This window comes from Streptomyces sp. NPDC048270 (assembly GCF_040652335.1).
Lineage (GTDB): Bacteria > Actinomycetota > Actinomycetes > Streptomycetales > Streptomycetaceae > Streptomyces.
In genome coordinates, this window is sequence record NZ_JBEZLV010000019.1 from 1 (window position 1) to 57,671 (window position 57,671).

Sequence of the window (57,671 nt, forward strand, 5' to 3'; positions counted from 1 at the left end):
CGAGATCAGCAGGCTGGTACGCCCCTCCCGGTGCGCGGCGAGCGAGCTGTGCACCTCGTGCTCGGCGGCCGCGTCCACCGACCCGCACCGGCTCCGCCCGCACCGGCTCCGCGTGCCGTGCCACCGCTGGCGTACGCCGCCACCCGCACCCGTCCCCGCCCGCCGGCGGCCCCGGGCACCACCCCGGGCACCGCCCCGGCGATGAACCCGGGATCCCGCGCAGCCGCCCCGGCCCCCTCGTCCACGGGGCCGCCCACGGGCCGTCCGGACAAGACGGGCCCGCGCAGCGACTCCGCACCCGCCCCGAGCCCGTGGTCGGCCAACGGCGGCGCCCCCTGCGGCCGCCCGGGCAGCACCGGCCCCCGCAGCGGCCCCGGCGCACCGGCGGACCCGGCAGGCGGCGCGGGCGCGGCCGGTGCGGGGCGGCCCGGGGGCGGGGTTGTGCCGGGGGCTGCCGCATCCGGCGGAGTCGGCGGCCACCCGGGCAGGACCGGACCCCGGAGCGGCCCGGCGGCGGGCTCCGGGGCGGCTCCGGGGGTGTCGGGAATGGCGGGGGTGCTCTGGGCGCGGGCCGTGCTCCGGGGTGGGACCTGGGCGGGGCCCGACGTCGCGCCGGGCCCGGTGCCCGAGACACGGGCGGAGCCCGCCCCGGCAGGGTCCGGCGTCATGCCAAGTCCGGTGCCCGAGACACGGGCGGGACCCGCCCCGGCAGGGTCCGGCGTCGTAGCCGGTCCGGTGCCCGAGACACGGGCGGGGCCCGCCCCGGCAGGGTCCGGCGTCGTGCCCGGTCCGGTGCCCGAGACACGGGCGGAGCCCGCCCCGGCAGGGTCCGGCGTCATGCCAAGTCCGGTGCCCGAGACACGGGCGGGACCCACCCCGGCAGGGTCCGGCGTCATGCCAAGTCCGGTGCCCGAGACACGGGCGGGACCCACCCCGGCAGGGTCCGGCGTCGTACCAAGTCCGGTGCCCGGGACACGGGTGGGGCCCGCCCCGGCGGGGCCCGGCGTCATGCCAAGTCCGGTGCCCGGGACACGGGTGGGGCCCGCCCCGGCCGGAGGGCCGGAGGCGGGCCGCCTGGGCGTCGTGTCGGTCACCGGCCGCTCGAACCCTCAGGGGCCGGGCCCCGTAGGCCCGAGGCGGCGGACCACACCGGACCGCTCCGCCGGGAGGCGGGGGGCGAGGCCGGGCCGCCCGGATCCCCGCCCTCCCGGGAGGGAAGCGCCCACCAGGCGGCGAGGCCGATGATCACCCCGGTCAGGACGGTGGACGGGCCGCCGATGTCCGCGTACAGGAAGTCGGTCAGCTGCCACACGAACAGCCCGGTCGCGATCAGCCCGCAGTCCCGGATCCGCCGGGCGCCGCCGTCGGCGAGCCGCCGGGCCCCGGCCACCAGCAGCGCCGCCCAGCCCCCCGCCAGGGCGACCAGCCCGATCAGCCCCTGCTCGCTCAGGATGAGCAGGTACATGTTGTGCGGGGAGAGCAGCGGCTGGCGGATGTACCCCTGGCCCGCGCCGGCGGTGTCGCTGCCGGAGGAGAGGCCGAGCGAGGCGTGCCCGTCCCGGTTGGCGGGGAAGCCCTTCAGCCCCACCCCCACCGCCGGCCGCTCCCGCCACATCGACTCCGCGGCGGCCCACATCGTGTATCGGTCGGTCACCGACTGGTCGGGCGCACTGGAGACCTGCGTGATGGAGGTCAGCCGCTCCGCGACCATCTCCGAGCCGACCCCGAGGCCGCCCACCAGCACCACCCCGGCGGCGCCCAGCGCGAGCAGCACCTTCAGCGCCCGCCGGATCCCGGCCAGCAGCATCACCAGCACCGCCGCGCCCAGCGTGGCGATCCAGGCGCCCCGGCTGAAGGACAGCACCAGCGGCAGCACCAGCGCCAGCGCGCAGCCCCCGGCGATCCGCCGGGTCCGCCGCGGCAGCCCCGGCGCCAGCGCGACGGCGGTCGCCACGACCAGCCCGTACGCCACCACCGTGGCCATGCCCATGACGTCACCGGGACCGAAGGTCCCCACGGCCCGGACGTCCTCGCCCTGGTAGGAGGCGCCGGTGTGGGTCGCGTACTGGACGACCCCCACCGCGCCCTGCACCAGCGCCAGGACCACGAAGCACCCGGCGGCGATCCGGAACTCCCCGGCGTCGCGCACCAGCAGCACCACCGCCGCCGGGACCAGCACGAAGACCTGGAGGTAGCGCACGAAGCCCGGCAGGGCCGCGTACGGGTCCCCGGCGGTCACCGTCGCGACCGCGAGCCCGACCGCGGGCAGCCCGAGCACGAGCGCGCCCAGCGGGGTCAGCCCCCGCACCCGCCCGCGCAGCGCCTGCACGGCGCAGACGAGGACCAGCAGCAGCGAGGCCGCGTCGGCCGGGCCGACCTTCCCGGAGGCCGTGGCGTCCCCGGCCGGGAGCGGGGCCAGCAGGAACAGCACCGTCGCGGCGAGCGGCAGCAGCGGCCAGTGCCGCCGCAGCAGCGCCGGCACGTCCGGCCGGACCCCGTTCAGCGATACCGCAAGGCTCATCAGCTGCCCCCCAGCCGGAAGCGGAAGAAGGAGGCCGCGGTGCGGGCCAGGATCCACAGGTCCTGCCACAGCGACCAGGTGTCGATGTAGTGGTTGTCGAACCGGGCCCGGTCCTCGATGGAGGTGTCCCCCCGCAGGCCGTTGATCTGGGCCAGGCCGGTGATGCCGACGGGCATCCGGTGCCGGGCCTCGTAACCGGGGTGGACGGTGGAGAACTTGGCGACGAAGAAGGGCCGTTCGGGCCGCGGCCCGACCAGGCTCATGTCCCCCCGTACGACGTTCCACAGCTGCGGCAGCTCGTCCAGCGAGGACTTGCGCAGGAAGGAGCCGACCGGGCTCATCCGCCGGTCGCCCGCGACCGTCCAGCGGGTGGCGGACTCGTGCTCGTCGGCGCGCAGCGTACGGAACTTCAGCAGGGTGAAGGGGCGCCCGTAGAGGCCGACCCGCTCCTGCCGGAAGATCACCCCCGGCCCGTCGCACAACCGCACGGCGAGCGCGCAGGCGGCCATCACGGGCGCGGCGGCCACCAGCGCGGCCAGCGCGAGGATCGCGTCCAGGCCCCGCTTGACCCAGCGCTCCAGCGGCCGCGCGGGGCGGGGCAGCAGGGGCTGGACGGCGTACCCCCACAGCTGGTCGGCGGGGTGCGCCACCCGCATCCCGGTGACCTTGGCGGTGCCGGCCGGGTCGGCGAGCCAGAGCCGGCAGCCGTGGTCGTGGAAGAGGCGGACCAGGGAGGCGGTGCGCTCGTCGGCCTCGGGCGGGCGGGTGAACACGGCGTGCCGCACGGAGTTCTGGATGACCGCCCGCCGGATGTCCTCGTGGGTGGCGAGCACCGGCAGCGTGCCGGTGTCGCCCTCGGGGACGGTCCCGGTGTCGGCGAGCCCGACCGGGCGCAGCCCGTACTCGGGGCGCCCGTGCAGGGCGGCCGCCACCGCGGCCGCTCCGCCGCCGGGTCCGACCACGAGGGCGGAGGCGGGCCGCCGGACGCGGGTGCGGCGGCGGAACTGGTTGACGGTCCCGCGTCCCGCGCACGCCAGTACGGCCTGCAGGCACACGGCGGTGAGCAGCGCGCCCCAGCCCAGGGCCCGGGCGGGCTCCACCGCGGCGACGACCGTGGCCGCGCCGCACCACAGGACGGCGGACCGTCCGGCCAGCGCGGGCAGTTCCAGGAGCGCGGAGGGCGCGAGCCGCGGCCGGTAGAGCCCGGCCTGTGCGTGCAGCGCGGCGAGCAGGACGGCGAGCGGCGCGGCCGCGGCGCCCGGCAGGGCGGCTGCGGGCAGCGCGGTCGCGGACAGCGCCGTCACGGTGAGGACGGCGGCCAGCGCGTCGGCGGTGAGCAGCGGGAGTACCCCGTCCCGGCGGCGGACCCGCTGGGGGCGTACGGCGGGGCGGGCCTGGCCGGCCCGGGGCCCGCGCGGCGGGTGGATGGCGGTCGCGGCACGGCGTGCTGTTCTGCTCTGCGCCGGCGCCACGGCACTGCCGGCGGGCCCCGTGCCGCCCTGCCCGGTGTGCCGGGCGGGTGCGCTGTCCATCGTCATCGGCTGATGCGCTCCTGGTTCAAGGGCCGGGGCCTGCCCAGCAGTTCGTGGTACAGGCCGGTGACCGCGTCCGTGGTCCGCCGCACGTCGAAGTCGGTCCGGGCGTGCTGCCGGGCCTGCTCTCCGAGTTCGGCGAGCAGCCGCGGTTCGGCCAGCAGCCGTCCCAGGGCCTTGGCCAGCGCCGTCGGGTCCTCCGGCGGCACCAGGCAGAGCCGTCCCTGGCCGGGCGGCAGGCTCTCCCGGGCACCGCTGACGTCGGAGACCAGGACCGGGCGGCCGCAGGCCATGGCTTCGAGCGGGGCGAGCGCCATGCCTTCCCACCGCGACGGCAGTACAACGAGATCGGCGGCCCGAAGCCACGGTCGGATGTCCGGGGCGGCGCCCGCGAAGAGCACTCCGGAGGGGGCGGTGCGGCGCAGCCGCTCGGTGTCGGGGCCGTCGCCGACGAGGGCGAGGCGGGCTCCGGGGAGGGTGCCGAGCAGCTCCGGCCAGGCCCGCAGCAGGATGTCCTGCCCCTTCTGCGGGCAGATCCGGCCGACGCAGACGGCGAGCGGTCCCCCGTCCGCCAGGCTGTCCCGGAAGGCGGCGGGCAGCGGCAGCCCGGCGCGGGCCCGGGCCTTGTCCTGTCCGGGGTCCGGGCCGCCGGGCCGGAAGTGGCCGAGGTCCACGCCGTTGCGGATGACGGACCAGCGGGCGGCGATCCCCTCGGCCTCGCCCGCCCGGCGCTCGGCCTCGCTGACGCAGAGCACCCGGTCGGCCCACCGGGCCCCGTACCGCTCCCACCGCAGCGCGAGGGCGCCGGTGGCCCCCCCGACGGCGTCGAACGACCAGGCGTGCGGCTGGAAGACGGTGGGGACGGCGCCGCGGGCGGCGAGCCTCCCGGCCAGCCCGGCCTTGGCGCTGTGGGCGTGCAGGAGGTCGGGCCGGACACGGCGCAGCAGCCGCCGGGCGCCGAGCACTTCGGCGGGCAGACCGGGTCCGGGGGACCGCCCGGCGCGCCAGGTGAGCACCTCGGCGCCGGCGTCCCGGGCGGCGTCGGCGAGCGTTCCGCCGGGCGGGCAGCCGACGACGGCCCGCAGCCCCGCGGCGCTCTGGGCGCGCACGAGGTCGGTGACGACCCGTGCGACCCCGCCGTCTACGGGCTGGGTCAGGTGGAGGACGGTCGTGGGCTGTGCCGCCCATGGCTGTGTGGGCACGTGGAGTGGTCTCCTGCGTTCAGCGGCGCGCGTCTGTCTGAACGAAGAGCACACCGAGGAAATGGCCCTGACTTTCGCCCGTGAACCTGAAACTCAGACTGCGGGCACCACCGGACAGGGCGGGACTCAGGTCGAATACGTCCGCGTCATAGCCGAGATTGTTCACATAATCAGGCTGTCGTACGAACGTGTGCTGTCCGAATTCCGTGATCGTGGAATTCATCACATCATTGAAAGGATTTTCCGGATCACTGAGGCTCACCCGGCGACCGCTGTCGGCCGTCACGGTGAGTGAGTCCTCCAGGGTGCCCCGGTCCCCGTCGTAGGCGACCACCCCGGCCCGCCCGGAGGCCCCGGCCGGCACGTCGAGCCCGTCCACCTCGACCAGCCCGTCACCGGCTCCGGGGCGGGCGGCGAGCGACTCGAAGCCGTCCCACAGCGAGATCCGGCGCACCGGCTCCTGCGGGTGCTCGTACGCCGCCACCAGCGTCCAGCCGCCCCAGGCCCCCGCCTCGGAGTGGCCCATCGCGATGTTGAGCTGCGCCACCGTCCACATCCCGGCGCCGCCCTTGCGGACCAGCGGGGTCACGTCGGCCGAAGCCTGGTAGGCATCGCTGCCCGCATCCGTGTGGTGCCCCATCACCGTGTCGGCCAGCACCTCCTTGTACGCGCCGCCCGGCTCGGCGACCAGCACCCGGCCGTTGTCCTCCGGCGGCTTCTGCTCGCCCACCCGCAGGTTGCCGCCCCAGTACAGACGGGCGTACGAGACCTTCGCGCCCTGCGGGACCTTGAGCTCGGCTCGGGTGGAGTTGTAGGTGTCCGGGTCCTTGTCGACCTCGCTGTAGAACATCTCGAAGTCCCCGTTGACCCCCGCTGCGCCCCGCTTGACCTCGGCACACGGCTCGGCCTGCGGGGACTCCTCGCGGCGGCAGCTGATGCCGGAGTTGGAGGCGCGGACCAGCCCGCCGTGCTGCACGGCCTGATAACGCTGGGTGAACGGAATCCGGGACTTCTCACGGGGAGCGGGGGCTTGCGGAGCGGGGGAGGCCTGCGCGGTGGGGACGTATGCGGAAAGGGTGAGGCAGGACAGCAGACCGAGTGTGCCGAGGATTCTGCGGGAGGAACCCATGACCCCGTCTCCATTTTCGATCAAGGGAACAAAACAGGAGTGAACTTTGTCAGAAATCGGGCTGGAAATCACGTCGGACTCGCTCGTACGGCCTTTTGGGCGATACCACGCACCCTCGAAGCGGGCGGGTCGTTATCGCTTGCACCATTGTTCGAACCGAAAAGGCGGGAACGCCTGAGCGTCAACCGCGAGCTCCGAAACGTCGGCATCCGGGTGAAGCCACGCAACCCCGGCGGCCGCCGGGCCGTTGTTCCGGGTGCTCCAGTACCGGGCAATCCTGCAAAAAAGGGACGACAATGATCAAGAAGATGATGGCCACGGCGGCGGTTGCGGCCTCGGTCGTGGGCATGGGTGCCGCCATGGCGCCGCAGGCGATGGCCATCGGGAACGACAACGGCATCAACACCGTGAACGGCAACGGCGCTTCGCAGATCTACGGCAACCAGGCCACCTACGGCAACATGAGCCCGCAGATGGCGCTGATCCAGGGCTCCTTCAACAAGCCCTGCATCGCCCTGCCCGCGAAGGCCAACGTCCAGTCGGTGCTGGCCCTGGTCAACGTCGGCGTCCAGGACATCCCGATCCTGTCCAACCCGATGAACCAGCAGTGCACCGAGAACTCCACCCAGGCCAAGGGCGACGAGCCGCTCTCGCACATCCTGGACAACATCCCGGTCCTCTCCGGCAACGTCTCCTCCGGCAGCTGACCGAGGAACGCCCCCGCGAGGCCGTCGCACCTTCGGGTCGCGGCGGCCTCGCCGCGTGAATGCGCGAAAGAGGGGCGCATTCACCGGCTTCCTGAATTCCCCGGATCATCGGGGCGAATTCCCGGAGCACCGCCGAAAACGCGCGGTTTCTTTTGCCTCGACCACTCGTTGATATTTCTGCAGCGGATACGCCACTGCGGGAAGGATCGAAAAGCAGATGAAGCACGAGAAGGCAGTGGTGCTGGCCGCCGGGGTTCTGATGGCAGCCGGTGCCGCCTCCCCCGCCCTGGCCGACGCCGGCGCCACGGGCAGGACCGCGGGCTCCCCCGGCGTCCTGTCCGGCAACACCGGCCAGGTGCCGATCAACATCCCGGTCAACGTCTGCGGCGACAACGTCAGCGTGATCGGTCTGCTGAACCCCACGTTCGGCAACGTCTGCATCAACCGCTGACCAAGCGGTCCCGGCCCACACGGGCAGACCTCCTCGGGGTGGCCTCGGAGTGCACGGCGGTGCACTCCGAGGCCACCTCCGATTAAGCACCGGCACCAGCGCCGGTAGACAGGGAAGGACCCATGCGACAGGTACTGAGCCGACAGGTACTGGGCAAGGGGATGCTCACGGCGGCGGCAGCGTCGAGTCTGCTGTCGATCGCGACCGGTGCGGCCTACGCGCACCCGGGAGCGACGGCCGAGGCCTCGCACTCTCCGGGTGTGCTGGCCGGCAACAGCGTCTCGGTACCGGTCACCTTCGCCCCGAACGTGTGCGGCAACAGCGTGGACGGAGGTGCGGCGCTCAACCCCTCGATGGGGAACACCTGCGCCACCACGACCGGCTCGCACACCCACGACGGCTACGACTACGGGCGCTACCTCAGCCCCGAGAACGCCGAGGCCTTCGAGCGCTACCTCCAGGAGCGCCAGGGCCCGCGGCACGCGCTGCCGGAGCAGCGCCACGAGTCGCCGCGCCCCGAGCAGACCCGCCACGAGCAGACCCGCCACGAGGGGCCGCGGCACGCGAAGCCGCGCCAGGAGGAGCCGCGCCACGAGGGCGGCTACGGCGGCCACGGCCAGGAGGGCGAGGAGGAGTGCGACGACCACCCCGAAACCGCTCCGCCCCCGCCGGCGCACCACGCACCCCCGGCGCCCGAGCAGCCCCACCCCATGCCCGAGCCGGTCGACGAGCACCCGGCCCCGCCGCCCCCGGCCGAGGAGGAGCCCGCGCCGAGTCCCGAGGCGCAGCCCCCCGCGCCGGTCGACGAGGCCCCGAAGCCGCTGCCCGCCCCCGCCCCCGGGCCCGAGCCCGTCCCGGAGGCCCCGGCTCCGCTCCCCGCGCCGGTCGACGAGGCGCCGAAGCCGCTGCCCGCCCCGGTCGAGGAGGCGCCCGTACCGCTTCCCGCGCCCGTCCCCGCCGAGGAGGAGCCCGCGGGGCCGCCGCACGGCAGCCTGCCGGAGCACCCGGCCCCGGAGGTCGTCCGGCCGGCCGACCAGCCCCCGGCCGCCCCCGCCGGCGACACCCCCGTGCACCTGCCCCCGGCGGCGGAGCCGGCTCCGCTCCCCGCCCCCGCCCCGGCCCCGGCGCCTGCCCCCGCGCCTGCGCCCGCGCAGGTGACCGCGCCCGTGCTGGCCGAGACCGGCGCGGGCCAGCCCGCCGCCGCGGCGGCCCTCGCCTCCGCGCTGATCCTCGGCGGCGCCATTCTGTACCGGCGGTCGCGCATCTCCTGACGGCAATACCGGTAATCGGAAGAAATATCGGCCGGAGAATCCCTTGTCGGATTCTCCGGTCGCTGTCATGTACCCGCGCTTCGCGTTTCCCGATCGGCGGGGAATCGTTACCCATGGCGAAAGCGGCGCGACGGTCGCCGCTGACGCCTCGGCCCCACGAAAAGAAGAGGATTTCGATAATGAAGCTCACGAAGGTCGCCGCTGTCGTCGCCGGCTCCGTAGCCGCCCTCGGCGCCTCCGCCCCCGCCTTCGCCGCCGATGCCCCTCCCACGGTGCCGATGAGCCTCACGAGCGGGGCGACCACGGTGACGGAGGCCGTGAACCCGGTCTCCGAGCAGCTCCCGCAGATCGTCGGCGCCGGACTGGCCGAGCAGGGCGAGCACGTGGACAACGTCCTCGGCACCGTCCAGCGGGTCAACCAGGTCCGCAACAACGTGCCCGGCCAGCTGCTCGGCCTCGCGAACGGCGCCACCCAGGCGTCCCCGCTCCTCGGCGGCGTCCAGCTCAACGGCGGCGCCCGCTGAGCGGTCCGGACATGACTGTGGGCGCCACCGGCGAGGCCGGGGCGCCCACAGTCGTTCTACAGCCGACGTCAGTCGTTGACGCAGACGTTGCCGAACGCGGGGTTCAGGAGCGCGATCACGTTCACGGTGTTACCGCAGACGTTGACCGGCACGTGGACCGGGACCTGGACCAGGTTGCCCGAGAGGACACCGGGGGAACCCACGGCCGCGCCCTCGGCCGACGAGTCGGCGACGGCGGAGCCGGCGGCACCGGCCGCAGCGAGACCAGCGGTGGCCAGGACCAGGGCGGCCTTCTTGGCAGAGTTCATGGGAAGTGCACCTTCTGTTCGATGTTCTGCCCCGATTCGGGGCTCACATCGAGCGAAACGGTCCATCTTCCCTGACGACACGGTTCCCTCCGCGATCAGACCTGTTCAGCTCAATAGTCGTAACCACGAACGGCTTCGGACGTTACGGAAGGTCCGGGATCTCGATCTCGGGGATCTCGAGGTCCGGGAGCTCGGGAACGATCTCCGCCGGAGCCGCCGGGGCCGGCAGCGTCGGCGGGGTGAGGGGCGGCAGCGCCGGCAGCTCCACGCCGGGGATCTGCGGGAGCTCGACCCCCGGGATCTCCGGCAGCTTGATCTCGGGGAGCTTGATCTCCGGGATCTTGATGTCCGGCAGGGTGACGCCCGCCGGCAGCAGCGCCTTGATGGATTCGAGGATCCCGTTGATGAGGTCGTCGACGGGACCGGCCGCCGCGCGCCGCTGGGTCTCGAGCTGCTGCCGTACGGCTGCGCGGTCACCTTCCACGGCGCCCGCGGGGGCCGCCGCGCCGGACAGTATGACGACGGCCAGGGCCGACGGGACGAGGAGGCGGGCGCGGCGGGCGCGGTACGGCTTCGTGGGGTGCATGGGTGTTTCCTTCTCGTGGTCGCGCGGATACGGACCAGACGATCCGCTCCCTCACCCACCGTGCGAACACCTCCCACGGAGCGCAACCGGAGGCGGGCCGACTGCGCGCTTCGTACGGGCTTCGCGCAGGCGTCCGGGGGTCTCTCACCCGGGCCGGGGAAAACCTCCCCCCACACGGGCCGTTTGAGTGAAGCAGCGGAACCAACCCCCTGGCGGGGCAGTTGACCAGGGCGCTCCATTAGCGGGCACTCGTGCGACAGAAGGATCAAGATGTTCAAGAAGATCATGACCGCCGCCGCTGTCTCCGCCGTTGCCGTGGGCGCGGGCGCTGCCGCCGCGGCCCCGGCCATGGCCATCGGCAACGACAACGGCATCAACACCGTGAACGGCAACGGCGCTTCGCAGGTCTACGGCAACCAGAAGACCCACGGCGACCAGAGCCCGCAGCTCGGCCTGGTCCAGGGCACCCTGAACAAGCCCTGTGTCGGCCTGCCGGTCAAGGTCAACGCCCAGTCGCTGGTGGCGCTGCTCAACGTCGGCGTCCAGGACATCAACGTCCTGTCCAACCCGATGAACCAGCAGTGCACCGAGAACTCGACCCAGGCCAAGGGCGACGAGCCGCTCTCGCACATCCTCAGCAACATCCCGGTCCTCTCGGGCAACGCCTCCGTCGGCAGCTGATCTCCGGGCCCCGTGCCCGTGGAGCGAACCGACGAGGGCCCCGGCAGCCTCCAGCTGCCGGGGCCCTTTCGCGCGAGCCGCGCCCTCAGCCGGTCCAGAAGTCCCACCACCGGGTCAGGACCAGCATGGCGATCACCCCGACGTGCAGGGCGGGCGGGGCCCAGCCGAACTCGGCGAAGAAGCCCCGGACCGGGCCGGGCGAAGGCAGGTTCCCCGTACGGACGTTGTGCGCGGTGACCGCCCAGAACATGAGCAGCGTGGCGACCCAGGCCAGAGTGCACCACAGGCACAGCGCGTTGATCTCGTACAGCGACTGCACCATCAGCCAGGTGCAGAAGCCGACCCCGAAGAGGGTGCCGGCGTTCAGGCCCAGCCAGAACCAGCCGCGGTAGCGCGCGCCCGCCAGCAGGCCCGCGCCGACGCAGACCACGACGGCGTACGCGACCAGCCCCAGCATGGGGTTGGGGAAGCCGAAGGCCGCCGCCTGGTCGCTCTGCATCACGCTGCCGCAGGAGACCACGGGGTTGAGGCTGCAGGCGGGCTTGAAGTCCGGGTCCTCCAGCAGGAGGAACTTGTCCAGGGTGATCACCCAGGAGGCCAGCACTCCCGCCGCCCCGGTGAGGGCCAGCAGCCAGGCCAACCGCTTGGGCGTGGCGTCCTCTTCGCTCCCGTGCCGAGTGCGGGGCCGTTCCTGCCGGCGCGGGGGGCCCACTGTATTCGTTGCCATGCGGCCCATAGTCCCGCGCTTCGCCACAGAGGGTCCCTAACCATGCCCATCCGTACGCAAGTTGACCTGAAGGTGTGGCGGGAACCCCCGTTGCTTCCCGGACGTTTTACCGAACCCCGGACGTGATGTCAGAGCCAGGGGTTACGTTGAGCTTCCGCGAAGTGACAAGCTGCGACGGCCTGGAGACCCACCGTGAGCGATCCGTACGAGACAACCGAGGCACACCTCGGCCGGCTCCTCGGCCGCGCCCTGAACTCCTTCGACCTGCCCGACAGGCTGGTCGAGCGCCTCGGTACGGCGCTCGCCCACAGCTCTTCGCTCTACACCACGCACCACAGTCCCGCAACGGGAGCCTGGCGGGAGACCCACCAGCACACCCATCTGCTGGCCGACGGCGGGTCGGTGTCGCTGTGGGAGCTCGTGTACCGGCAGGAGGGTGACCGCACGGTCCGGCACGAGCTCTTCGCGAGCAAGGCGGAGACCTGCCTGGCGGTGGCCCGGCTGTTCGGGGAGCCCCCGTCCGAGGCGGCCCTGGACCCGGCGCTCCTGCCGGGGGACGAGCCGGCCCATGCCGACGTGGCGGCGCTGACCGCACTGTTCGCCGCCTCCGCGTCGACGCGGCCGCACCGGGAGTACGCGGTGGAGGAGTCCGCCGACCACGCCCGGCGGGTGCTGCGCCGCGCGGAGAACGCGGACCGGCCCGGCGAGCCGGTCGCCGAGCGGCTCCGGTCGGCGTACGCGCACCAGATCACGCAGTCCTTCGGCGGCCGGCCCTGCGCCTCGGGCGGGCGGGAGGCCGGCTTCAGCCTGTACGAGCACGCCTTCGTGCTGCTGGACGGGGCGGAGGTCAGCCTGTGGGAGGTCGAGCACACGGCGACGCCGGACGGGCGGCACATGTGCGAGGTGTACGAGAGCGAGGCCGCCGCGCGGGGGGCGATGGAGCTCCGGGCGCGCGTGCGGTGAGGCCGGCCCGGGCCTGACCGGGACGGGGCGGGGCGGGGGCGGGCGTTCCGGCCCGGCCCTCGCCCGCGCCCCCGCCCGCGGTGCCGTGGTGTTCAGGCCGCGGCCGTGATCTTGGCCTGGTCCGCCGGGTCGGCGGCCGGGGTCTGGGCCTCGTCCGGCTTGCGCAGGCCCTTGAGGAGGACGACCAGCCCGGCGGTGGTCACCGTGCCGGCGGCGATGGCGATCAGGTAGAGCAGCGGGTTGCCGATCAGCGGGATCACGAAGATGCCGCCGTGCGGAGCCCGCAGGGTGCACTCGAAGGCCATCGACAGGGCGCCGGTGACCGCACCGCCGGCCATGGCGGCGGGGATGACGCGCAGCGGGTCGGCCGCGGCGAAGGGGATGGCGCCCTCGCTGATGAAGGAGGCGCCGAGGAACCAGGCGGCCTTGCCGTTCTCCCGTTCGGTCTTCGAGAAGAGCCGGCCGCGGAGGGTGGTGGCCAGCGCCATCGCGAGCGGCGGCACCATTCCGGCGGCCATCACCGCGGCCATCACCTTCAGGCTGCCCTCGTTGGGGGTGGCGAGGCCGCCGATGGCGAAGGCGTACGCGACCTTGTTGAGCGGGCCGCCGAGGTCGAAGCACATCATCAGGCCGAGGATCACCCCGAGGATGATCGCGTTGGCGCCGGAGAGGCCGGACAGCCAGTCGGTGAGGGCCTGCTGGAGCGAGGCGACGGGCTTGCCGACGACCAGGAACATCAGGAACGCGGTGACGGCCGAGCCGATCAGCGGCAGGACGACGACGGGCATGATGCCGCGGAGGGCGGCGGGCACCTTCAGCCGCTGGACGGCGAGGACGGTGCCGCCTGCGAGGAGGCCGGCGATCAGGCCGCCGAGGAAGCCGGCGTTGATGGTGAGGGCGACGGCGCCGCCGACGAAGCCGGGGACGAGGCCGGGGCGGTCGGCCATGCCGTAGGCGATGTATCCGGCGAGGACGGGGACGAGGAAGCCGAAGGCGAGGCCGCCGGTCTGGAAGAGGAGCGCGGCCCAGCTGGCGGACTCGGTCCAGACGAAGTGCTCGGCCACGGAGGGGGCGGTGTTGATCTCGTACCCGCCGATGGCGAAGGCGAGGGCGATGAGCAGGCCGCCGGCGGCGACGAACGGGACCATGTAGCTGACGCCGGACATGAGCCAGGTGCGGAGCTTGGCGCCGTAGCCGTCGGCCTCTTCCCCGGCGCGTTCGACCGGCGTCGGGCTGTGGTCGGCCACCTCGCCGCGGGCGGCCTTGTCGCGGGCCTCGGCGAGGAGTTCGGCGGGGCGGTTGATGCCGGCCTTCACACCGGCGTCGACGGTGGGCTTGCCCGCGAAGCGGGCCCTGTCCCGGACGGGGACGTCGTGGGCGAAGACGACCGCGTCGGCGGCTGCGATGTCCTCCGCGGCCAGGCGGGTGAAGCCGGCGGAGCCCTGGGTTTCGACGCGGAGGTCGATTCCGGCCTCGGCGGCGGCCTGTTGGAGGGACTCGGCGGCCATGTAGGTGTGGGCGATGCCGGTGGGGCAGGAGGTGACGGCCACGACGCGGAAGGGCTGCCGTGCGGGGTCCTCCCCCACGCCGCCCCTGCCCGGAACCGGGGCTTGCGGCCCCGGCCGCCGCTCCGGGTGCTCCGCGCCGGACCCGTCGCGAGGCCCGGGGCCGGCCGCCCCGGCGTCGGGCAGGGGCGGGGCGGGGGCGCCGGCCCGCGCGGCCGGCCCGGCGGTGGACCCTGCCGCGGGGCCGACGGTGGACCCGGCCGTGGGGTCGGCGGTGGACCCGGCCGTGGGGCCGGTCGTGGGGTCGGCGGTGGACCCGGTCGTGGGGTCGGCGGTGCACCCGGCCGTGGGGCCGGTCGTGGGGTCGGCGGTGGACCCGGCGGTGGGGCCGGTCGTGGGCTCGGGCATGGGGCCGGTCGTGGGCTCGGTCGTGGGGTCGGCGGTGGACCCGGCCGTGGGGCCGGGCGTGGGCTCGGGCGTGGGGCCGGTCGTGGGGCCGGTCGCGCGCCCGGCCGTGGGGTCGGTCGCGGGCTCGCCCGATATCAGCGCGGCGGCTTCCGTCGGGTCGGCGGCGGCGCGGAGGGACGCCACGAACTCCGGCCTCATCAGCCGGCGGGCCAGCGAGGACAGGATCGACAGGTGGGCGTCGTCCGCGCCGGCGGGGGCCGCGATCAGGAAGATCAGGTCCGCCGGCCCGTCGGCGGCCCCGAAGTCGACGCCGGCCGCGGCCCGGCCGAAGGCGAGGGTGGGGGCCGTGACGTGGGGGCTGCGGCAGTGCGGGATGCCTATGCCGCCCTCCAGGCCGGTCGGCATCTGGGCCTCGCGCGCCGCGACGTCCGCCAGGAAGCCGTCCAGGTCCGTGACCCGGCCGCGCTCCACCATGCGTTCCGCCAGCGCCCGCGCCGCCGCTTCCTTCGAGTCGGCGGACAGGTCGAGGTCGACCAGTTCGGGGGTGATCATCTCGCTCATCGCGGGCTCCTTTGCTCGCGTCAGGCCGTGGCGGGGTCGGACAGGGGGAGGTCCAGGGGAAGGTCCTGGGTGATCCGGACCGCGTCGGGCCGCAGGTCCGAGGGGGTCGGCATGGCGCTGCCGGGGAGCTGGACCGCGGCCGCGCCGTGGGCCAGGGCCGAGGCGAGGGCTTCGGGGCCCGCGCCTCCCGCGATCAGGAAGCCGGCCAGGGAGGCGTCGCCCGCCCCCACGTTGCTGCGCACCGCCGGTGCGGCCGCGGTGCCGTAGTGGCTGCCCTCCTCCGAGACCAGCAGCTGGCCGTCGGCGCCGAGGGAGGCCAGGACCGCGCCCGCGCCCAGCGAGCGCAGCTCCTCGGCGGCCTTGACCACGTCGCCGAGGGTGGCCAGCGGACGGCCGACGGCTTCGGCGAGCTCCTCCGCGTTGGGCTTGATCACGTCGGGACGGGCGGGCAGCGCCGCCAGCAGGGCCGGGCCCGAGGTGTCCAGGGCGATCCGGGCCCCGGCCGCGTGGGCGCGGGTCACGAGGTCGGCGTACCACTCGGGGCGCAGGCCCCGCGGGAGGCTGCCGCAGCAGGCGATCCAGGCGGCGGCGCCGGAGCAGGTGCGGACGGTGTCCAGGAGCAGGGCGGACTCCGTGGGCGTGAGCTCCGGACCGGCCGCGTTGATCTTGGTGAGGGTGCCGTCCGGTTCGGCGAGCGAGATGTTCGCCCGGGTCTCGCCCGCGATCGAGACGACGGTGACGTCCACGCCCTGTGCCACGAGGAGTTCGGCGAGCAGGGTGCCCGGGGCTCCGCCCAGCGGGAGGACCGCCGTCGTACGGACGCCGGCGGCGGCCACGGCCCGGGAGACGTTGACGCCCTTGCCTCCGGGGTCCACCCGGTCGCCGGTGGCGCGCAGTACCTCGCCGCGCTCCAGCGGCGGGACCTCGTAGGTCCGGTCGAGGGAGGGGTTGGGGGTGACGGTGAGGATCATACGAGCACGACTTCCGTACCGGCGGCCTCGATCGCCGCCTTGTCGGCGGGGTCGAGCCCCGCGTCGGTGATGAGCAGGTCGACGTCCGCGAAGGAGCCGAAGCACGCGAAGTGCTCCTGTCCGGCCTTCGCCGAGTCGGCGAGGAGGACCACGCGGCGGGCGGCGGCCATCGCGGCGCGCTTGACGGCGGCCTCGGCGAGGTCGGGGGTGGTCAGGCCGCCCTCGGCGGTGAAGCCGTTGGTCGCGAGGAAGAGCACGTCGGCGCGGATCTCGGCGTAGGCGCGCAGGGCCCAGGCGTCGACGGCGGCGCGGGTGCGGTGGCGGACGCGGCCGCCGACGAGGTGGAGGTCGATGCCGGTGTGGTCGGCGAGCCGGGCGGCGACGGGCAGGGCGTGGGTGACCACGGTGAGCGCGATGTCGACGGGGATCTGCGCCGCGAGGCGGGCGACCGTACTGCCCGCGTCGAGGACGATGCTGCCGCCGTCGGGGAGTTCGGCGAGGGCGGCGGCCGCGATGCGGTCCTTCTCGTCGGCGGCGGTGGCCTCCCGCTCGGTGAGGTCCGGCTCGAAGTCGAGGCGGCCGGCCGGTATGGCCCCGCCGTGCACGCGGCGGACCAGGCCGGCCCGGTCGAGGGCCTTCAGGTCGCGGCGCACGGTCTCGGCCGTGACCTGGAACCGGTCGGCGAGGGAGAGCACGTCGACCCGGCCGGCCTCGCGGGCGAGGCGGAGGATCTCCTGCTGGCGCTCCGGTGCGTACATGTGGGTTTACGTCCGTTCGATGCCCGACTGTGTGGGTCAGCTCCTACGGTACGCCCGAGCGACGGTAAAACAAAGAAAAACGGACATGCCCGCCAACAAAAGCGGGCATGTCCGTGAAGTGGGGCCGAAGGGCCTCAGACGGCCGGGACCTTCTCCGGGGTGTTCTCGGCGAGCGTGGCCGGGTGCTCGGAGCCGCCTTCGCGCTGCTCCATCGGGATCGGCTTGCGCGGCATCATGAACATCACCGCGAAGATCAGGAGCAGGACGCCGGCGACCCACCACAGCGCGCCGCGGAAGGCCTCGACGTACGGAGCGCCGAAGACCATGTCGTCGTCGATCAGGCCGAAGAAGACGACGGAGGTCAGGGCGAGGCCGAGCGCGTTGCCCATCTGGCCGGTGGTGTTGATCAGGCCGGAGGCGGAGCCCGCGTGCTCGCGCGGCACCTCGGACAGCGTCGTGTCGTTGAGCGGGGCCACGATCAGGCCCATGCCGATGCCCATGAGCACCAGCGGGGCGGCCATCTGCCAGGAGGTGATCGCCATGCCGTAGTGCTCGGACTCCCAGATGTAGAGGAGCAGGCCCGAGGCCATGATCAGCGCACCGGCCTGGAGGACCTTGCGGCCGAAGCGCGGCACGAGCTTCTGGACCGAGATGCCCGCGGCGCCCGAGACGGCGAGGGAGAAGGGGATGCCGGTGCAGCCGGCGCGCAGGGCGCTCCAGCCCAGGCCCATCTGCATGTACAGCGTCCAGACCAGGAAGAAGATGCCGGTCGCGATGCCGAAGGTGAGCTGGACGGCGATGCCGCCGGAGAAGCTCTTGACCTTGAAGAGGGAGAGCTCCACGAGCGGGGAGCCATCCTTCTTGATCTTGTACTTCTCATAGCCGATGAACGCGGCGAAGACGAACGGCGCCGCGATCATGCAGAGGAAGCCCCACAGCGGCCAGTCGTGTTCGCGGCCCTGGGTGAGCGGGAAGATCAGCATCACCAGGGCGAGGGTCGCGAGGACGACGCCCACGAGGTCGAGGCGCAGCGCCTTGGGGGCCTTGGACTCGCTGATGTACATGCGGCCGAGGATCACGGCCGCGATGCCGACCGGCAGGTTGATCAGGAAGATCGGGCGCCATTCGAGGCCGAACAGGTTCCACTCGGTGAGCAGCGCGCCGAGCATCGGGCCCGAGACGGCTCCGAGGCCCACGACCGCGCCGAACATGCCGAAGACCTTGCCGCGCTCGTGCGGCGGGAAGCTGACGTGGATGATCGCGAGCACCTGCGGCACCATCATGGCGGCCATGGCTCCCTGCAGGATGCGGGAGGCGACGAGCATCGAGGGGTTCTCGGCGATGCCGCAGAGCAGCGAGGCGACCGTGAAGCCGCTGATGCCGATGAGGAAGACGCGCTTGCGGCCGTAGATGTCACCGAGACGGCCGCCGGTGATCAGGCCGGCGGCGAAGGCGAGGGCGTAGCCGGCGGTGATCCACTGGATCGCGCTGGTGGACGCGCCGAGGTTCTGGCGCATGCTGGGTATCGCGATGTTGACGATCGTGACGTCGACCAGGTCCATGAAGGTCGCGGTCATCACGATGGCGAGCGCCAGCCAGCGGCGGCGGTCGGCGGTCGAGCTGGGTACGTCGGGTGCGCCGGGTGCCCCGGCCGCGCCGGATGCGCTGGATACGTCGTGGGGTGCTTCGTTCCGCTCTTCTCGCACGGGCCCGTTCTCTCTTTCGGGCGATGTCTTGGACGTCTCGGTGCTCATGGAGAGAAACTTAGACAAGATCTAGGTCAGTTGGTGTCCTATTTGACTGGCAGCCTGGAATGCATGACCGACACCCCGGCACGGCTGCTCTCCCTGCTGTCCCTCCTCCAGACCCCGCGCGAGTGGCCCGGGAGCGAGCTCGCGGAGCGGCTGCGGGTGAGCGCCCGTACGATCCGGCGCGACATCGAGCGGCTGCGGGAGCTCGGCTATCCGGTCGAGGCCACCCTGGGGGCGGAGGGCGGCTACCGGCTGGTGGCGGGGGCGGCGATGCCGCCGCTGCTCCTCGACGACGAGGAGGCGGTGGCGATCGCGGTGGGGCTGCGGGCGGGGGCCGGGCATGCGATCGAGGGCGTGGAGGAGGCCTCCGTACGGGCCCTGGCCAAGCTGGAGCAGGTGCTTCCGTCCCGGCTGCGGCACCGGGTGGGCGCGCTGCAGTCGGCCACGGTCGCGCTGACCCGGGGGGACGGGCCGAGCGTGGCCCCGGGGACGCTGACGACGATCGCCTCGGCGGTGGCGGGGCCGGAGCGGCTGCGGTTCGCGTACGAGGCGGGGGACGGGGCCCGGTCGCGGCGGCTGGTGGAGCCGTACCGGCTGGTGAGCGCGGGGAGCCGCTGGTACCTGGTCGCCTACGACCTGGAGCGCGAGGACTGGCGGACCTTCCGGGTGGACCGGGTGGGCGAGGCCTTCGCGACGGGGGCGCGGTTCGCACCGCGGGAACTGCCGATGGATCCACAGGAGTTCGTCCGCAGGGGGCTGCGGGGCCGGCAGACGTACGTCGTGGAGGTCACCTTCGCGGCGGGGGCGGCGGAGCTGCCGCAGTGGCTGCGGGAGGGTGTCGTCGCGGATGCGGAGGGCGGCGGGGGCCGGGGCGGGGCGGGCGGCGGGGGCACGCGGGTGCGCTTCGACAGCGGGGATGCTCCCGAGTGGCTGGTGGCGCGGCTGGCCCTGACGGGGCTGGCGTTCACGGTGCGGGAGCCGGCCGTGTTGCGGGACGCGGCCGGGGCGTTGGCCGCGCGGCTCACGTCGGCGGCGTCGGCCCCGTAGCCGGGGCTCCCGCCGCGGACCCGTCGGGGGCTCCGCCCGCGGACCCGTCGGGGGCTCCGCCCGCGGACCCGTCGGGGGCTCCGCCCGCGGACCCGTCGGGGGCTCCGCCCGCGGACCCCCGCGCCTCACACGCCGGCGGGGCTGGATGTGCCTGAGCTCGGCTTTCGACAAGGGAGCCCCGGCACCTGGGGGGGGTTAGGTGCCGGGGCTCGTTTGGGGGGCTTCGGGGCGGGCCGGTCAGGCCACGGCGTCGAAGCCGGTGTCGCGGGCCATGCGCTTCAGTTCGAGCAGGGCGTGCTTCTCGATCTGGCGGATGCGCTCGCGGGTCAGGCCGTGCTGCTTGCCGACCTCGGTCAGGGTGCGCTCGCGGCCGTCGTCGATGCCGTACCGCATCTTGATGATCGACGCGGTGCGCTGGTCGAGCTTGCCGAGCAGGTCCTCCAGCTCCTCGCTGCGCAGCAGCGAAAGGACCGACTGCTCCGGCGAGATGGCGGAGGTGTCCTCGAGGAGGTCGCCGAACTGCGTGTCGCCGTCGTCGTCCACGGACATGTTGAGGCTGACCGGGTCGCGCGCCCAGTCCAGTACGTCGCCCACGCGCTTCTCCGTCGAGTCCAACTCGGCGGCGATCTCGGCGTGCTCCGGGTCCCGGCCGTTCTCCCGGTTGAACTCCCGCTGCACGCGCCGGATCCGGCCGAGCTCCTCGACCAGGTGGACGGGGAGGCGGATGGTGCGGGACTGGTCGGCGATGGAGCGGGTGATGGCCTGGCGGATCCACCACGTGGCGTACGTGGAGAACTTGAAGCCCTTGGCGTAGTCGAACTTCTCGACCGCGCGGACCAGGCCGGCGTTGCCCTCCTGGATGAGGTCGAGGAGCGGCAGGCCGCTGCGCGGGTAGCGGCGGGCCACGGCCACCACGAGGCGCAGGTTGGAGCGGATGAAGACTTCCTTGGCGCGCTCGCCCTCGGCGGCCAGCGCCTCAAGCTCCTCGCGGGAGGGCGCACCGCCCTCGCGCTCTATGACGCCGTCGAGGATCTGCTGGGCGTAGACGCCCGCCTCGATGATCTGGGACAGCTCCACTTCCTTGGCCGCGTCGAGCAGCGGGGTGCGCGCGATCTCGTCGAGGTACATGCCGACCAGGTCGCGGTCTGCGATCTCCCCGCCCACAGCGCGGGCGCTGCCCGTGGACTGACGACGGGCGACGGCGCGGGTTGCCATGCGTGCTCCCTTGCGATGAGTTCGGTCGCGGTGCGGCTGCCGGACGGCCACCCTGGCGGGGTGGTGCGTCCCCGGACACTCTCCCGAGTGCCCGCTTCCGAAGGAAACAACGACTGGAATCGGGACAGAATTCCCACGTTGCCCCCTGTTTTTCGAGATCTTGCAGTATCCTGCCCCGCCGGGAGCGGGGTATGAGTGCCGCGAGAGCCCGAAGAGATGCAGGTCAGGCCGGGGCTTGGGCGATCCTGCGAAACTCGCGAAACGGCACGTCCGCCGCGTCCGTGAGACCGCCGTCACATCCGCGACGACCCTTCCTCACCCCGGGACAGCGCCGCTCGTGGCCGCGCTCCCACCCTGAAGACGGTCCGCACCGGCTTCTGGTTGCCTGGACTGGCGATCGAATCGCTGGATAACCGACAAATTGCCCATGTAGGCGAAAACGGCAGGCAGCCCACGCGTCATCCGTCGGGGTGAACAGCTGGGCATATTCCTCCGGCATGGGACGGAGCCTCCTTAGCGTCGGAGGGTCGCTTGTGCCCTCCGGTCGGCGACGCCCAGACTGAGAGGAGGTGCCACACATGACCGCTCTCGCCCACGAGACGCTGGAGGCCGTTATGCCGAGGGTCGCGACCCCCCCGTCGGACCTGGACGACGTCCTGTGGCAGGCATGGAAGGCCATGGAACTCCCCGAGGGCTACCGCGCCGAGATCGTCGAGGGGTTCATCGAGGTGTCACCCACGGGTCGCTACTCACACGGTCGGATCACCAATCGCCTGCGCCGCGCCCTGGACAAGCTCCTGGACGGCGGCCAATTCGCCGCTCACCAGGACATGAACGTCATCCACAAGCGCAAGGTCTGGATCCCGGACGTCTTCATCACCCTGGAGGACGCCGAAGAGCACGTCACCGAGGACGGCCTCGGAATCGACGCCTCCGCGGTCGAACTGATCGCGGAGGTGGTGTCACCCGGCAAGGAGTCCCTCGACCGCGACCGCGAGCGCAAGCGGCGGGCGTACGCGCGGGCGGGGATCCCGGTCTACGTGATCATCGACGACTACGACGGGCACGGCACCGTCAGCGTACTGTCGGGCCCCGTGCCGGGTGAGGCGCGGTACGCCTCCGAGGTCCGGATGCCCTACGGGACCGAGGTGATCGTCCCCGAAGGGCCCGCCAAGGGGTTCGTGATCGGCGAGGCGATCACCGGGGCCCTGCGGGGCGATTCCTAAGCCGAACTGCACGGACCGCTTCGAGAGGCCCATCCAGAAGCCGTCCACCGTGTCGCGGCGGGTGGCGAGGTCGCCGGAGGCCTCGGCCGCGCCGAGGGTGACGAAGAGCGGGGCGAAGTGTTCCGTACGGGGGTGGGCGAGGCGGCCCGACGGGGACTTGGCCTCGAAGTCGAGCAGGGAGTCCAGGTCGCCGGCGGCGAGGGCCTCCTGGCCCCACGCGTCGAACTCGGCCGACCAGGCGGGCACGCCGGGGCCCGTGTGGCGCAGGGCGGCGAGGTTGTGGGTGAAGAAGCCGCTGCCGACGATCAGGACCCCCTCGTCGCGCAGGGGCGCCAGCTTGCGGCCGATGTCCATCAGGCGGCGCGGATCCAGCGTCGGCATGGAGATCTGCAGGACCGGGACGTCGGCCTGCGGGAACATCTCCACCAGCGGGACGTACGCGCCGTGGTCCAGGCCGCGGTCCGGTATGTCCTGGACCGGGGTGCCGGGGGCCTGGAGCAGCTTGCGGACGGACTCGGCGAGCCGCGGGGCGCCCGGGGCCTCGTAGCGGACCCGGTAGTAGTGCTCGGGGAAGCCCCAGAAGTCGTGGACGAGCGGGACCGGCCGGGTGGCGCCGAGGGCGAGCGGGGCCTCCTCCCAGTGGGCCGAGACCATCAGGATCGCGGTGGGGCGGGGCAGCTCCGCGGACCAGGCGGCCAGCTCGCCGGGCCAGAGCGGGTCGTCCGCGAGCGGCGGCGCTCCGTGGCTGAGGTAGAGCGCCGGCATGCGGCTCGGGGCGGCGGCGGTCATGGGGGCGCTCCTCGGTCGTGGGTGCGGGGTCGCGGCTCGCTCCGTACGGGTCGCGGCGCACTGCGTACGGGTCGCGGCGCGCTGCGTACGGGGTCGCCCGAAAAGACTAACCCCGCTTGGTTCAAATTTGAACCAAGCGGGGTGTCCAGTCATTCCCGGACGGGCGCTCCCGTCCCCGTCGCCCCCGTCAGTGGGCGATCACCGGGATCTTGACCTCGCTGTCCTCGGCGGATCCGGAGCCGGAGGCCACCGGGCCGCCCACACCGGGACGGCCGGTGTTGATGAAGGTCAGCGCGATGGCCGAGCTGGCGACCAGGATGCCGACCGCCCACCAGATCGCGGAGGAGTAGCCCTCGACCATGGCCTGCGCCTGGACCAGCCTGGCCGCCGCACCGCCCGCCGCGGCCTCGGCCGCGTGGTCGGTCAGGTAGGCGGTGGTCGCCGACGCGGCGATGGTGTTCAGCAGCGCGGTGCCGATGGCGCCGCCGACCTGCTGCGAGGTGTTGACCATGGCGGAGGCGACACCGGCGTCCGCCGGGTCCACCCCGTACGTGGCCAGGGACATGGCCGGCATGAAGGCCGTGCCCATGCCCAGGCCGAGCAGCAGCTGCGCCGGCAGGATCAGCGCCGGGTACGAGGACCCGACCTCGAGCTGGGTCAGCAGCAGCATGCCGGTGGCGGCGAGCAGGAAGCCCGGGCCCATCAGCAGGCGCGGCGCGACCCGGGTCATCAGCCGGGCGCCGATCTGCGTGGAGCCCGTGATCATGCCCGCGATCATCGGCAGGAAGGCGAAGCCGGTCATGACGGGCGAGTAGCCCTTCACGACCTGCAGGTAGTAGGTGAGGAAGAGGAACAGGCCGAACATCGCGATGACGGCCAGGCCCAGCGAGAGGTAGACACCGCCGCGGTTGCGCTCCAGCAGGACGCGCAGCGGCAGCAGCGGGGACTTCACCTTGGACTCGACGAGGACGAACGCCGCCAGCAGCACCACGGAGGCGACGAACATGCCCACGGTGAGGGCGTCCGACCAGCCGGCGGACTCGGCGCGGGTGAAGCCGTACACCAGCGCGACGAGACCGAGGGTGGACAGCACCACGCCCGGGATGTCGAGCGGCGCGCGGTTGCGGGAACCGGCGGGCTCGCGGATGACCATCCAGGCGCCCACGGCCGCGATGATCGCGAAGGGGATGTTGACGAAGAAGGTCCAGCGCCAGTTGAGGTACTCGGTGAGGACGCCGCCGAGGATCAGGCCGACGGCGCCGCCGCCGCCCGCGATGGCACCGTAGATGCCGAAGGCCTTGGCGCGCTCCTTGGCGTCGGTGAACATCACCGCGAGCAGGGAGAGGGCCGCCGGGGCGAGCAGTGCCCCGAAGGCGCCCTGGAGGGCGCGGGCGCCCAGCATCATGGCCTCGCCGTTCGCGGCGCCGCCGAGCGCGGAGGCCAGGGCGAAGCCGATGAGGCCGACGACGAAGGCGTTCTTACGGCCCCACTTGTCGGCGATGCGGCCGCCGAAGAGGAGCAGGCCGCCAAAGGCCAGCGCGTACGCGGTGATGACCCACTGGCGGTTGCCGTCGGAGATGCCGAGGTCGGTCTGGGCGGAGGGGAGGGCGATGTTCACGATCGTCGCGTCGAGGACGACCATCAGCTGCGCCAGGGCTATGAAGACGAGCGCCTTCCAGCGGCTGGGGTCTGCGGCCAGCTGCGGCGGTGTCGCGGCTGTTTTCGGCATGGGGGTACCCAATTTCACTGTGCTGTGCGGAATGACTGAATAGACCGGAAAAAGACTAATGTGGGCGCTCTGGGTGTGTCACATGAGTTTCTTCCTCAGGTCCTCGAAGGTGGAGGCCGAACCGGGCAGTTCGGAGCGGGCCGGAGCCCGCAACCCGTCGAGGAAGAGCTGGAGATGACGGTGTACGAAGCGGTCCGCGTCGGGGCAGGCGATGCCGGGAAGCGGTCGGCTGAGCTGGGACAGGGCGACCATCAGGTCGCCGACGCCGATGTCCGTGCGGACCAGTCCGGCGTCCTGGCCGGTGGTCAGCAGGGCCTCGACGCCCGCCTCCAAGGTGCTGCGCGCCGCGAGGAGTTCGGGGTGTTCGCGGTCGAAGTCGCCGCCGAGCATGGTGCACAGGGCGCCGATCCGCTCGTCGGCGGCGGCGTGCGTGAACCGGCACAGCGCCGCGAAGGCGTCGGGCTCTTCGGCGAGCGCGGCCTCGGCCTGCGCGCCGACCCGGCCCATCACGTAGAGCACGACGTGGTGGACGAGGGCGGGGCGGTCGGGGAAGTGCCGGTACAGGGTGGCGTTCCCGATGCCGGCGCGGCGGGCGACCTCGTCGAAGGCGGCCGTGGAGCCGAACTCGACGAAGGCCTCGCGGGCCGCCGCCAGGATCCGCTCGCGGTTGCGGACGGCGTCGGCGCGCGGGCGCGGGACGGGGCCGGAGCCCTGGGATCCGCGGGCGGCGGCCGCCGCCGCGGCGCAGGCACCGGCCTCGGACGCCGCCAGGTCCACGGCCGCCCCCGGGACGGGCAGGGCCGCCGGGGCGGTGGTGCTGGGGCGCTTCATTTCCGGGCCTCCCTGGCGCGGTGACAGGTCCGGCACCCCTCCAAACGGGGAGCCGGTCCCCACTTCGGGGGACTCACGTGCAAACGGGGATCCGGTCCCCGGTTATTTCACTCCTCCGTGTGACCCGAGTCACATGTCGATTCACGTTCGGCCTCCTCCGGCGCGCGGGCGCGCCGCAGCCGTCGGAGGGTGACGACAGAGCGCAGTCCGGACAGGGCCGGCTGCCGCGGACCCGAAGGCGATCTCCATGCCGCAGACCCGCCAGCGGATACGCAGATCACGCCGCACCAGCGCGTACATCGGCCTGACCGCGCTGGCCCTCGGCGTCACGGCGACGGCGAGCACGGGGATATCCAGCCGCGGCCACTCGGCGGCCGGGGCCGTGGCCTCGACGGCCGAATCGGCCCTCGCGCCCTGCCGGATCGCCGGCACGATGGGCGTGCAGATGTCCGAGGGACTGCCGACGCCGCCCGGGTACGCGCGCTCGACCGGCGAGGTCAAGGCGCTCAACCTGATGATCGACTTCCCCGACGCGAAGGGCGAGGGCACGGCCCTGGACCGGATGGCGGAGTTCTTCCCCCAGACCTCCAACTGGTTCCGGACCAGCTCCTACGGCCGGCTCAGCTACCGGGCCGAGGCCCCGATAAGGACCTGGCTGCGGATGCCGATGCCCTTCGCGGCGTACGGCATCGAGCGCGGGTCCGCGTACGAGCCGGGCTACCGCCAGCTCGTCGAGCACATCGCGAAGGCCGCCGACTCCGATGTGGACTTCAGCAAGTACGACCTGGTGAACATCCTGGTCACGCCGAACGCCGGGCCGTCCGCCCTGGACACCGTCCTGTCGGTGACCTTCTCGGGCAACGGCGAGGCGCCGGTCGCCGACGGGGTGCCGCTCGCCAACACGTCCTTCGTCTACAGCCGGCAGGACGACGGCTCCGGCACCTACCGGGAGACCGGCTACCGGGTCCTGCCGCACGAGAACGGGCACGTCTTCGGGCTGCCCGACCTGTACACCTCCGACGGCGGGGGCACGGTCGGGCACTGGGACATCATGAGCGAGGACTGGGGCTCCAACAACGACCTGCTGGGCTGGCACAAGTGGAAGCTGGGCTGGCTGGACAGCACGCAGATCAGCTGCGCGTCGAAGTCCGGCGCCAGCGACCACGTCCTGACGCCGCTGGCGGTCTCGGGCGGGACGAAGCTGGCCTTCGTGCCGCTGTCCGAGAGCGCCGGGTACGCGGTGGAGGTCCGCACGCAGGCCGGGAACGACGAGGCCGTCTGCAAACCGGGCGTCCTCATCTACAAGGTGGACTCCGACGTGGACACCGGCCAGGGACCGGTGACGGTGTCGGACAGCACGGGCTCGAGCGGCGGCTGCACCCGGCGGCCCAACGTGCACGCGGAGCTGTCGGACGCGCCGTTCCGGCCGGGCGAGACGTTCACCGACGAGAAGACGGGCATCAGCGTCTCGGTGGTGGGCGAACTGCGCAACGGCAGCTACCAGGTGCGGATCATCCGGCCCTGACGTTCGCGGGGAGAACTGCGGACCCTCGGCCCGGCCATGTCCCGACCTCCGGCCCCCTCGTCCCGGCGTCCGGGAAGGGAGGGTGGAAGGCGTAGACGTGAGGTGCGGGAACGCGAGGGAGGGAGCCGCGGTGAAGGCCTTCGTACTGCCCCGGACCGGCGGACCCGCCGTGGCCGACCGTCCGGTGCCGCGGCCGCGGCCCGGGGAGGTCCTCGTACGGACCACGGCGGCGCTGCTGTGCGCCTGGGACGGGCATGCGTCGCCCGGGGCGGCCGGTGCTTCCGCGCTGCTCGGCCATGAGGCGGTCGGCGTGGTGGCGGCCGTCGGGAACGGGGTCGCCGAAGGCCTCGTGGGCCGTCGGGTCGCCGCCGAGGGGCAGGGCCCGCTCGCCGAGTACTTCCGGGTGCCCGCCGTCGGCGCCGGGCTGGCCGCCCTGCCGGACGCGATCACCGACCACCAGGCCCTGTACGCGGCCGGGGCGCTGGCCACGGGCTTCGCCACGGCCGAGGGCGCCGCGCTGCGGGCCGGCGGCACGGTCGCCGTCTTCGGGCAGGGGGCGGTCGGCCTGAGCGCCGCGGCCGCGGGCCTGCGCCTCGGCGCCGCCCGGGTCATCGCGGTGGAGCCGGAGATCAAGCGGCAGCGCCTCGCCCTGCGCTTCGGGGCGGACGTGGTCGTGGACCCGGCCTACGAGGACTCCGCGGAGCGGATCCTGGAGCTGACCGGCGGCGCGGGCGTGGACACCGCGATCGTGGCCACCGGCGCGGCCGGGGCCCGGACGGCCGCGTACCGGGGCATCGGGCGCGGCGGGCGGGTCGCCTTCGCGCGGTGCCGGCCGACGCCGGCGCGCGGCGGGGACCGGCTGGCGCGGATGCTGCGGCTGATCGCGGGCGGGGAGGTGGACCCGACCGGGATCACCACGCACGAGTTCCCCTTCGCCCGCGTCGAGGAGGCCCACCGCCGGCTCGCGGCACGCGAACCGGGCATGATCAAGCCCCTGGTCCTCTTCCCCGGCCCTGGTGCGGCCGCGGCACGTGTCTAGGGTGGGGGCATGGAGTCCTACACCATCGGGCAGGCCGCACGGCTGCTGGGCGTGAGCGTCGACACCGCCCGGCGGTGGGCGGACGCCGACCGCTTCCCCACCCGCCGGGACGGCAAGCGCCGCATCGTCGACGGCCCCGACCTGGCGGCGTTCTGCGTCGAGGCCGCGCAGGAGGCCTCGTCCGCCGAGGACGCCGACGCCCCCTACACCTCGGCCCGCAACGCCTTCCCCGGCATCGTGACCGGGATCAGGCTCGGCGATGTCGCGGCCCAGGTCGAGGTGCAGGCCGGGCCGCACCGCGTGGTGTCCCTGCTGACCCGGGAGGCCGTCGAGGAGCTGGGCCTGGAGGTCGGCATGCGGGCCACCGCCCGGGTGAAGTCGACCAGCGTGCACATCGACCGCGACTGAGCCGGCTCCGGGGCCCGGGGCTCCGGAGGCGGAAGGACCGCGGGGCCCGGCACCTGGTGGTGCCGGGCCCCGCGGCCGTTTCGTACCGGACGGATCAGACCTTGCGTTCACCCGGCCCGGGGGCCGGCATGACGAACGCGGTGAAGATGATCTGCGTCGCGAACATCGCCACGGTCAGCAGACCGCCGCCGAAGAACAGGAAGATCGTCATCGGCAGCAGGCACAGCATGCTCGCGGTGAACCGGAACTGCAGCGGGTCGCCCTTCCTCAGCCGGGCGATCAGCAGGAGCAGGAAGAGCGTCACCCCGCCGATCCCGGCCAGGAAGCCGGGGAGCTCCCTCATGAAGACGAGGAAGGACTCCCCGAAGGACAGCACCCGGCCCTCGTACCCCGTGGCGCGCGGGGCCACCGCCGAGGCGACGGTCCAGCCCACCGCGAAGGTCGGCACGTAGCGGACCGCACAGATCAGGAGCCACCAGTACCAGCTGTCCCGCCGGCCGCCGCCGCTCGGGCCGGTGCCGCTCGGGCTGGTGCCGCTCGGCCGGTCGGCACCGGTCATGAGCATCCCTTCGTGCAGAGGTCGTTCATCCACGTACGGTCCATATTGGTCCAGAGCGGGAGGGACGGCAGACCGCTGGTGTCGGCCATGTCGTCATGGGCGAGGCGCTGGGCACCCTGGCCCTGGCGGTACTGGGTCACCGTCATGTCGGGGTACTTGTCTCCGGTCCTGCGCACCATGCCCTCGTTCGGCGCGATGGTCAGGTGGCCGTCGACCGAGCCCACCGGCATCAGCGGCTGCACGGCGTGCAGGTCCACGTCCAGGGTGTTCGAGTCGGTCTTGCGCGCCTCGATGATGTTGCGCGTCAACAGCGTGGAGTACGAGTTCGATCCCTCGTTGCCCCAGATCTTGAGCGCGGGCAGCATCTCCGACTTCATGTACTGGGCCTTGTTGCCGCCTCCCATGCCGAGCGAACCGCCCGAGTACTTGACCTTGGGAGCCGTGTGCGAGGGCGCCACCGTGAAGCTGACGTTGCCGCTCGCGGTGTCCCAGAAGACCAGCATCCGGTACGGGGCGCTCGGGTCGGTCGAGTAGCCGCGGTCGTCACCGATCAGGGCGCCGAGCATGGCGTCCTTGGTGTGGATGAAGAAGCTCACCACGATGACGCCGCGGTCCTCGCCCGCGCCCACGTTGCCGGTCCAGCGCTGGGAGCCCTTCTCCCTCGGACCGTAGGCGGCCCGCCAGGCGGCCCCGTAGGAGCCGGAGGCCTTCATGCCGCGCTCGATGGTGTGCCGCGCGGTGTTCTGCGCCTTGACGCGCTTGTAGGTCTCCTTCACCCACTCGGGGATCGGCCTGACGATCGGCGGGAAGCCGCCGAAGAACTGGCCGCTGGGGTCACTGGCGGTGACCGGCGCGTTGTTGGCGTACGCGTAGGCGTTCAGCTGCTGCGGGTCGTTCGGGTCCATGACCGGGTCCACCGAGATGAACCGGCCGTTGGCCGCGTCGTACTCGCGCGCGTTCAGGTGCACCAGGCCGGTGGAGGCGTCGTTGGTGCCTCCCACGAAGCCCTTCTCGCCCGCCCAGGTGCCGGCGGCCGGCTGCGCGCCGCGCGCCGTGCCGAACGGGGTCTGGTTGCGCCGCTTGTAGTCCATCGACATCGCGTCCACCTGCACCTCGTCGGTGTTGTGGTGGTCGCCGAGCAGGTACGCCAGCTTGCCGTCCGAGGTGGCCACGATCGTGGACTGCCCGGCCTTGTAGTAGCGGACGCCGCTCACCTTGGCCGTGGCCACGGTCAGCGTGAGCTCCTGGTTGCCCAGGTACAGGGTGATCTTGTCCGCGTCCTTGCGCAGCAGGCGGTTGCCGTTCGCGTCGTAGACGAAGGAGGAGGTCTTGCCGCCGACGGTGGACGTGGCCATGTGGCCCTCGGCGTCCCAGGTCAGCTTCTGGTCGCCCTGCGCGGTGACCCGGCGGGTCGTGTAGCCCGCCGCGTCGTACTCGAAGGAGTCCTCGCGGGCGCCGGGGCCGGTCGTGGAGACCTTGTCCAGGGCGTGCGGCCGGTTCGCGCCCGGCTGCGGGTAGGCGGAGTTGCGGGTGACGTCCTTGACGGGGTCGCCCGCCGGATCGTGCTTGACCTCCTGGGTGCGGTTGCCCACGGCGTCGTAGGTGTACGAGTACCAGTACGGGTCCACCCCGCCGACCTTGGGCTTGGGCGTGGCGGCCGTCGGCTTGAGCGCGCAGGCGTCGGTGGACGCCCAAGCGTGGGTCATGCGGCGGGCGTAGTCGTAGGTGAAGCACTGGTCGTCCGCGACGGTCTTGTCGTCGCGGTCGTTGCGGACCCGGGTGATGTTGCCCGCGGGGTCGTAGCCGTAGACCTTGTTGTCGATGGTCTGCGGGCCGCTCGCCTCGCGGTCGTTGAGGACGCTGCTGAGCCGTCGGGTGTGGTCCTCGTAGGTGTACGTCTGGACCGTGCGGCCGCCGATGTCGCCCAGGACCGTCTGGAGGACCTCGCCGAAGGGCGAGTACTGGCTGCCCAGCGAGTAGACGTCGGTGCCGTTGCCGACCGAGGTCGGCAGGCCGAACTCGGTGTAGCCGTTGCGCACCGTCTCGGCGGCGAGGCCGCCGCCGGCCGGGTAGGCGGTCGTGGCGGTGAGGCCGGTGTTCGGGGTGAAGGTGGTGGAGAAGGTGTAGCTTCCCGCCAGCTTGCCTTCGGCGCCCGGGACGGTGACCGTCGAGCCGGTGGCCCGGCCGCCCGCGTCGTAGCCCTTGACCGCGGTGGTGTAGGCGTTGCCCTTCTCGTAGCGCGTGGAGGAGGTCAGCTTGCCGATACCGCCCGGCAGGGTGTCGTAGACCCACTCGGCGAGCTTCTCACCGGTGGCGGTGTTGTCCTTGAACGTGGCGGTGCGGCGGCCCAGTTCGTCGTAGCGGTGGGCGACCTTGACGCCGCGGGCGTCGGTGGTGGCGGCCACCTTGCCGTCGGCGGTGTAGGTGTTCTCGACCGTGCCCTTGTCGGGGTCGGCGGTCTTCACCTGGTGGCCGCGCCGGTCGTAGTCCGTGGTCCAGGCGTTGCCGGCCGCGTCCACGAGGCGGGTGATGCGCTCGTCCGCGTCGTAGGTGTACTTCAGGGAGTCGTACGCAGAGGCCGGGGCGCCGAGGACGGGGTTGCCGTCCTTGTACTGGCGCAGCTCGGTGACCTTGTCCTGCGCGTTGTACAGGGCGAGGGACGCGGTGCCGCCCTGCGGCGGGACGGTGGCGACCCAGTTGCCGCCGTAGGTGGTGGAGGCGCGCCACTTCTCCACGCCCTTGGACAGGGTGACGGCGGCCGTGGCCCGGCCCTGGCCGTCGAACTCCGTGACGGTCTGGCTCGGGATCTGGTTGTCGGCGACGGACAGCAGGACGGTGGCCGCCGGCTGGTCGTTGTAGTACTCGCCGTTGGTCTTGTACTCGCGGCCCTGGCTGTCGAAGAAGGTGTCCTTCACCAGCCGGCCGGTGCCGCCGTGGGCGTCGGTCTGCGTCTGGCGCTTGCGCAGCAGGCCGTCGTAGAGGGTGATCGCCGAGCGGTACTTGCCGTTCTCCAGCAGCGTCTTCGAGGTGACGGCCGTCGGCGCGTTGTTGCGCGTCAGGTAGTCGAAGGTGACGTCGGCCGGCTGGGTGGTGTCACGGCCGGGCCGCCAGGCGGCGGTGAGCTGGCCGAGGGCGTTGTACTTCTGGCGGGTGATGCGGCCGGAGACGTCGGTGGCGTCGAGCGGCAGGCCGCGCAGGCCGTCGAAGGTGGTGACGGTGGTCTGCGCCTTGGCGTTGGTCGCCGTGGTCTTGGTGGACTGGGCGCCGGTCGCCGGGGAGTAGGCGGTGCTGGTCTTGTTGCCGGCGGCGTCCGTCTGCTCCAGCGGACGGCCGTACGCGTCGAACTTGCCGGTGCTGACGGTGGTGAACACCGGAGTGGCGCCGTCGTACCGCTCGAGCTCCTCGACCTTGGTCGGGTGGCCCTGCCCGTGGACCGGGCCGGTGCCGTGCGCCTTGGAGTCGTAAGAGGTACGGACCTCGGTCAGGGTGTTCGCCGCGGTGGCCGCGGTGGCGCAGAGCGCCGAGGCCCGCTGGACGGTCGCCGGGTAGGAGAGCATCCAGTTCGCCGTGTCGGCGGCGGCGAAGGTGGTGCGGGTGCACACCTCGTCACCGGAGACGGCGATGTCGCCCTCGTCCGACACGCTGGTGACCTGGCCGTACTGGTCGAAGGTGGTGCCCGACCGGGTGGTCCGCCAGTTCCCCGAGGAGAGCAGGAGGTAGCCCGTCTGCGTGTCCTGGTTGGTCTGGTGGGCCTTCAGGTCCGTGGTGCCGGCGCGGGTCTGGCTCGCGGTCTCGCGGGACCAGGGCTTGGCGACGGCGGTCGCGGCGATGGTCCCGCCGGCGCCGTCCTTGTCGTAGTCCGAGGTCTCCAGGGTCATGCCGGCGTACTGCTCGGCGTCGGTGAACGCGTTCCCGAAGGAGTCGGCCACCTGGGCCCCGGCGATGCCCCGCAGGTAGCGGGCCTCGGTGAGCGTCTTGTTCGCGGTACCGGTCCGGGTACGGACCTTGCCCCAGCCGCGGAAGTCGCTGTGGGCGCGGTGCTTGTCGAGGGTGAACTCGTTGGTGTCCTTGGCCCAGGCGATACCGCCGAGGTACTCGTACTCGGTGACCGAGGCCGTGGAGCCGGCGACCTTGTCGTTCTCGGTGATCTTGGTGACGGCGTACTTGTGGAAGAAGTCCTTCACGGGCTCGCTGCCGCCGTCGGGCGTCCACCAGTTGGGGTAGCAGCGCTTGGTGTTGGTGGCGTCCGGCGCCGGGGTCTGCCCGGCCACGCACTCCGCGGCCGAGTAGGAGACGAGGGTGTCGGAGCCGGTCTCGCTGCTGATCCGGGTGATGCGGAACTTGTTCAGCGGCGGGCGGCCCTCGGCGGCGTCCACGCGGTTGGCCATCAGGGTGCCGCCGAAGTCGACCTTGGGCAGGGTCACCGGGGTGGCGCCGGCCTTGCCGGTGCGCGTGATGCTGGACAGCCACAGCCCGTTGCCGCCGGCGTCACCGGTGTCGGGGAACTGCTGGCCCAGGGTCCAGCTGTCGACGTCCTGGTACGTGCCGCCCTTGAGCGCCTGGGTGGAGACGCTGGTCAGGCGCTTCTTGGACCAGAAGCTCGGGGCGCCGTTGATGCAGTCCTTGGTCAGCTCGCACTGCTGGTCGACGGGGGTGTCGGGCCAGTTGTCGGCGTGCGCCTTGTCGAAGGCGCAGTCGGCGGCGGTGCCCAGGCAGCGGTCGGAGACACCGAAGTTGACCTTGGCCGGGGCGCTCGCGGCGTAGACCTGTCCGGCCCGGTGGCCGTACTCGATGCGGGTGAGGTGACCGGCACGGTCGTAGGTGGCGGAGCCCTTGGGCATGGTGGTCATGCCCGCCGAGTTCTTCGCGTAGACGTTCTTCTCCTTGTCGTAGAAGAAGGCCATCGCGTTGCCGTGCGGGTCGACCACGTAGTCCAGGTTCCAGCGCCAGCCCTGGTCCTTGACGGAGTTCGCGAACGAGGTGCCGTGGCCCGGCTCGCCGGCGTGGTTGCCGAAGACCGGCACGGTGAGCGTCGAGTCGGTCTCCTCCTTGCCGGTGGTCCAGCCGGGCAGGCGGTTCTTGCCGAACCAGTACTGGGTGCCGTCGGGGGTGGTGACCCGCCAGTACTCGTTGTTGTCGTCGCCGTTGGCGGTGTCGGTGGCGCTGCCGGTCAGCTGCTCGACGCGCGAGCCGTCGTCCTTGGCCGACTTCCAGGCGCCGGTCGTGGCGTCCTTGACGAGCGGCGTGTTCTGCCCGTTGAGGGACAGCACGGCGTTCTCGGACTTCCAGCAGACGTCGCCGGTCTTCTCCGGGGCGTTGGTCCCGCTGCCCTTGTCGTCCCGGCAGCCCATGTACTGGCGCTCGATGAAGCCCATCTCCATCGACCAGCCCTCGCCGACCCAGGAGGGCTGGCTGTTGGCGGAGGCCGTACGGCCGTCCACGGCCGAGGAGTTGTAGCCGAGGGCGACCTTCGGCGCCAGGGGGCCCGGCACCGGAGGCATGGCCATCGGGTACGACCAGGCGAACCCGCCGTGGTTGCCGCCGGCGGTCCAACTGCCGGACGGGGAGAGCGAGGTGGCCTTGAAGTCACCGGCCGCCCCGTCCGGGGAGGCGGCGGCCGCGAGGACGGTGCCCCCGCTGAAGGCCATCGCATCCGCCGCCATCGGGGCGGCCATGGCCATCGGCGCCTGGGCGGCGGCCGCGTCGGCCTTGGCCGCCTTGGCGTCCGGGGCCACGTCGACCTCGGCCGTCAGGACCCCGGTGGTGGCGTCGTTCCGCGTGGCGAGCGGCTTGAAGGCCTTGCACTCCGGCTTTTCGGGCGTGGTGAGCGCACAGGCCGGAAGCTGCACGAGCCGCAGGCGGGAACCCCAGTCGGCGCCGTAGGCGTGGCGGAAGCCGCTGTAGTCGAGCTGCACGGAGGCGCGACCGGCGGCGTTCTCACCGTCGTTGCGGCTGACCGTGAGCAGGACGCCGTCGATACCCGCCTTCGCGGCGGCCTTCCGGTCCTCGACCTTGACGTGCAGCTTGCCGGGGGCGCTGGCCCCGGGCTGCCCGCCCTGCGGGGCGGCGAGCGCGCCCGGCGCGGCCTTGGCCTTCGACTGCGGCTGCAGGGGCGGCGCGGTCAGCGGAGCGACCGCGACCGGCAGGCCCTTGACGGGGGTGTGGGCGGGGCCCGGTATCCCGTCGGCCTGCGCGCCGTCCGCCATCGACCGGGCGGCGGGGGCGGCGGCGCCGAGCACGGCGTCGCCCTCCGCGGCCGCCGGCCAGCTGACCTTCTTCCTCTTCCAGGGCTTCTTGTCGGTCTCGCTGACCGGCGACGTGCCGCGCTTGGCGAACGCGGCGCCCTTCACCGAGCCGGTCTTCTGGACCGGGCGCGGCTCGAATCCGTCCAGCCCCCCGGCCGACGGACCGCCCTCGGGAACGCACGACACCAGCAGGGCTCCGCAGAGCACCGCACTGACGACGCCCGCGCCTTGGCGCAGCAGCTTTCCTCTGCGGGATGAAGAACTTCCCCGCCCCCTTGGCGTCCCGTTTTCAGAACGGGGCGCCCCCACCGTGAATCTCATCACGCCGAAACAACTCCATGTACAGGTCAAGTTCGCACCGACATCCGGGTGCGGCCTCGGGAACGTACACCAAGATTTCTTACGTGAAGAGCAAAGTGAGCTTGGTCTCAGGGGGCCCGTCATTTCATCCAGGAAGAATTTCCTAAACCGGACACTCATTGACAGGTCGCACACCTTCCGTAGGCATACGAACTCCGCTAACCGGACATCACGGGTCAATACTTCACGTGAATTGACGCTAAGTCACATGTGGAACCTGTGGCTCCCCTGTGAAGATCCCCGCATACTTCCCTCGGCTGATACTCGGCCAACTCTTATCCAGGGATTAGTGGCTGCAAAGCAGCCGCAATCGTCAGCCAATGTGGGGTGGAATCCGGTGAAGGTAACTGGAGCGGTCGGGGGACGGCGAAGGCGCCGCCTTTCGGCGGCAGTTGTCGCGGCCGCGCTCAGCGCCGGAATAGCCGTGCCGCTGGCCCTCGCGCCCGCCGCGGCGGCCGCCGACGCGCCCGGGGACGCCACGGCGCGCGCCGAGGAGGCGGCCCGGGCGGCCGCGGCCGGCACGCCGGCCGGCGCCGCTGCCGGCCCGGCGGCCAAGGCCGACGGGGGGCCCGGAGAGGCGCAGGCCTCCGAGAAGGCCCAGGAGACCGGCAAGCCCGTCGAGGTCCTCGAACAGCGCGACGAGTACACGCAGGTCATCGCGAACCCCGACGGAAGCTTCACGTGGAAGCAGTACGTCCGGCCCGCGTTCACCAAGGTCGACGGCACGTGGCAGCAGGCCGACGCGACGCTGGAGCAGACTCCGGACGGCCGCATCACCCCCGCGGCCGCCACCTTCGGGATCTCGTTCTCCGGCGGCGGCACGACCCCGCTCGCCACCCTCCAGCGGGAGGGCAAGACCATGTCCCTCAGCTGGCCCGACGCGCTGCCCCAGCCCCGTGTCGAGGGGGACACCGCCCTCTACCCCGAGGTGCTGCCCGGGGTGGACCTCAAGCTCGTCGCCGATGTGGACGGTTTCGCCCAGCACCTCGTCGTCAAGACGCCCGAAGCCGCGAAGAACCCGCGGCTCGCCAAGCTCACCTTCGGCCTGAAGAACAAGGGCCTGGGCCTCAAGGCGGACGCCAAGGGCGCGCTCAAGGCCGTGGACACCGAGGGCGACGCGCTGTTCACCGCCCCCACCCCCGCGATGTGGGACTCCTCCCACCTGTCCGAGACGGAGGCCGCCGAGCTGACCGCCGGCGGCACCCCGGAGGAGCTCACGCCCCCGGCGCGGTCCGCCGAGATGGGCGCCAAGGTGACCGGGGACAGCCTCACCATCACCCCGGACACCGGGATGCTGACGGACCCGAAGACCGTCTACCCGGTGGTCATCGACCCGATCTTCTCCGGCGGCAACCGGGTCAACTGGGCCATGGCGTACAAGCAGGACGGTACGAACCTGGCCAACACCCCGTACTGGAACGGCGGCAGCTTCTCCGACAAGCTCGCCCGCATCGGCCACGAGACGCAGACCTCCGGCACGGCCCGCTCGTACTTCCAGCTCAACACCAACGGGCTGGCCGGCGCGCGGATCATCACCGCCACCTTCAACGTCTTCAACACCTACTCCTGGTCCTGCACCGCCACCCCGGTGGAGCTCGGCTGGACCGGTCCGATCAGCACCGGCACGACCTGGAACAGCCAGCCGGCGTGGAACAGGACCCTGCAGACCAAGAGCTTCGCGCACGGCTGGGGCGACAGCTGCAAGGCCGCCGGTGAGGACTTCAACGCCGGCGCGCTCAAGGACCTCGTCCAGGACGTGGCCAACGGCGGCGGCACCGACCTCACCCTGGGCCTGCGCTCCGCCGCCTCCCACGAGGGCAGCGCGTCCAGCTGGAAGAAGCTGCAGAACAACCCGCACCTCGAGGTCACGTACAACCGCGTCCCCAAGGTCGACACCAGCGCCTTCTACCAGGGCCCCTACAGCCCCGGCGGCTCCGGCAACAAGCAGGTGGCCTGCAGCTCCGACCCGGCCACCTGGCCGACCGTCGGCCGCGCCGACCTCTCCCTGACCGCACAGCTGTCCGACCCCGACGGCGGCAACCTCACCGCGGCCTTCGAGCTGTGGGAGTACGGCGGCGCCACCGTGGGCTCGCCCCGGGCGACCGTGGCCTCCGGCGGCACCGCCGTCCACGTCGTCGACATCAACACCCTCACCGAGGGCAAGCGCTACAAGTGGTTCGTGCGCGCCGAGGACGGCACCGACGTCTCCGGCTACACCCCCCAGTGCGGGTTCAACGTCGACAAGACCGCCCCGCCGAAGCCCACCGTGGCCTCGGCCGACGGTCTCGCCCTGGACGTGGCCAGCGCCCCGGCCCGCACCGACCGCAAGGTGAAGTTCACCTCCAAGGACCCGCTCGGCGGCGTGGACGGCTTCTGCTACGCCCTCAACACCCCGCTGCCCGTCGCCAACGACAAGTGCGCCGGCGGCACCTTCGTCAAGGCCGACGCGAGCGGCTCCGCCACGGTCTCGCTCAAGCCGAGCCTGTGGCCCAACAACCGCCTGCACGTCCAGGCGTACGACCTCTACGGCAACACCTCGCTCTACGACGGCAACGGCCCGGCCACCGACACCACGCTGATCGTCACCCAGGCCCCCGCCTTCGTCCGCACCCCGGACGGCCGGGTCCGCGGCGACCTGCCCGGCGACCTCAACGGCGACGGCTACGCGGACTCGCTCGCCACCGACGACACCGGCAAGCTGATCCTCTACCCCGGCAAGGGCGACGGCCGGCACACCGACGGCCAGGTCCTGCCCGGCCAGGGCGAGTGGAACGGCGCGCAGATCGCCCACCGCGGCGACGTCATCTCCGCCGTCGAGGGCCAGACCAAGGACGGTTACGAGGACTACTTCGTCCGCATCGGCAACAAGCTCTACCTGTACCCGGGCGACGGCAACGGCGCTCCGCTCACGGGCGGCCGCAAGGAGCTGATCCACCCGACCGGCAAGGACTCCGGCCCGCTCAAGGGCGCCGGCGACAAGTGCGTGGACGTGGCGAACAGCGCCACCGCCAACGGCACCGCCATCCAGTACTACGTGTGCAACGGCACCACCGCCCAGGAGTTCCAGCTCACCGGCAAGGCCCTCAAGGTCCTCGGCAAGTGCGTGGACGTCCCGTGGGGCCGCGGCGGCAACGGCACCCAGGTGCAGCTCTACGACTGCAACGGCTCCCCCGCGCAGCACTGGGTGGACCGCGGTGACGGCTCGCTGCTCAACCCGGTCACCGGCCTGTGCTTCGACCTGCCGGGAGTCAACACGGCCAACGGCACCCGCCTGGCCATCTACCAGTGCAACGGCACCGGGGCCCAGAAGTGGAACGTCCCGGGCAGCTGGGCCGGCGCGAGCGGCATCATGGCCCCGGGCAACTCCGACGGCATGCCCGGCAACGACCTGATCGTCGTCGAGGGCAACGGCCTGGTCCACTACAGCGGCACCATCGAGGGTCCGCTGGCCATGGAGACCGGCACCTACAAGCTCAAGCCCGGCAAGAACCCCGGAGGAACCGGCTGGGGCTCCTACGACGTGGTCGCGCTCGGCGACGTCACCGGCGACACCGTGCCCGACCTGATGGGCCGCTGGCGGGGCACCGACACCGCCAACGGCGAGTACGGGAAGCTGTGGCTGTACCCGGGCGTCCAGGCCGACGACGGCCAGGGCGGCATCGACTACCGCATCGGCACCCGGTTCCAGTACGGCGGCAACGCCTCCTGGCACCCGGGCAACGTCCTGAAGATCGCGGGCGCGCCCAACGTCCAGGGCCAGGTCGTGGACCAGGGCACCTACAAGCAGTTCGTGCCCACGGCGGGACAGGAGGCCGGGGACTTCTGGGCCACCCTGGGCGGCGGCACCAGCGGCACGGGGGTCCTGCGCTTCTACCCGGGCACCGGCACCCTGCACGGTTCCCCGACGGTGGTCGGCGACGGCTCCTGGGCCACCCGGATCACCGGCATCTTCTGACCGGGAGGACCGGACGCCACCGGTCCGCCCCACCGCACCCGGCCGGCCGTCGCACCCCGACGGCCGGCCGGGGCGTCCCCGAGGTATCGCAGATGCGGAAACCCTGGAAGCCCAGGTCATGATCAAATGGCGCCATGGTGTGGGATGAGTGGGACAAGGCGAAGGCAGATGCCACCAGCGAGCGCCAAGTGTCGGTGCGCCTCAACCAGTTGACCAGCGGGCCTGGTGGCGGTCAGGCCGACCTGGTCGTACACCAGGATGACCTGGGCGAAGTGGGGCACGAGGCGTTCCTGCTGCATGGGCAGCTGCAGAAGCAGGCCGACATCGCCGGTGCCGGTGCCGACGGCTCAGGAGTCGGCTCCACGATGCAGGCCGCGGCATCCTTGAAGACGGCCGGCTTCTCACTCGGCGGCGAGCTGGAGACCACCGTGTCCGTGTGGACCTCTCAGGTAAAGACGGTTCTGCAGGCATGCGCCCACATCTCGAACCACCTGGACTACTCCAAGAAGGCGCACGCCGCGGACGACGAGGCCATCGCCGCCTCGCTCCGCAACCGCGACGGCTCGGCCGTGTCCGTCTCCCGTATCGACGAGTACCTCACGTAGGGAGAACGGCATGGACTACTCGGACCTCATGGAACTGGACCTCACGAAGCTGGGATCTGCCGTTCAGGACTGGAAGCGCACGGCCGACGCTCTGCAGAGCTTGGGCGGACAGGCGCGCGACGGGGCAAAAGCCAAAGCCGAGAAGGCCCGTTGGGAAGGCGTGAACGCAGGTGTGACCCGCGCCTTCGTCGGCAAGACGGTCAAGGAGATAGAGGACCTCCATACTGAGGCCCAGAGCATCTTCAGCATCCTCCAGGACGCCCACTCCGAGCTGGTGGCCATCCAGCAGCAGGCGAAAAACCTGACCGCCGACGCCAAGGACGCAGGCTTCAACGTCCGTGTGGGCCAAGGCGGAGCGGTGACGATCGAAGATGCCCTGGTCTGCGAAGTGGACGGTCCCGGTCAGCGCAAGCAGGACCTCATGCGCTGGTACGCCGACACCCTGAGCGGAGTGGTGAGCCATGCGGCCGAGGTCGATGCCGCTGCCGTACGCGCTTTGCGCGGCAGCCACGGCGCGGATCCGCACAACGCCGGCCATGCGACGTACACCTCCCTCGACCAGGAGATGCTCCCGCGAGCACTGAAACTGGCCGGGCTCGGCGAGGAGGCCAACACCGAGCAGCGGAAGGAACTGCAGCGGCTCTGGCAGTCGCTCGAGCCCGAGGCCCGGGCCCAGCTGTGGTCCCAGCACCGGGACGACCTTCTTGCTGCCGGCCTGCTCCGCCCTCAGGTCAAGCAGGTTGCCGCGGACGACGGCGCTGGACCGTACGACGTCGAATCGCCAGGAATATCGGACTACTGGAAAGAGATCCAGGCCAACGGCATCTCGAACTCCGGCGACTTCATCGGCAAGACCGACGCGGCCCGACACATGGACCACTACCTCAACGGCAGCGGCAAGACGCTCGATCTGGACGTCGACCGCATGCTGGCCGACGACCCGGCGCTCCGAGACGAGGTGGCACGGATCCGCGCCGCAGAGCAGGACGAGTGGCGGCAGCAGGCACTGGAAGCGTTCGAGAAGTCGGGCGGCAAGCCCGTCGCCATCCCGGTGGAATCCAGCAGTACTGGATACGAGCACGAGAAGGGGCCGGACGGCACGAACAACTGGTACCTGGCCGTAGGCAGCGGCATGACCAACACGACCGGGGTGGTCACCGCCGTCCCCGGACCAGACGGGAAGCCGCAGGTCAGCATCGACTACCAGGTCAACGTGTGGGACCGGTACAACTGGGACCCGGGCAAGGCCACGCCGATCGGACCGACCACTGTCACCGACGCCGACATGGCTCGTATGCACACAACAGGACTGGCCAGGGAGTTCGACATGCGGGGAAGCAGCTCGGTACAGCAGCACGATCTGTCAGCAGGAGGATCCTGGCCCGCACCCGAAGACACCGGACGGAGCGGCACCCGCACGGACATCGGCCGCAATTCGGCCGCCCGGTGATCCGCGCACGACGCCCGGGCCCCGCCCGGGCGCTCGCAGTGGCAACGGTGCTGCTCAGCGCGTTCGCCGCCGGATGCTCCGGGGCGTCGACCGATAGCGGCAGGGAAGGCGGCCACTCGGCGGACCCGGGGACGTCCGACTGGGTCGAGGGGGCCACCGCCGAGTCCATCGCCCGGACCCTGCACGTGGAGGTCCCCTCGACAGCGACTCACACCGCGGCAGCGCACCGCAAGGGGTTCCAGGACGACGGATTGATCCTGTCCTTCGTCCTGCCTGCGGAAGCCGTGGAGCCCTTCCTCACCCAGCTGAAGCCGGAGCAGCCCCTCAGACTGCGCGAGCAGCCCTTCGCCGCCGAGGCCACACCGGCCACGCCGTTCGCACGCCTGGGGCTGCCGGAACCGGATTCGCTTCCCAAGGTCCGGGAGGGGCAGGTGTGCGCTCCCTGCAAGGGCGACCTGAACTGGCTCAAGGTCGCTGTGGCGCAGATCGACGAACGGAGCAGCCGCGTCTACCTGAGAGGGGTCAACTGACGCCCACCGGGGGGCAGGCAATCGAAAAGTGGATTCCCGAGGGCCCCGTTCAGCTACAGGTGATCGCTCACCCCGGAGGCGCCGAAGGCGGTGTGCGCGTTCTGACCGCCCCAGCCGGTCGGGCTGCGCCAGATGACATTGACACGGAAGACATCGCGAATGGTGGAAGGTCTTCATGCTCGGCTTCGCCCTCGCCCAGAACGCCACCGGCCGCCGCATGCACCTCGAATCCACAACCGGCCTCTCCAGCAAGCACCCCAGACTGGGCGCCTCTCCTCAGGCGAGCCCACTTGGGCCGTCAGGTAGCTCAGAGCGCGCCCAGGCATCTCGGACCGACGAGCCGGAGCCAAGCCGCCCCCGACGCTGCCTCACCCGTACGCGACTCGCCGCGATGTGACTTGACATCAGTCGCGGAATATTTGGTGCTAGCATTCCGTGGTCTGATACGAGGAGCTGGGTTGCATGGCAGTGACGGAACGGCAGGCACATCCGGGGATGCTCGTGCTCGCACGCGAGTCCCGCGGGATGACGCAGGCTGACGTCGCCGACGCCATGACCAAGGCTTCGCCGTCGGGCGCGACGGTGGTGTCGCAGGGATATGTGAGCCGTGCCGAGGCCGGTCGCCTGACCGTGTCGGACGACCGGTTGGACCTGTATGCGACGGCTCTTGGGTATCCAAGGGAATTGCTCTGCCTCGATCCTGAGGTCGGCGGGGTGGGAGTCGGCCTGATCCACCACAGAAAGCGCGCGTCCCTCTCCGTCGCCACCCTGCGTCGTGTGCACGCTCAGCTCGCCTTCACCCAGATCCAGTTGCGCGGGCTGACCTCCGCTGCCGGGAATCCAGCCCCTGGACACAGGTTCACCAGAGTGGCGCTCGATGACCTCGTCACAGCAAAGGACGCGGCCCGACAAGTCCGTCGTTTCTGGGGCGTCGCCCCTGGGCCAGTGCCTGACGTGATCGGCGCGATCGAGGGAGCCGGCGGTCTCGTCGTCGTCCGCGATCTCGGCAGCGGCCTCCTGGACGCGGTCAGCCAGTGGGCGGACCACAGTGCACCCTTGCTGTTGGTCAACGATTGTGCGCCTGGTGATCGCTGTCGGTTCAGCGTGGCGCATGAGCTGGGCCATTTGGTCATGCACACGGATCCTGGCTCCGGACCTGAGCAGGAGAGGCAGGCCGACGCGTTCGCGGCGGAGTTCCTGATGCCGGCATCGGACATCCGGAAGGCGTTCGCGGGCCGCGTCGATCTGCCGAGGCTGATGGAACTGAAGCGCACCTGGCGTGTGTCCATGAGCGCCCTGCTCCGCCGGGCTCTGGATCTGGGATCCATCACCGAGTGGCAACACCGCACCGTGACCATCGAGATGTCGGCGCTGGGCTACCGCACGGCCGAGCCTGTCGAGATCGCTCGAGAGCGTCCCCGGCTCGTTTCCGACCTCGTTCATACCCTGCTCGACGAGCAGGGTCTTCCACTCGATGAAGCCGCGTCCTGTGCTCATCTACTACGTGAGGACTTCCAACGCCTGTACGTCGAAGGCGATCGCACGTCATTCCTTTTGCCGCTGTGAAGGTGAGGCCATGACCGACTCCTCTGTCCCACTGCCACGTCAGCGCTCCGCCGAGGCATCACACACGGCGGGGGAAGCACTGGGCGCCCTCCGCGACCGCATGCTGCTCCAGGTCTCCCCCGCCCGCGTCGGACAGGTGCAGGGGCACCTCGACCCGGTCCGCAGCGGTTTGATTCTCTGCGGCAAGGATGCGCTGCGGAAGGCTGCGCGACTGCGCCGCGAGGAGGCATACCGCGGCGCGCTGCTGGTCGATCCCGCCGCGTACGAAGTGAGCGCCGCGACCGAGGACGACCCTTTCCCACATGTCGTCTCGGACGCCCTCCCCTTCGACGACCCCCTGGAGGTCTCGCTGGCCGAGCAGCGTGCCGTCGCTGTCACCGCGCCCGTGACTCCGACGGGCTACATCCACGCGGAGGACTCCGACGCGCTGAGGGCCGCCGTTCGCCGTGTCGTCGACCTCGACGACCCGTCGGTGCTCTTCGCCGTTCCGATCGATGTCGCGTGGCTCCGGGACGTGGAGCCGGTGCGGCAGCTGATCGCCTTTCTGCAGCTGGTGAAGGGCCCAAAGGCGATCATGCTCGGCGGACAGATGGACCCACTTGCCCGCTATTCCAAGGCTGTCGGGCATCTCCGCCTGGTGATCGAGCAGGTACCGGACGCCGCCTTGCTGCGTACGGACCTGGCGGCGTTCGGTGCCCTGGCCGCTGGGGCGGCTTTCACCGCATTCGGCATCAGCAGCAAGCTCCGGCACATCGTCGCGCCCGGGGAGAGGGCGAAGACAGGCAGTGGCGGCTTCTCCACCTCGCCGCACGTCCTGTACCCGGAGCTGATGAGCTTCTTCCTCGGCGCGACCTTGGCCAAGCGCTTCGCCGCGTCACCGGCCCCTGTCTGCTCCTGTGGTGCCTGCCTCAATGCTCGCGCGCTGGACAGCTTCACGAGCCTCCACACTCCGCTTCCCGCCGCAGCCGCCGCGCACAACGTCTCGGTGCTCATGGGCTGGCTGCGCGCCCTCGACGCCCTTCCCCAGGGTTCCGCCCGCGAGCGCTGGTGGCATGAGCGCTGCAAGGCCGCTGTCGACCATCATCCGCTGGTGAACGCGGCCATCGCCCAGCCGAACGCCTTCAAGGTCCCCGAGCAGCTGAAGCGGTGGGCACTGGCCGTCCCGGCGCCAGAGGCGAGCAGCACCACGGCGACCGGTACTCAGCGCACCCGCTGATACAGCTCCTCGACAAACGACCAGGCCGCGGCGGTATACCGCAGCGGCCTGTAGTCGCGGGGCTCCAGCACCATCTCGACCTCGTCATCCGCGACGAGGAAGACCCCGATTCCGTAGAAGTCTGCCTCCACCAGCGCCTCGCTCATCCTGGCGGGGCGCCGGGTCAGCAACATGGCCCGTCGGCAATACGGAGCGAAGCGTCCAGCCTCTTCAAGGCCGCGCTTCCAGCCGCTGGCCCGCACAACCGCAAGATCCACATGGAGCGGGCGGACCGCCCGTCGCGTAACCGTCGCCCGGTCCCGATCGGCAGCGCCAGCAGGCAGGGCACGGACGGCGCGCCTCTCCTCCTGGGCCAGTGCCGACAGCGGCACTGGGAGCCCCACAGGGAGGCTCATCAGGGTCTCCAGCGGGTGCATGCGATCGAGCCGTGCCGCGCCGACAGATACTCTCCGCTCGTGCTCGGCAGTGTCCATGCGGTAGAAGAACAGCGCCTCCGTGCTCAGAGCAGGCACGACCTTCGCGAGTCCGTCCGGCTTCAGCAAGGGAGCCGTAGCCGCCCGAACGGAACCATCGATCACGGAGTTCGCCAAGGTCACCATGGCCTCCACCCTGCCTCATGCGGCCGCGGCCGCCTACAGCGGCCCCGCCGTCCATCCAACCGGTACGGGTACCGTCGCTTCTGCCAAACGGCCCAAGAGGTCGTCGAAGCAGCGCCCTCGCCGACTTATTCGTGAGTCATCGTCCCGCTCCACATTGCCGCCAGGTCGTGGAAGTATCCGTATCGCCTCCTGGAGCCGGCGACCACAGCCGCGCCTGGGCTGCCGGAACGCGAAACACCCGCTGCCGCGTGATGTCGTACAGGGTGTGGACACCGCCGGACTCTCCGATGGAGAGCCCTCGGAAGTCCCGCTCATCAGTGAGCCCAGGCACATCCGCGAGGTCCGCGCAGACGGGTTGCAGACGCACCCCGACGAACTGCTCCATGAGGCCGACGTGACCACTCGCTCGTACGTGGTCCGCCTCCTCGCCCATGGCGTTGCCAAGCCAGTACCCCAGGGCGAACACACACAGGGCGAGCGTGATCGCGATCTCCCGAACGCCCCGGAGACGCGGTGAGCGATGACGGGCCACGGCGACGGCCGCACCAGCGTAGAACAGAGCGATCACGAACTCGAAGGCCGTCGGCAGGCCCAAGAGGTGGTCTTCTGCGGTTCTCATCGCGGTGAGGGCAAGCCATGACGCCGTTGCCAAGACGAGTACGCCTCTACGAAACCAGGCGTGGGAAGCCAGACGGTGTCGCACGAATTCCGAAACGCTCCTCGGTACGAGCATGCCAGTGAACAGCTCCAGCAATGCGAGCATCAGGGGCAGGATCAGGACCGCGAAGAAGCCAACGAAGCCGAGCCAGACAGCGAGCCTGGTCAGCATCTCCGTCTTGCCGATCCCCGCTTGCTCGGGAGTGATGCCGAACCGTTCGTAGAAGCGCTCAAGGGCCCAGTACTGCAGGCCGTACAGCACCAGGGCTGCCACCGCGCCGATGGCTGCCGCGTACTGCAGATACTCGCGTCGTGTGGCGACGGGAGAATCACCACCTGGGTCTTCACCCACTGAGCGCTGCGCGGGAAGGGTAGTGGACACCCTGCGCATCCAAGTAGGCCGCCGCCTCTGCCGCAGCGGATTCGGCCCCAGTTCACGCCTACGGGCGGACGCGGCGCCATCGGCACACCGTCCAACATGGTTGAAAGATCGCTCTAGGGACAGAACGGTCCTTCGCCCACGACAAGGCCAGGTCCTCGCACCCTCTGAATCGCCGCAAACCTGCTGGTCCGCGCCACCCCCCGCCCGCGCCCCAAAACGTGGGCCCCCTGGCGGACGCCCATCCGCTACCCTGTTCACTGGTCGGCCGTTGGCGTGGCTCTTGTCGGGCAGCGATGCAGCTCAGCAGGGTCCGAACTACGTCTGACCAGCGGGCTTGGTCTCCTTGTCGAAGATCCACGTGATGGGTGTTCTCCAAGGTTTCCGACAAGCCCCCGCCTTCGTAGCTCAGGGGATAGAGCACGGCTCTCCTAAAGCCGGTGTCGCAGGTTCGAATCCTGCCGAGGGCACATCACCAGGACCCCCAGCCCATCGGCTGGGGGTCCTGCGCGTGTTGTGGTTCCATGGTGTGCGTGTCGCGTGACGCCGCCTACTGAGATGTGGGCCGGGCGGTGGTCGGGCAGGCACCTGTTTTCCAAGGACCGGGCTCATGGGCTTCCACGCCACCGGCTACGGGTGATTCCCCTCGCGTTGTTCGCTGCCGTCGCACGCACGCACACACACCGTGAGGAACCCACACTCCGTGTCATCTTTCAACCAAGCAGTCATCGAAGAGTTCAGGGCCAACGCCGGCCGGGTCGGCGGGCCCTTCGAAGGATCCGAGCTGATCCTGCTCACCACCACCGGGGCCAGGTCCGGCAAGCCCCACACCGTGCCGCTCGGGTTCGTGCGGGAGGACGGGGACGGCGGGCCGCTGCTCGTCGTCGCGTCCGCCGGCGGGGCCGACCGGCATCCCGCCTGGTTCCACAACCTGCTCGCGCGGCCCCTCGTCCAGGTCGAGACCGCGGCCGGGGAGTACGAGGCGGTCGCCGTGCCCGCCGAGGGCGCCCGGCGGGACGAGCTGTTCGCCCGGGTCGTGGACCAGGAGCCGGGCTACGGGGAGTACCAGGAGCGGACCCGGCGGGTGATCCCCGTCGTGGCCCTCCAGCGCACGCACGAGGTGCCCGCCGGGGAGGGCGGGGTCGCCGGGAAGCTGCTCGAGGTGCACGGGTGGCTGCGGGCCCAGCTGGCCCTCCTGCGGGAGCAGGCGCGCGGGAGCGCACCCGGCTCGCTGGGGATGCAACTGCGCCAGCACTGCCTCGCGTTCTGCCACTCGCTGGAGTTCCACCACCGGAGCGAGGACGCCGGCCTGTTCCCGTACCTGGAGCAACAGCACCCGCACATGCGGGAGTTCTTCCGCCGGATCGACGCCGAGCACCGGGTCGTCGCGCGACTCCAGGAGGAGCTCGTCCACGCGCTGGACGGGCCGCCCGGCGCCGGTGCGGGCACCGGGTTCAGCGAGCTGGTGGAGCGGCTGAGCCGGGAGCTGGAGGCACATCTCGACAACGAGGAGGAGCAGTTGCTTCCGGTGCTGCGGGCGCTGGAAGGGTGACGCGGGCCTCGGCGCCGCCCTCCCGCGGATTGCGGAAGGCGAGGGTGGCGCCGAGGGCGCGGGCCTGGCCCGCCGCGATGGTCAGGCCCAGGCCGTGGCCCTTGTTCATGCCCTCCGTGCGGAACCGCTGCGGGCCGGCGCCGAGCAGGTACTCCGGATAGCCGGGACCCGCGTCGGTCACGGTCAGGGTCCGGCCGTCCACCCGGACCGTGACCGGGGCCGCGCCGTGCTTGTGGGCGTTGGCGACGAGGTTGCCGAGGATCCGCTCGAGGCGCCGCCGGTCGGTCTCCACCCGGAGGGACGTGACCACCTCCAGCCGCGTGTCCGTGCCCGAGGCGCGGATCGTACGGGCCGCCAGGCCGGCCAGGTCGTACGCGTCCAGGTCCACGCGCTCGCTGCCGGTGTCCAGCCGGGAGATCTCCAGGAGGTCCTCGGTCAGTGCGCGCATCGCCTGGACGCGGTCCCGTACGAGTTCGGCCGGGCGGCCCGGCGGCAGGAGTTCGGCGGCCGCGTTCAGGCCGGTCAGCGGGGTGCGCAGCTCGTGGGCGACGTCCGCCGTGAACCGCTGCTCCGCCTCCAGCTTGCGCTGGAGCGAGGAGGCCATCGTGTCCAGGGCCCGGGAGACCGCCGCCACCTCGTCCTTGTTGCGCGCGCTGTCGTCGACCCGGGCGTCCAGGTCCCCCGCGCTGATCCGGCGGGCCACCTGCGCCGTCAGGTGCAGCCGCCGTGTGATGCGGGTGACGCCGACCGCGCCGATGAGCAGGGTGCCGCCGATGGCGAGCACCGAGGAGCCGAGGATGGCCCGGTCCAGCTCGGCGATGGTCCGCTCGGCGGCGGTGAAGTCCACGGACACGGCTATCGCGGTGTCGTGTTCGGCCGGCGCCGCGGCCCACATCGCGGCGCGGCCGCGGTGTTCGCCGATGGCCGTGGCGCGCTTGCCGGTGAGCGCCAGCGCGCGCAGCTCGGGCGGCAGGCCGACGGGGTCGAGGCCCTCGCCGCGCGCCATCCGGGCGCCGGTCTCGTACGCCGTGATGGTGCGGTCCAGTTTGGCCAGGGCCTTCTCGCGCGCCGTGCCGACCGTCTGGTGGGTCATGGCGCCGTGGACGAGGCCGCCGAGCAGTGCCGCGAGCCCGCAGCACATGAGGGTGATGAAGACCGCGGCCTTCCAGGTCAGGGTCGAGGTCCAGGCGGGCAGCCGAAGGCTCATGGTGCGCTGGTCCCGTTCATGATCCCTTGGGCCCGTCCGTCCTGGCTGGTGGTGGAGAGGCGGCCGGCGAAGCCCGTCCTCGGTCGCCAGGCCACCGTAATGCGCCTGCCCGGGCACGCTCGCGGCGGGCGCCGGATCAGGCCGCCACGAGGTCGGCGTAGAAGATCACGTTGTTGGTGCGGTGGCCGTCCTCCAGCTCGCCGCCGCAGGTGAGCAGGCGCAGCTCGGGGCGGCCGGTGTCGCCGTAGACCTTGTCGGTGGGGAAGTCCAGCGCGGGGCGGGAGCCGGAGCCGCAGGCGGCGAGGGCGCCGGTGGCGGTCACGGCGAGGGCGGTCACCGCCAGGGCGCGGCGGGCGGGGGCGGGGGCGCGGGTCATGGGGACGACGCTACGGGGGGCATGTGTGGGTCCCCCGTCGGAAAGGTAACGGTTGTCCGGATGCCCGCCCGCGAAGTCGTGACGACGCGAAGAGCCCCTCCGGCCGGAGCCGGAGGGGCTCTCCTGAAAGGGTCGGAGGGGCCGGAGGGGTCGGAGGGGTCGGATCAGCTCAGCTCAGGCCTCTGCTGCGTTCGCCGATGCGGTCGCCCTGCGGAGTGCCGGCCCGCTTGAGGGCCGCCTTCGTGTGCGCCCCGCCCTTGACCTTGCTCCGCAGCAGACCGTCGAAGCCGTGGCCCGGCGGGCGCGGCGGCCGGTCCGGTTCCAGGGCCTGGTAGGCCTCTCGGAAGTCCCGCTTCTGCTCTTTGCTCATCCCGTCGTCAACTCCCTCGGGAAGCACCCAATCGGACTACTGGGATCGTATGCAGATAAACGGTCCAACGCACCCGGACCGGACGTAAAGGATTCTGGATCAAGGCCGGGGCGCTACGGGCCGGTCCGGCGGCCCGAGCGTGCCGTGCACCAGCTCCTCCGGGCAGGGCGTGCCCCGCGGCAGCTGGTACTTCGCCGCCACCCGGTACTGGCCCGGGGCCGGGGCCAGCAGCTCCGTCCACACGTCGCCCGATCCGTCCGGCGCGGCCTTGAACAGGCATCCCGCCGTGTTCGCGTACTCCTTCACGGCAGCCGCCTTCGCCTTCGACGCGAAGGTCTCCTCCGGCGGCGCCACCGGCTTGCCCGCGCCGTCGACCAGCCCCAGCCACGGCGAGTGCGGGATCCGTACGAGCACCCGCCCGGCCTGCTTCACGTCGATCACGAGCCGGTCGGCGCCCGCCCGCACCACCGTCGCCGGCCCGGACACCAGGTCGGTGGGCTGGTGGACCTTGAACAGCTGCCAGTTCGCGTCGCCCCACACCTGCTGGAGGTACGGCAGCCCCTCGCGCACCAGCTTCGCCTCGTCCTCCCCGCCCGAGTCGGGTTTGTCGGCGGGCAGCACCACGTAGTGCACCGCCCAGCGCTCGAGCCAGGCCCGGTAGCTGTCGGCGGTCAGCGTGTCGTCGTAGAAGAGCGGGTTGCGCTCCAGGTCCGCCTGCCGGTTCCAGCCGCGGGCGAGGTTCACGTACGAGGGGAAGGCGGAGGATTCGCGGTGGCTGCTGGCCGGGACCACCTCGACCCGGCCGCGGTCGGCGCCCGCCTTCTGCAGCTGGTCGACCAGCGGGGCCAGCTCGCGGTTCCAGGCCGCCACCGGGGTGGTGCGGACGATGTCCGTGATGCTGTTGGTGGTGATCCAGATGTTCAGGCCGGCGAAGGCGAGCAGCAGCGCGTACCAGCGCCGGGTGCGCGGGAGCGCGTACGGGAGGGCCGCGAGCAGCACCGCCCCGCCGAAGAGCATGATCAGGCGGGTGACGTTCGACCCGACCTGGGAGTCGATCGCCCAGGTCAGGAACACCCCGAAGGCGTAGACCGCCGAGGAGATCCGCACCGTCTTCCACCGCTGGGGCACGAGGAACAGCACCGCCAGCGCGAACGCGAAGGGCAGCCAGGCCGAGCCGAACTTCATCGGCTGGGTCCCGGAGAACGGGAACAGCCAGGCCGACAGCCCCACCACGGCCACCGGGGCCAGGCCCAGCGCGTACGCGCCCGGCCGCCGCCCGCTCAGGAACAGCGCGGCCGCCACCACCCCGAGGAAGAGCCCGGCGACGGGGCTGGAGGCCGTCGCGAGCCCGGCCAGCGGAGCCGCCACGGCCGCCTTGGCCCACCGCCGCTCGGCCCACTTGCGCGGCCAGCAGAAGACCGCGGCGACCGCGCCGAGCGCGAACATCACGCCGAGGCCGAAGGTGACGCGGCCGGACAGGGCGTTGCAGAGCAGCCCGTACACCCCGGCCAGCGCGGGCCACAGGGGCTCGCGCACCGTGCCGCGGCAGCGGGTCAGGACCAGGGCGAGCAGCCCGGCCGAGACGGTGCCCGCGATCATCATCGTGGTCCGGACGCCGAGCATGTGCATGAGATAGGGCGAGACCACGCTGTACGAGACGGGGTGCATGCCGCCGTACCAGGCGAGGTTGTACGCCGAGTCGGGGTGGCGGCCGACGAACTCGGCCCAGGCGTCCTGCGCGGCGAGGTCGCCGCCGCTGTTGGCGAAGCTGAAGAACCAGACCACGTGCAGCACGCCGGCGAGCAGCATCGACACGGCGACGGGGTGGCGGCGGACCAGGTCCAGGGCCCGCGCTCCCGCGCCGCGGGGGGCGGGAGGTGCGGGCACGCCGACGGAGCCGCCGGGGGCCGGGGGCGCGGGCGCGCCCGCGGGGCCGCCGGGGGCGGAGGGCGCGGGCACGCCCGGGGGGCCGCCGTGGCCCTCGCCGCGCCGGCCCTCCTGCTGCTGCCGCTGCTCAGCGGTGGTCACTGACGTACTCCCCAACACACGAGTCCACAGCCCGCACACGCCTGCGTCCGCGCGCCCGGGGCGTTCGGGGCGTTCGGACGCCCAGGACGTTCAGGACGTTCAGGTCCCGGGACCCAAGACGCGTCCCGGCGCCCCGGGGTTGCCCGGGGCGCCGGATCCACGCTCTCACCGGCTGTCAGCCGACGCGCGTCAGCTTGCTGCCGAGGCCGGGCGAGGCGAGCTCGCCCTGCAGCGCCACCGGCACCTTCACCTGGCTCGCGCCCTCGCCGACGGTGAGCACGCCGATCTCGGTGCCGGCCTTGGCGGTCTGCGGGATCTTGCCGCCGCCGTCGGCCAGCTTCACGTTCACGGTGAGCGAGGCCCAGCCGATCGCCTGGACGTCGGCGGTGGCCACGACCGGGGTGCGGCCGCCGAGGCCGTCGTCCACGTAGCCCACGACCTGGCCCTTCTTCACGACGGGCGCGCCTTCGAGGGCCTTCTGCGTGGCGACCATCAGCTGCTTGCTCGCGGAGATCACGCTGTCGATGATCGGCGGCTTGTGCTGGCCGAGGACCGCTCCGACGATCAGCTGGTTGGTGTTGCCGATCTTCTTCTGGGCGGCGAAGAGGAGGTTTCCGCCGGCCTTGGTCGTCGTACCGGTCTTGATGCCGAGCGAGTCGTTGTACGGGACCAGGCGGTTCCAGTTGTCCCACTTCTTGCCCGACGGGTCGACCCAGCTCGGCTTCTTGGTGATGTCCAGCAGGGTCTCGATCTCGACGAGCTTGAGGCCCAGCTTCACCTGGTCCTCGGCGGTGCTGACCGTGGTCGCGTCCAGGCCAGAGGGGTCGGTGTACGTGGTGTTGGCCATGCCGAGTTCCTTGGCGGTGTCGTTCATCTTCTTGACGAACGCCTCCTGGGAACCGGAGTCCCAGCGCGCGAGCAGCCGCGCGATGTTGTTGGCCGACGGGATCATGAGGGCGGCGATCGCGTCGTACTCCGAGATCTTGTCGCCCTCCTTGACCGTGTCGAGGGTGGACTCGTTGTTGACCGAGTCGTTCTTCTTGCCCTCGGTCTCGGCCGTCTTGTCGACGTCGATCATCGCGCCCTGCTCACCCTTCTTGATGGGGTGGTCGCGCAGGATGATGTACGCCGTCATCGACTTGGTGACGCTGGCGATCGGCACGGGCTTCTGCTCGCCGGACTGCCCGAGGGTGCCGAGGCCGGCGGCGGCCATGTAGGCCTGGCCCTCGCTGGGCCAGGGCAGCTCGGGCTTGGCGCCGCCGAAGGTGTACGAGGACTTCGCGGTCATCACGAGCGCGGGCTCCGGCAGCGGGCGCACCAGCTGGACGACGGCGAGGATGATCGCCAGGAGCACGACGAGCGGGAAGTAGATCTTGAACCGCCGCACGGCCGTGCGCAGTGGGCTCGGCGGCGGGGGCGGGTTGTTGGTGAGGTCCGCCAGCATGTCGAGCGGCGGCTTGGGGGGCAGGGGCTGCTGGGTGGTCCGCTCGCTGCGGTCCATCGAGGCGGGGGTGGAGGCGGCCGGGGCGGCCGGGGCCGGGGCCGGGGCCTTCGGCGCCTGCTGCTCCGGCTGCTGCTGCTTCGGCTGCTGCTGCTTCGGCTGCTCGCCGGGCTCGTCGGTGCGCAGCGGCACGAAGGTGCTGGCCTTGGGCGGCGCGGCCGCCGGGGAGGCCGCCGAGGCGGAATCCGCGGGCCGGTCGGCGGGGGCCGGCGGCTTCACGGCCCGGAACGTGGCGGTCCGCTCGCTGTCGTCGGCATCCGCCGCCGGAATCCGGAAGACTCCGGTCCGCTCCCGCGGGGCGGGCTCCTTGACGGACGCGTCCTCGCCCGCGGCGGGCTTGACCGCCCGGAACACAGCGGTCCGCTCACTGTCGCCGGACTCGTCGGCGGAAGCGGAAGCGGAAGCGGAAGCGGAACCGGCAGCCGGAGCGGTCGGGGCGTCAGAAGCCCCCGGCCGCACCGCCCGAAACACAGCCGTCCGCTCACTGTCGGCGGCCTCCCCGGCAGGGGTAGCCGGCTTCACGGCACGAAACGCGGTGGTCTGCTGGTCGCCGACCGGTCGGCCCCCTGCCGAAGCAGCGCCCGCGCCGGCGTCGTCGCCCGCCGGCCGCGTCACCGAACCGGAACCCGAACCCGGCGCACCGTTCGCACGGGACGCGCCGGCGCCCTCACCACGAGCCGGCACCTCAGGCACCGAGGCGGAGCCCGCCCCCGACCCGGCCGCGCGCTCCTCGCCGGTCGGCTCGGCCGGGGCCGAAGCGGAATCCGCGGCGGGTGCATCCGCAGGGGTCACCGCGCGGAACGCGGTGGTCTGCTGGTCCCTGACCGGCCGGGCCCCTGCCGAAGCAGCGCCCGCGTCGGCGGTGTCGCCCGTCGGCCCCGCCACCGAACCGGAACCCGAACCCGGCGCACCGTTCGCACGGGACGCGGCCGCACGGTCAGCGCCGGTCGGCTCAGCCGAGGCCGAAGCGGAATCTGCGACGGGCGCATCCGCAGGGGTCACCGCGCGGAACGCGGTGGTCTGCTGGTCCCTGGCCGGCCGGGCCCCTGCCGAAGCAACGCCCGCGCCGGCGTCGTCGCCCGCCGGCCCCGCCACCGAAGCGGAACCCGTACCCGGAGCCGGAGGCGTCACCGCACGGAACGCGGTGGTGCGCTGGTCGCCGACGGAAGCGGAACGCTCGCTGGGCGGGGCGGCGGAGCGGGATGCGGCCGCGTCCTCCTCGTCGGCCGGTCCGGGCTGCGCCGCAGCCGAGTCCGTGGCCGGCGTGCGGGGCGCGGGGGCGGGCTCGGCGGCAGTCGGCCGGGGCCGCACGGAAGCGGAGTCCGCGTCCCGGGCGGGCTCGGCGGCAGTCGGCCGGGGCCGCGCGGAAGCGGAGTCCGCGTCCGGGGCGGGCTCGGCCGGTGCGCGTCCGGCGGCTGCCGCCGGGGCGGAGTCGGCGGGGCGGGAGACGGGCCCGTCCCCGGCATCGGCGGGCGGCTCGTCGGCGGTGGCGACCCAGGCCGCCACCGCGTCGCGCAGCGCGTCGCGGCCGCCGGAACCGCCCGTATCCGGTTCCGCGTCCACGGCTGTGTCCGCAGAGGCATCGAAGGAGGCATCGACAGAAGCCTCGGGATCCCGCTGCCGGAACACCGACAGCCTCGGATCACTCTCCGCGGAGGTCGACGCCGCCCCCGACGCTCCCTCATCAACCGACTTGTCGGGGGACTCGCCCGCCACCAGTTCCTCCTCCATCGTCGCCACGTCCAGCTGTCCGAATGTCTAACAGTGTCCCGTCTAGGGGGCATCGCCCCCGTGCTAGACGAGAACGACATAGCTGCGGGTTCCCCCACAAAGCGGCCACGCGCTCTCGACAGATGAATGTGAGAGGCGTCACCCTGTCACTCATCCACGCGGGGAGGCATGGATGGGCAGGAGCCGCAGAACAATTCCGGAGGAGCTTCTGCTGCTCGCCTTGGACCCGGCCACGGGTACCACGGCGCAGCCGCAGTCGCTCGACCTCGGCCTGGCCGGGGCACAGCTAGTGGAGCTGGCTCTGGCAGGACGGATAGCCCCTGACGGGGATCGTATCGCCGTGGTGATGCCACGGCCGACAGGAGATCCGACTCTGGACTCCGCACTGGAACTGCTGCGCAGGCGCGGCAGCCCGGTTCGGGCCGTCCACTGGATTGGCGGGCCCCGGCTGGGGCTCCGCCAGATTTACCTCGCCCACCTGGAGCGCTGCGGCATGGTGCACGCCGTCGCGGGCCAGATGTGCGGGGTGCTGCCGACGACTCGCTACCAGGCGACGGACACGGCGATCAGCCGGGAGATCCGTGCCCGGCTGGACACGGCGATCCGCACCGGCGTACCGCCGGACCCGCGGACCGCGGCGCTCGCCGCACTGGCCCACGCGGTCGGACTCGGCAAGCACCTGTACCCCGGCAACGAGGGGCGGTCGTCCAGATCCCGGCTGCGGGACCTGATCCGGCACGACCCGATGGGCGGACTCGTGGCTCACGCCGTGATGGACGTCCAGAACGGTGTGGCCGCACAGCCGCGCCGCGACCGCGCACCGGCCCAGCCGGCCGCCCGGGCCACGGCGGGCAGCGTTCCGCTGCAGCCGCGCCGGACGGGTGCCATGGCCCGCGCGGCCGCGCACTGATCCACCCCGTTCCACCCGCTCCATCGCAAGGCCATCACGACGCCGGCGCGCGGGGTGACGGGGCCGGTCCACCGGTCCCGCCGCCCCGCGCGTCTGTTTTTCCCTGCCGTTCCCCAGCGCCGCGGCGCCCTTCGGTGGCAGTCTGCTCAACATCAGACACGCAGAGAGACAGACAGCTGCACGACAGAAGAAGGCGGAGGTGCCGTTCACGTGGCGTCCAATGTCAATCCCACCGTCCGACGCCGCCGACTGGGCATGGAGCTGCGCAAGCTCCGCGAGGACAAGGGCATGACGGCCGAACAGGTCGCCGAGCGCCTCCTCGTCTCCCAGTCCAAGATCAGCCGGCTGGAGAACGGCCGCCGGTCCATCAGCCAGCGCGACGTACGCGATCTGTGCGAGGTGTACGAGGTGGAGGACCCCAGGCTCGTGGACTCACTCATGCAGATGGCGAAGGACTCCCGCCAGCAGGGCTGGTGGCACGCCTTCGGCGACATCCCGTACAGCGTCTACATCGGCCTGGAGACGGACGCCGCGAGCCTGCGCACCTACGAGCCCCTGGTGATCCCGGGGCTGCTCCAGACCACGGAGTACGCCCACTCCCTGGTCCGCGGCGCGTGGCCGGAGACCGCTCCGGCCGACGTGGAGAAGCGCGTCCAGGTCCGGATGCACCGCCAGAAGCGGCTCTCCGAGACGGACAACAACAATCCGGAACTCGGGCCGCTGCGCCTGTGGGCGGTCATCGACGAGGCCGCGCTGCGCCGGTGCGTGGGCGACGCCGAGCTGATGATCCGGCAGCTGGAGTTCCTGATAGAGCAGTCGGAACAGCCGCACATCACCGTGCAGGTGATGCCGTTCGCGCTCGGCGCGCACCCCGGCGTGAACGGCCAGTACGCGATTCTGGAATTCCCGGACGCGTCCGACTCGACGGTGGTCTACATCGAGGGCGTGACGAGCGACCTGTACCTGGAGAAGGCCAACGACGTGCAGAAGTACAGCGTGATGTACGAGCACTTGCGCGCCCAGGCGCTCAATGTCGACCAGACGCGGAACTTCATCTCCGACATCATCGGTGAATACGCGGGCAAGGTCGGCGAGTCACGGTAAATCCCCAGGAATCCCATGGGCTCCCGGGGGAGGGCCGGTACCGTACACCGTCGCTCCCCGGCCGCATAAGGCTTGAATGGAATATGCCACTCGGTCGGGTGAATGCCTCCTTCACCCGTCAGGAGCTGCGGGTAGCGTCGATCACGTCAGCCGGAGAACGAGCCGGCCGACGCGGAAAACGGAACTACTCGCTGAACCGGAGAGAAACATGGCTATTCGTCAGGGCGCCACGCACCACTGGACCAAGTCCTCCTACTCCGCCAACGGCGCCTGCGTCGAGGTCAAGTCCCCCGTCATGGAGGCCATCGCGGTCCGCGACTCGAAGGTGCAGGACGGCCCGTCCCTCACCTTCGCGCCCGGCTCCTGGACCTCGTTCGTCGACGGCGTCAACGAGGGCCGGCTGGGG

The 57,671-nt window shown here is 72.0% G+C and carries 43 protein-coding genes, 1 tRNA gene and 2 pseudogenes (1 of these 46 running past the window's edge); 22 read left to right on the top strand and 24 right to left on the bottom strand.

The genetic code is table 11. From position 1 onward, the window contains the following. Window positions 1-1,090 precede the first annotated feature (1,090 nt). Genes AB0D66_RS18470 through AB0D66_RS18485 form a run of 4 tightly spaced genes read right to left on the bottom strand, consistent with a single transcriptional unit; the run spans window position 1,091 to window position 6,456 of the window. Window positions 1,091-2,521 carry an O-antigen ligase family protein gene (locus AB0D66_RS18470; RefSeq protein ID WP_362304032.1) on the bottom strand — a complete coding sequence of 477 codons (1,431 nt, stop codon included), beginning with the start codon at window positions 2,519-2,521 and terminating at the stop codon, window positions 1,091-1,093. Further along, window positions 2,521-4,053 (bottom strand): exopolysaccharide biosynthesis polyprenyl glycosylphosphotransferase, encoded by a 1,533-nt coding sequence (locus AB0D66_RS18475; RefSeq protein ID WP_362304371.1) that lies wholly within the window; start codon window positions 4,051-4,053, stop codon window positions 2,521-2,523. The genes AB0D66_RS18470 and AB0D66_RS18475 overlap by 1 nt, the downstream gene beginning before the upstream one ends. A gap of 2 nt (window positions 4,054-4,055) precedes the next feature. After that, a complete protein-coding gene (locus AB0D66_RS18480) occupies window positions 4,056-5,255 on the bottom strand; it encodes a glycosyltransferase (RefSeq protein WP_362304035.1) in 1,200 nt (399 codons plus the stop codon). A gap of 19 nt (window positions 5,256-5,274) precedes the next feature. After that, window positions 5,275-6,456, bottom strand: coding sequence for a DUF3344 domain-containing protein (locus AB0D66_RS18485; protein WP_362304039.1), 1,182 nt, complete (start codon window positions 6,454-6,456; stop codon window positions 5,275-5,277). Window positions 6,457-6,680: 224 nt separating this feature from the next. Here AB0D66_RS18485 and AB0D66_RS18490 point away from each other — a divergent pair, with 224 nt between their 5' ends. The 4 genes from AB0D66_RS18490 to AB0D66_RS18505 all read left to right on the top strand — a co-directional run bounded on the left by AB0D66_RS18490 (window position 6,681) and on the right by AB0D66_RS18505 (window position 9,337). Next, window positions 6,681-7,091 (top strand): rodlin, encoded by a 411-nt coding sequence (locus AB0D66_RS18490; RefSeq protein ID WP_361752292.1) that lies wholly within the window; start codon window positions 6,681-6,683, stop codon window positions 7,089-7,091. A 217-nt stretch (window positions 7,092-7,308) separates the two neighbouring features. After that, complete coding sequence (locus AB0D66_RS18495) at window positions 7,309-7,542, top strand: chaplin (protein WP_362304043.1); 234 nt, start codon at window positions 7,309-7,311, stop codon at window positions 7,540-7,542. Window positions 7,543-7,664: 122 nt separating this feature from the next. Next, complete coding sequence (locus AB0D66_RS18500; protein ID WP_362304046.1) at window positions 7,665-8,813, top strand: chaplin; 1,149 nt, start codon at window positions 7,665-7,667, stop codon at window positions 8,811-8,813. A 179-nt stretch (window positions 8,814-8,992) separates the two neighbouring features. Beyond that, complete coding sequence (locus AB0D66_RS18505) at window positions 8,993-9,337, top strand: hypothetical protein (protein ID WP_362304049.1); 345 nt, start codon at window positions 8,993-8,995, stop codon at window positions 9,335-9,337. Between the two features lie 68 nt (window positions 9,338-9,405). Here AB0D66_RS18505 and AB0D66_RS18510 read toward each other — a convergent pair whose 3' ends face one another. Next, complete coding sequence (locus tag AB0D66_RS18510; protein ID WP_069920649.1) at window positions 9,406-9,645, bottom strand: chaplin; 240 nt, start codon at window positions 9,643-9,645, stop codon at window positions 9,406-9,408. 142 nt (window positions 9,646-9,787) lie between these two features. Then, entirely contained in the window at window positions 9,788-10,231 is a 444-nt protein-coding gene (locus tag AB0D66_RS18515) for a hypothetical protein (protein ID WP_362304053.1), read from the bottom strand. 270 nt (window positions 10,232-10,501) lie between these two features. Between AB0D66_RS18515 and AB0D66_RS18520 the strand changes: the two genes are divergently transcribed. Beyond that, on the top strand, window positions 10,502-10,912 hold the full coding sequence (locus AB0D66_RS18520) for a rodlin (protein WP_362304056.1): 411 nt from the start codon (window positions 10,502-10,504) through the stop codon (window positions 10,910-10,912). A gap of 85 nt (window positions 10,913-10,997) precedes the next feature. On the opposite strand, the gene AB0D66_RS18525 is transcribed toward AB0D66_RS18520, so the two are convergent. After that, a complete protein-coding gene (locus AB0D66_RS18525; RefSeq protein WP_362304059.1) occupies window positions 10,998-11,639 on the bottom strand; it encodes a vitamin K epoxide reductase family protein in 642 nt (213 codons plus the stop codon). Between the two features lie 192 nt (window positions 11,640-11,831). On the opposite strand from AB0D66_RS18525, the gene AB0D66_RS18530 reads away from it, so the two are divergent. Next, entirely contained in the window at window positions 11,832-12,602 is a 771-nt protein-coding gene (locus AB0D66_RS18530) for a DUF6227 family protein (protein WP_362304062.1), read from the top strand. A 92-nt stretch (window positions 12,603-12,694) separates the two neighbouring features. On the opposite strand, the gene AB0D66_RS18535 is transcribed toward AB0D66_RS18530, so the two are convergent. From AB0D66_RS18535 to AB0D66_RS18550, 4 genes are all read right to left on the bottom strand, one after another. After that, on the bottom strand, window positions 12,695-15,076 hold the full coding sequence (locus AB0D66_RS18535; protein ID WP_362304065.1) for a fructose-specific PTS transporter subunit EIIC: 2,382 nt from the start codon (window positions 15,074-15,076) through the stop codon (window positions 12,695-12,697). 20 nt (window positions 15,077-15,096) lie between these two features. Then, window positions 15,097-16,047, bottom strand: a complete 951-nt coding sequence (gene pfkB, locus AB0D66_RS18540; protein ID WP_362304068.1) for a 1-phosphofructokinase — start codon at window positions 16,045-16,047, stop codon at window positions 15,097-15,099. Beyond that, a complete protein-coding gene (locus AB0D66_RS18545) occupies window positions 16,044-16,805 on the bottom strand; it encodes a DeoR/GlpR family DNA-binding transcription regulator (protein WP_362304071.1) in 762 nt (253 codons plus the stop codon). The genes pfkB and AB0D66_RS18545 overlap by 4 nt, the downstream gene beginning before the upstream one ends. A gap of 134 nt (window positions 16,806-16,939) precedes the next feature. Beyond that, the gene (locus AB0D66_RS18550; protein ID WP_362304073.1) at window positions 16,940-18,559 is read right to left on the bottom strand and encodes an MFS transporter; all 1,620 of its coding nucleotides are present in this window, start codon (window positions 18,557-18,559) and stop codon (window positions 16,940-16,942) included. Between the two features lie 63 nt (window positions 18,560-18,622). On the opposite strand from AB0D66_RS18550, the gene AB0D66_RS18555 reads away from it, so the two are divergent. Then, on the top strand, window positions 18,623-19,603 hold the full coding sequence (locus AB0D66_RS18555; protein ID WP_362304076.1) for a YafY family protein: 981 nt from the start codon (window positions 18,623-18,625) through the stop codon (window positions 19,601-19,603). A 237-nt stretch (window positions 19,604-19,840) separates the two neighbouring features. Here AB0D66_RS18555 and AB0D66_RS18560 read toward each other — a convergent pair whose 3' ends face one another. Further along, window positions 19,841-20,818 carry a sigma-70 family RNA polymerase sigma factor gene (locus AB0D66_RS18560; RefSeq protein ID WP_362304079.1) on the bottom strand — a complete coding sequence of 326 codons (978 nt, stop codon included), beginning with the start codon at window positions 20,816-20,818 and terminating at the stop codon, window positions 19,841-19,843. Window positions 20,819-21,396: 578 nt separating this feature from the next. Between AB0D66_RS18560 and AB0D66_RS18565 the strand changes: the two genes are divergently transcribed. Then, the gene (locus AB0D66_RS18565) at window positions 21,397-22,044 is read left to right on the top strand and encodes a Uma2 family endonuclease (protein ID WP_362304082.1); all 648 of its coding nucleotides are present in this window, start codon (window positions 21,397-21,399) and stop codon (window positions 22,042-22,044) included. On the opposite strand, the pseudogene AB0D66_RS18570 reads toward AB0D66_RS18565, so the two are convergent. The 3 genes and pseudogenes from AB0D66_RS18570 to AB0D66_RS18580 form a co-directional block, all read right to left on the bottom strand. Then, window positions 22,045-22,833: pseudogene (locus AB0D66_RS18570) on the bottom strand (class III extradiol ring-cleavage dioxygenase); the annotation flags it as partial. It lies immediately after the preceding gene. A gap of 187 nt (window positions 22,834-23,020) precedes the next feature. After that, window positions 23,021-24,562: an MFS transporter gene (locus AB0D66_RS18575; RefSeq protein ID WP_362304085.1), complete on the bottom strand. Its 1,542-nt coding sequence runs from the start codon at window positions 24,560-24,562 to the stop codon at window positions 23,021-23,023. Between the two features lie 78 nt (window positions 24,563-24,640). Further along, window positions 24,641-25,393: a TetR/AcrR family transcriptional regulator gene (locus AB0D66_RS18580; RefSeq protein WP_362304088.1), complete on the bottom strand. Its 753-nt coding sequence runs from the start codon at window positions 25,391-25,393 to the stop codon at window positions 24,641-24,643. 247 nt (window positions 25,394-25,640) lie between these two features. On the opposite strand from AB0D66_RS18580, the gene AB0D66_RS18585 reads away from it, so the two are divergent. From AB0D66_RS18585 to AB0D66_RS18595, 3 genes are all read left to right on the top strand, one after another. Further along, the gene (locus AB0D66_RS18585; protein WP_362304091.1) at window positions 25,641-26,918 is read left to right on the top strand and encodes a M6 family metalloprotease domain-containing protein; all 1,278 of its coding nucleotides are present in this window, start codon (window positions 25,641-25,643) and stop codon (window positions 26,916-26,918) included. 130 nt (window positions 26,919-27,048) lie between these two features. Further along, window positions 27,049-27,957, top strand: a complete 909-nt coding sequence (locus AB0D66_RS18590) for a zinc-binding dehydrogenase (RefSeq protein ID WP_362304094.1) — start codon at window positions 27,049-27,051, stop codon at window positions 27,955-27,957. Window positions 27,958-27,966: 9 nt separating this feature from the next. Next, window positions 27,967-28,365 carry a TOBE domain-containing protein gene (locus tag AB0D66_RS18595; RefSeq protein ID WP_362304097.1) on the top strand — a complete coding sequence of 133 codons (399 nt, stop codon included), beginning with the start codon at window positions 27,967-27,969 and terminating at the stop codon, window positions 28,363-28,365. Window positions 28,366-28,459: 94 nt separating this feature from the next. Here the strand turns inward: AB0D66_RS18595 and AB0D66_RS18600 are convergent, their stop codons facing one another. After that, window positions 28,460-28,924: a hypothetical protein gene (locus tag AB0D66_RS18600; protein ID WP_362304100.1), complete on the bottom strand. Its 465-nt coding sequence runs from the start codon at window positions 28,922-28,924 to the stop codon at window positions 28,460-28,462. Continuing rightward, on the bottom strand, window positions 28,921-35,355 hold the full coding sequence (locus AB0D66_RS18605) for an RHS repeat-associated core domain-containing protein (RefSeq protein ID WP_362304105.1): 6,435 nt from the start codon (window positions 35,353-35,355) through the stop codon (window positions 28,921-28,923). Before AB0D66_RS18605 ends, AB0D66_RS18600 begins: the two co-directional genes overlap by 4 nt. Before the next feature lie 598 nt (window positions 35,356-35,953). On the opposite strand from AB0D66_RS18605, the gene AB0D66_RS18610 reads away from it, so the two are divergent. From AB0D66_RS18610 to AB0D66_RS18635, 6 genes are all read left to right on the top strand, one after another. Continuing rightward, the gene (locus AB0D66_RS18610; protein ID WP_362304108.1) at window positions 35,954-39,484 is read left to right on the top strand and encodes a ricin-type beta-trefoil lectin domain protein; all 3,531 of its coding nucleotides are present in this window, start codon (window positions 35,954-35,956) and stop codon (window positions 39,482-39,484) included. A 134-nt stretch (window positions 39,485-39,618) separates the two neighbouring features. Beyond that, complete coding sequence (locus AB0D66_RS18615; protein ID WP_362304111.1) at window positions 39,619-40,089, top strand: hypothetical protein; 471 nt, start codon at window positions 39,619-39,621, stop codon at window positions 40,087-40,089. 10 nt (window positions 40,090-40,099) lie between these two features. Then, entirely contained in the window at window positions 40,100-41,539 is a 1,440-nt protein-coding gene (locus AB0D66_RS18620) for a hypothetical protein (protein WP_362304114.1), read from the top strand. A gap of 38 nt (window positions 41,540-41,577) precedes the next feature. Then, window positions 41,578-42,069, top strand: a complete 492-nt coding sequence (locus AB0D66_RS18625) for a hypothetical protein (protein WP_362304117.1) — start codon at window positions 41,578-41,580, stop codon at window positions 42,067-42,069. Between the two features lie 462 nt (window positions 42,070-42,531). Then, complete coding sequence (locus AB0D66_RS18630) at window positions 42,532-43,635, top strand: ImmA/IrrE family metallo-endopeptidase (RefSeq protein WP_362304119.1); 1,104 nt, start codon at window positions 42,532-42,534, stop codon at window positions 43,633-43,635. Window positions 43,636-43,645: 10 nt separating this feature from the next. Then, the gene (locus AB0D66_RS18635) at window positions 43,646-44,851 is read left to right on the top strand and encodes a hypothetical protein (protein WP_362304122.1); all 1,206 of its coding nucleotides are present in this window, start codon (window positions 43,646-43,648) and stop codon (window positions 44,849-44,851) included. On the opposite strand, the gene AB0D66_RS18640 is transcribed toward AB0D66_RS18635, so the two are convergent. After that, a complete protein-coding gene (locus AB0D66_RS18640) occupies window positions 44,836-45,450 on the bottom strand; it encodes a hypothetical protein (RefSeq protein ID WP_362304125.1) in 615 nt (204 codons plus the stop codon). The genes AB0D66_RS18635 and AB0D66_RS18640 overlap by 16 nt on opposite strands. Before the next feature lie 136 nt (window positions 45,451-45,586). Further along, window positions 45,587-46,489, bottom strand: coding sequence for a hypothetical protein (locus AB0D66_RS18645; RefSeq protein WP_362304128.1), 903 nt, complete (start codon window positions 46,487-46,489; stop codon window positions 45,587-45,589). 394 nt (window positions 46,490-46,883) lie between these two features. Here AB0D66_RS18645 and AB0D66_RS18650 point away from each other — a divergent pair. Then, window positions 46,884-46,956, top strand: a tRNA-Arg gene (locus tag AB0D66_RS18650). Window positions 46,957-47,189: 233 nt separating this feature from the next. Continuing rightward, on the top strand, window positions 47,190-48,038 hold the full coding sequence (locus AB0D66_RS18655) for a nitroreductase/quinone reductase family protein (RefSeq protein WP_362304131.1): 849 nt from the start codon (window positions 47,190-47,192) through the stop codon (window positions 48,036-48,038). Here the strand turns inward: AB0D66_RS18655 and AB0D66_RS18660 are convergent. The 5 genes and pseudogenes from AB0D66_RS18660 to AB0D66_RS18680 form a co-directional block, all read right to left on the bottom strand. Further along, complete coding sequence (locus AB0D66_RS18660) at window positions 47,941-49,245, bottom strand: HAMP domain-containing sensor histidine kinase (RefSeq protein ID WP_362304134.1); 1,305 nt, start codon at window positions 49,243-49,245, stop codon at window positions 47,941-47,943. The genes AB0D66_RS18655 and AB0D66_RS18660 overlap by 98 nt on opposite strands. A gap of 136 nt (window positions 49,246-49,381) precedes the next feature. Beyond that, window positions 49,382-49,513 (bottom strand): annotated as a pseudogene (locus AB0D66_RS18665) (class F sortase); the annotation flags it as partial. 277 nt (window positions 49,514-49,790) lie between these two features. Beyond that, the gene (locus AB0D66_RS18670; protein ID WP_362304137.1) at window positions 49,791-49,991 is read right to left on the bottom strand and encodes a hypothetical protein; all 201 of its coding nucleotides are present in this window, start codon (window positions 49,989-49,991) and stop codon (window positions 49,791-49,793) included. 99 nt (window positions 49,992-50,090) lie between these two features. Continuing rightward, entirely contained in the window at window positions 50,091-51,800 is a 1,710-nt protein-coding gene (locus AB0D66_RS18675) for an MFS transporter (RefSeq protein ID WP_362304374.1), read from the bottom strand. Window positions 51,801-52,194: 394 nt separating this feature from the next. After that, the gene (locus tag AB0D66_RS18680; protein ID WP_362304140.1) at window positions 52,195-55,083 is read right to left on the bottom strand and encodes a hypothetical protein; all 2,889 of its coding nucleotides are present in this window, start codon (window positions 55,081-55,083) and stop codon (window positions 52,195-52,197) included. A 340-nt stretch (window positions 55,084-55,423) separates the two neighbouring features. Between AB0D66_RS18680 and AB0D66_RS18685 the strand changes: the two genes are divergently transcribed. The 3 genes from AB0D66_RS18685 to AB0D66_RS18695 all read left to right on the top strand — a co-directional run. Further along, window positions 55,424-56,161: a GPP34 family phosphoprotein gene (locus tag AB0D66_RS18685; RefSeq protein WP_362304143.1), complete on the top strand. Its 738-nt coding sequence runs from the start codon at window positions 55,424-55,426 to the stop codon at window positions 56,159-56,161. Window positions 56,162-56,371: 210 nt separating this feature from the next. Next, window positions 56,372-57,265 carry a helix-turn-helix transcriptional regulator gene (locus tag AB0D66_RS18690; RefSeq protein WP_362304146.1) on the top strand — a complete coding sequence of 298 codons (894 nt, stop codon included), beginning with the start codon at window positions 56,372-56,374 and terminating at the stop codon, window positions 57,263-57,265. A gap of 208 nt (window positions 57,266-57,473) precedes the next feature. Next, window positions 57,474-57,671, top strand: the 5' portion of a protein-coding gene (locus tag AB0D66_RS18695; RefSeq protein WP_362304148.1) for a DUF397 domain-containing protein. 12 nt of this gene lie beyond the right edge of the window; 198 of the gene's 210 nt are visible here — the first part of the coding sequence; it begins with the start codon at window positions 57,474-57,476; the stop codon falls past the right edge of the window.

Coding starts and splice junctions, on each gene's coding strand:
- AB0D66_RS18470 (WP_362304032.1), bottom strand. CDS start 2,521: ATGAGCCTTGCGGTATCGCTGAACGGGGTCCGGCCGGACGTGCCGGCG.
- AB0D66_RS18490 (WP_361752292.1), top strand. CDS start 6,681: ATGATCAAGAAGATGATGGCCACGGCGGCGGTTGCGGCCTCGGTCGTG.
- AB0D66_RS18520 (WP_362304056.1), top strand. CDS start 10,502: ATGTTCAAGAAGATCATGACCGCCGCCGCTGTCTCCGCCGTTGCCGTG.
- AB0D66_RS18565 (WP_362304082.1), top strand. CDS start 21,397: ATGACCGCTCTCGCCCACGAGACGCTGGAGGCCGTTATGCCGAGGGTC.
- AB0D66_RS18685 (WP_362304143.1), top strand. CDS start 55,424: ATGGGCAGGAGCCGCAGAACAATTCCGGAGGAGCTTCTGCTGCTCGCC.
- AB0D66_RS18620 (WP_362304114.1), top strand. CDS start 40,100: ATGGACTACTCGGACCTCATGGAACTGGACCTCACGAAGCTGGGATCT.
- AB0D66_RS18495 (WP_362304043.1), top strand. CDS start 7,309: ATGAAGCACGAGAAGGCAGTGGTGCTGGCCGCCGGGGTTCTGATGGCA.
- AB0D66_RS18600 (WP_362304100.1), bottom strand. CDS start 28,924: ATGACCGGTGCCGACCGGCCGAGCGGCACCAGCCCGAGCGGCACCGGC.
- AB0D66_RS18615 (WP_362304111.1), top strand. CDS start 39,619: ATGGTGTGGGATGAGTGGGACAAGGCGAAGGCAGATGCCACCAGCGAG.
- AB0D66_RS18675 (WP_362304374.1), bottom strand. CDS start 51,800: ATGCTGCTCGCCGGCGTGCTGCACGTGGTCTGGTTCTTCAGCTTCGCC.
- AB0D66_RS18505 (WP_362304049.1), top strand. CDS start 8,993: ATGAAGCTCACGAAGGTCGCCGCTGTCGTCGCCGGCTCCGTAGCCGCC.
- AB0D66_RS18555 (WP_362304076.1), top strand. CDS start 18,623: ATGACCGACACCCCGGCACGGCTGCTCTCCCTGCTGTCCCTCCTCCAG.
- AB0D66_RS18515 (WP_362304053.1), bottom strand. CDS start 10,231: ATGCACCCCACGAAGCCGTACCGCGCCCGCCGCGCCCGCCTCCTCGTC.
- AB0D66_RS18525 (WP_362304059.1), bottom strand. CDS start 11,639: ATGGCAACGAATACAGTGGGCCCCCCGCGCCGGCAGGAACGGCCCCGC.
- AB0D66_RS18560 (WP_362304079.1), bottom strand. CDS start 20,818: ATGGCAACCCGCGCCGTCGCCCGTCGTCAGTCCACGGGCAGCGCCCGC.
- AB0D66_RS18510 (WP_069920649.1), bottom strand. CDS start 9,645: ATGAACTCTGCCAAGAAGGCCGCCCTGGTCCTGGCCACCGCTGGTCTC.
- AB0D66_RS18580 (WP_362304088.1), bottom strand. CDS start 25,393: ATGAAGCGCCCCAGCACCACCGCCCCGGCGGCCCTGCCCGTCCCGGGG.
- AB0D66_RS18630 (WP_362304119.1), top strand. CDS start 42,532: ATGGCAGTGACGGAACGGCAGGCACATCCGGGGATGCTCGTGCTCGCA.
- AB0D66_RS18545 (WP_362304071.1), bottom strand. CDS start 16,805: ATGTACGCACCGGAGCGCCAGCAGGAGATCCTCCGCCTCGCCCGCGAG.
- AB0D66_RS18475 (WP_362304371.1), bottom strand. CDS start 4,053: ATGGACAGCGCACCCGCCCGGCACACCGGGCAGGGCGGCACGGGGCCC.
- AB0D66_RS18535 (WP_362304065.1), bottom strand. CDS start 15,076: ATGAGCGAGATGATCACCCCCGAACTGGTCGACCTCGACCTGTCCGCC.
- AB0D66_RS18670 (WP_362304137.1), bottom strand. CDS start 49,991: ATGAGCAAAGAGCAGAAGCGGGACTTCCGAGAGGCCTACCAGGCCCTG.
- AB0D66_RS18550 (WP_362304073.1), bottom strand. CDS start 18,559: ATGAGCACCGAGACGTCCAAGACATCGCCCGAAAGAGAGAACGGGCCC.
- AB0D66_RS18500 (WP_362304046.1), top strand. CDS start 7,665: ATGCGACAGGTACTGAGCCGACAGGTACTGGGCAAGGGGATGCTCACG.
- AB0D66_RS18585 (WP_362304091.1), top strand. CDS start 25,641: ATGCCGCAGACCCGCCAGCGGATACGCAGATCACGCCGCACCAGCGCG.
- AB0D66_RS18635 (WP_362304122.1), top strand. CDS start 43,646: ATGACCGACTCCTCTGTCCCACTGCCACGTCAGCGCTCCGCCGAGGCA.
- AB0D66_RS18595 (WP_362304097.1), top strand. CDS start 27,967: ATGGAGTCCTACACCATCGGGCAGGCCGCACGGCTGCTGGGCGTGAGC.
- pfkB (WP_362304068.1), bottom strand. CDS start 16,047: ATGATCCTCACCGTCACCCCCAACCCCTCCCTCGACCGGACCTACGAG.
- AB0D66_RS18575 (WP_362304085.1), bottom strand. CDS start 24,562: ATGCCGAAAACAGCCGCGACACCGCCGCAGCTGGCCGCAGACCCCAGC.
- AB0D66_RS18660 (WP_362304134.1), bottom strand. CDS start 49,245: ATGAGCCTTCGGCTGCCCGCCTGGACCTCGACCCTGACCTGGAAGGCC.
- AB0D66_RS18640 (WP_362304125.1), bottom strand. CDS start 45,450: ATGGTGACCTTGGCGAACTCCGTGATCGATGGTTCCGTTCGGGCGGCT.